This is a genomic window from Mycobacterium sp. (assembly GCF_965229265.1).
Classification (GTDB): Bacteria; Actinomycetota; Actinomycetes; order Mycobacteriales; family Mycobacteriaceae; genus Mycobacterium.
In genome coordinates, this window is record NZ_CBDDIY010000012.1 from 621096 (window position 1) to 677743 (window position 56648).

At 68.5% G+C, this 56648-nt stretch carries 57 protein-coding genes and 2 tRNA genes (2 of these 59 cut by a window edge); 27 read left to right on the forward strand and 32 right to left on the reverse strand.

The annotated features are described in order from the left end of the window. The 5 genes in view from ADBZ9K_RS20720 to ADBZ9K_RS20740 are tightly spaced (at most 25 nt apart) and all read left to right on the forward strand, a layout consistent with a single transcriptional unit that may run on beyond the window. Window positions 1-181, forward strand: the 3' end of a protein-coding gene (locus tag ADBZ9K_RS20720) for a Pls/PosA family non-ribosomal peptide synthetase (RefSeq protein ID WP_526623757.1). 3725 nt of this gene lie to the left of the window's left edge; only the last 181 of its 3906 coding nucleotides appear in the window; its start codon lies off the left edge, out of view; its stop codon occupies window positions 179-181. Then, a complete protein-coding gene (locus tag ADBZ9K_RS20725) occupies window positions 178-1515 on the forward strand; it encodes a M1 family metallopeptidase (RefSeq protein WP_526623759.1) in 1338 nt (445 codons plus the stop codon). Before ADBZ9K_RS20720 ends, ADBZ9K_RS20725 begins: the two co-directional genes overlap by 4 nt. Beyond that, the gene (locus ADBZ9K_RS20730) at window positions 1512-2798 is read left to right on the forward strand and encodes a polysaccharide biosynthesis protein (RefSeq protein WP_526623761.1); all 1287 of its coding nucleotides are present in this window, start codon (window positions 1512-1514) and stop codon (window positions 2796-2798) included. The genes ADBZ9K_RS20725 and ADBZ9K_RS20730 overlap by 4 nt, the downstream gene beginning before the upstream one ends. 25 nt (window positions 2799-2823) lie before the next feature. Next, complete coding sequence (gene ppgS, locus ADBZ9K_RS20735) at window positions 2824-3525, forward strand: polyprenyl-phospho-N-acetylgalactosaminyl synthase PpgS (RefSeq protein WP_526623763.1); 702 nt, start codon at window positions 2824-2826, stop codon at window positions 3523-3525. After that, window positions 3522-3860 carry a DUF2304 domain-containing protein gene (locus tag ADBZ9K_RS20740; RefSeq protein ID WP_526623765.1) on the forward strand — a complete coding sequence of 113 codons (339 nt, stop codon included), beginning with the start codon at window positions 3522-3524 and terminating at the stop codon, window positions 3858-3860. Before ppgS ends, ADBZ9K_RS20740 begins: the two co-directional genes overlap by 4 nt. 25 nt (window positions 3861-3885) lie before the next feature. On the opposite strand, the gene ADBZ9K_RS20745 is transcribed toward ADBZ9K_RS20740, so the two are convergent. Continuing rightward, window positions 3886-4551 (reverse strand): LpqN/LpqT family lipoprotein, encoded by a 666-nt coding sequence (locus tag ADBZ9K_RS20745; RefSeq protein ID WP_526623767.1) that lies wholly within the window; start codon window positions 4549-4551, stop codon window positions 3886-3888. A gap of 368 nt (window positions 4552-4919) precedes the next feature. On the opposite strand from ADBZ9K_RS20745, the gene ADBZ9K_RS20750 reads away from it, so the two are divergent. Further along, complete coding sequence (locus ADBZ9K_RS20750) at window positions 4920-6689, forward strand: hypothetical protein (RefSeq protein WP_526624274.1); 1770 nt, start codon at window positions 4920-4922, stop codon at window positions 6687-6689. Between the two features lie 68 nt (window positions 6690-6757). On the opposite strand, the gene ADBZ9K_RS20755 is transcribed toward ADBZ9K_RS20750, so the two are convergent. Beyond that, window positions 6758-6830 (reverse strand) — tRNA-Thr (locus ADBZ9K_RS20755). A gap of 56 nt (window positions 6831-6886) precedes the next feature. Next, entirely contained in the window at window positions 6887-8101 is a 1215-nt protein-coding gene (locus tag ADBZ9K_RS20760) for a DNA polymerase III subunit delta' (RefSeq protein ID WP_526623769.1), read from the reverse strand. Between the two features lie 90 nt (window positions 8102-8191). On the opposite strand from ADBZ9K_RS20760, the gene ADBZ9K_RS20765 reads away from it, so the two are divergent. Beyond that, window positions 8192-9796 (forward strand): adenylate/guanylate cyclase domain-containing protein, encoded by a 1605-nt coding sequence (locus tag ADBZ9K_RS20765; protein WP_526624276.1) that lies wholly within the window; start codon window positions 8192-8194, stop codon window positions 9794-9796. A 7-nt stretch (window positions 9797-9803) separates the two neighbouring features. On the opposite strand, the gene topA is transcribed toward ADBZ9K_RS20765, so the two are convergent. The 3 genes from topA to ADBZ9K_RS20780 all read right to left on the reverse strand — a co-directional run bounded on the left by topA (window position 9804) and on the right by ADBZ9K_RS20780 (window position 13663). Next, entirely contained in the window at window positions 9804-12608 is a 2805-nt protein-coding gene (gene topA, locus ADBZ9K_RS20770; protein ID WP_526623771.1) for a type I DNA topoisomerase, read from the reverse strand. A gap of 113 nt (window positions 12609-12721) precedes the next feature. Then, window positions 12722-13300 (reverse strand): hypothetical protein, encoded by a 579-nt coding sequence (locus ADBZ9K_RS20775; protein WP_526623773.1) that lies wholly within the window; start codon window positions 13298-13300, stop codon window positions 12722-12724. Between the two features lie 159 nt (window positions 13301-13459). After that, window positions 13460-13663: a cold-shock protein gene (locus ADBZ9K_RS20780; RefSeq protein ID WP_005138711.1), complete on the reverse strand. Its 204-nt coding sequence runs from the start codon at window positions 13661-13663 to the stop codon at window positions 13460-13462. Between the two features lie 301 nt (window positions 13664-13964). Between ADBZ9K_RS20780 and sftH the strand changes: the two genes are divergently transcribed. Next, window positions 13965-16310 carry a DNA 3'-5' helicase SftH gene (gene sftH / locus ADBZ9K_RS20785; RefSeq protein WP_526623775.1) on the forward strand — a complete coding sequence of 782 codons (2346 nt, stop codon included), beginning with the start codon at window positions 13965-13967 and terminating at the stop codon, window positions 16308-16310. 316 nt (window positions 16311-16626) lie between these two features. Beyond that, on the forward strand, window positions 16627-17652 hold the full coding sequence (locus ADBZ9K_RS20790) for a PAS domain-containing protein (protein ID WP_526623777.1): 1026 nt from the start codon (window positions 16627-16629) through the stop codon (window positions 17650-17652). Here ADBZ9K_RS20790 and ADBZ9K_RS20795 read toward each other — a convergent pair. From ADBZ9K_RS20795 to ssd, 7 genes are read right to left on the reverse strand one after another with little or no spacing between them, the layout of a single operon-like run. Next, on the reverse strand, window positions 17645-18028 hold the full coding sequence (locus tag ADBZ9K_RS20795; protein ID WP_526623779.1) for an Rv3654c family TadE-like protein: 384 nt from the start codon (window positions 18026-18028) through the stop codon (window positions 17645-17647). The genes ADBZ9K_RS20790 and ADBZ9K_RS20795 overlap by 8 nt on opposite strands. Beyond that, on the reverse strand, window positions 17982-18272 hold the full coding sequence (locus ADBZ9K_RS20800) for a TadE family type IV pilus minor pilin (protein ID WP_526623780.1): 291 nt from the start codon (window positions 18270-18272) through the stop codon (window positions 17982-17984). Before ADBZ9K_RS20800 ends, ADBZ9K_RS20795 begins: the two co-directional genes overlap by 47 nt. A 35-nt stretch (window positions 18273-18307) precedes the next feature. After that, on the reverse strand, window positions 18308-18472 hold the full coding sequence (locus tag ADBZ9K_RS20805) for a DUF4244 domain-containing protein (protein WP_526623782.1): 165 nt from the start codon (window positions 18470-18472) through the stop codon (window positions 18308-18310). Between the two features lie 54 nt (window positions 18473-18526). Further along, window positions 18527-19102 carry a type II secretion system F family protein gene (locus ADBZ9K_RS20810; RefSeq protein WP_526624278.1) on the reverse strand — a complete coding sequence of 192 codons (576 nt, stop codon included), beginning with the start codon at window positions 19100-19102 and terminating at the stop codon, window positions 18527-18529. Next, entirely contained in the window at window positions 19099-19875 is a 777-nt protein-coding gene (locus tag ADBZ9K_RS20815) for a type II secretion system F family protein (protein ID WP_526623784.1), read from the reverse strand. Before ADBZ9K_RS20815 ends, ADBZ9K_RS20810 begins: the two co-directional genes overlap by 4 nt. Next, a complete protein-coding gene (locus ADBZ9K_RS20820) occupies window positions 19872-21038 on the reverse strand; it encodes a TadA family conjugal transfer-associated ATPase (protein WP_526623786.1) in 1167 nt (388 codons plus the stop codon). The genes ADBZ9K_RS20815 and ADBZ9K_RS20820 overlap by 4 nt, the downstream gene beginning before the upstream one ends. After that, window positions 21035-22093, reverse strand: a complete 1059-nt coding sequence (ssd, locus tag ADBZ9K_RS20825; protein WP_526624280.1) for a septum site-determining protein Ssd — start codon at window positions 22091-22093, stop codon at window positions 21035-21037. Before ssd ends, ADBZ9K_RS20820 begins: the two co-directional genes overlap by 4 nt. Window positions 22094-22548: 455 nt before the next feature. Between ssd and ADBZ9K_RS20830 the strand changes: the two genes are divergently transcribed. Next, window positions 22549-23373 carry an HAD-IB family hydrolase gene (locus ADBZ9K_RS20830; protein ID WP_526624282.1) on the forward strand — a complete coding sequence of 275 codons (825 nt, stop codon included), beginning with the start codon at window positions 22549-22551 and terminating at the stop codon, window positions 23371-23373. 377 nt (window positions 23374-23750) lie between these two features. Here ADBZ9K_RS20830 and ADBZ9K_RS20835 read toward each other — a convergent pair whose 3' ends face one another. Continuing rightward, window positions 23751-24497, reverse strand: coding sequence for an oxidoreductase (locus ADBZ9K_RS20835; RefSeq protein ID WP_526623788.1), 747 nt, complete (start codon window positions 24495-24497; stop codon window positions 23751-23753). A gap of 162 nt (window positions 24498-24659) precedes the next feature. On the opposite strand from ADBZ9K_RS20835, the gene acs reads away from it, so the two are divergent. Then, entirely contained in the window at window positions 24660-26621 is a 1962-nt protein-coding gene (gene acs / locus ADBZ9K_RS20840; RefSeq protein WP_526623790.1) for an acetate--CoA ligase, read from the forward strand. 10 nt (window positions 26622-26631) lie between these two features. Here the strand turns inward: acs and ADBZ9K_RS20845 are convergent, their stop codons facing one another. Further along, window positions 26632-27351, reverse strand: a complete 720-nt coding sequence (locus ADBZ9K_RS20845; RefSeq protein WP_526623792.1) for a S1 family peptidase — start codon at window positions 27349-27351, stop codon at window positions 26632-26634. A 140-nt stretch (window positions 27352-27491) separates the two neighbouring features. Here ADBZ9K_RS20845 and ADBZ9K_RS20850 point away from each other — a divergent pair, with 140 nt between their 5' ends. Continuing rightward, window positions 27492-28001 (forward strand): phage holin family protein, encoded by a 510-nt coding sequence (locus tag ADBZ9K_RS20850; protein WP_526623794.1) that lies wholly within the window; start codon window positions 27492-27494, stop codon window positions 27999-28001. Beyond that, a complete protein-coding gene (locus ADBZ9K_RS20855; RefSeq protein ID WP_526623796.1) occupies window positions 28001-28969 on the forward strand; it encodes an alpha/beta fold hydrolase in 969 nt (322 codons plus the stop codon). Before ADBZ9K_RS20850 ends, ADBZ9K_RS20855 begins: the two co-directional genes overlap by 1 nt. Here ADBZ9K_RS20855 and marP read toward each other — a convergent pair. From marP to nth, 4 genes are read right to left on the reverse strand one after another with little or no spacing between them, the layout of a single operon-like run. After that, window positions 28962-30149 carry an acid resistance serine protease MarP gene (marP, locus tag ADBZ9K_RS20860; protein WP_526623798.1) on the reverse strand — a complete coding sequence of 396 codons (1188 nt, stop codon included), beginning with the start codon at window positions 30147-30149 and terminating at the stop codon, window positions 28962-28964. The genes ADBZ9K_RS20855 and marP overlap by 8 nt on opposite strands. Next, window positions 30146-30910, reverse strand: coding sequence for an NUDIX hydrolase (locus ADBZ9K_RS20865; protein WP_526623800.1), 765 nt, complete (start codon window positions 30908-30910; stop codon window positions 30146-30148). The genes marP and ADBZ9K_RS20865 overlap by 4 nt, the downstream gene beginning before the upstream one ends. A 23-nt stretch (window positions 30911-30933) precedes the next feature. After that, complete coding sequence (locus ADBZ9K_RS20870) at window positions 30934-31575, reverse strand: TlpA family protein disulfide reductase (RefSeq protein ID WP_526623802.1); 642 nt, start codon at window positions 31573-31575, stop codon at window positions 30934-30936. Between the two features lie 21 nt (window positions 31576-31596). Beyond that, window positions 31597-32277 (reverse strand): endonuclease III, encoded by a 681-nt coding sequence (nth, locus tag ADBZ9K_RS20875; protein ID WP_526624284.1) that lies wholly within the window; start codon window positions 32275-32277, stop codon window positions 31597-31599. A gap of 226 nt (window positions 32278-32503) precedes the next feature. On the opposite strand from nth, the gene ADBZ9K_RS20880 reads away from it, so the two are divergent. Next, a complete protein-coding gene (locus ADBZ9K_RS20880) occupies window positions 32504-32806 on the forward strand; it encodes a hypothetical protein (protein ID WP_526623804.1) in 303 nt (100 codons plus the stop codon). 102 nt (window positions 32807-32908) lie between these two features. Further along, on the forward strand, window positions 32909-33583 hold the full coding sequence (gene crp / locus ADBZ9K_RS20885; RefSeq protein WP_005138643.1) for a cAMP-activated global transcriptional regulator CRP: 675 nt from the start codon (window positions 32909-32911) through the stop codon (window positions 33581-33583). Between the two features lie 89 nt (window positions 33584-33672). Here crp and ADBZ9K_RS20890 read toward each other — a convergent pair whose 3' ends face one another. The 4 genes from ADBZ9K_RS20890 to sp36 all read right to left on the reverse strand — a co-directional run bounded on the left by ADBZ9K_RS20890 (window position 33673) and on the right by sp36 (window position 36362). After that, window positions 33673-34866 (reverse strand): IS481 family transposase, encoded by a 1194-nt coding sequence (locus ADBZ9K_RS20890; RefSeq protein ID WP_526623806.1) that lies wholly within the window; start codon window positions 34864-34866, stop codon window positions 33673-33675. Window positions 34867-34978: 112 nt separating this feature from the next. Next, the gene (locus ADBZ9K_RS20895) at window positions 34979-35752 is read right to left on the reverse strand and encodes an MBL fold metallo-hydrolase (RefSeq protein ID WP_526623808.1); all 774 of its coding nucleotides are present in this window, start codon (window positions 35750-35752) and stop codon (window positions 34979-34981) included. After that, a complete protein-coding gene (locus ADBZ9K_RS20900) occupies window positions 35749-36204 on the reverse strand; it encodes a RidA family protein (RefSeq protein ID WP_526623810.1) in 456 nt (151 codons plus the stop codon). Before ADBZ9K_RS20900 ends, ADBZ9K_RS20895 begins: the two co-directional genes overlap by 4 nt. Next, window positions 36201-36362: a Sp36 family protein gene (sp36, locus tag ADBZ9K_RS20905; RefSeq protein WP_005138621.1), complete on the reverse strand. Its 162-nt coding sequence runs from the start codon at window positions 36360-36362 to the stop codon at window positions 36201-36203. The genes ADBZ9K_RS20900 and sp36 overlap by 4 nt, the downstream gene beginning before the upstream one ends. Before the next feature lie 62 nt (window positions 36363-36424). On the opposite strand from sp36, the gene bagA reads away from it, so the two are divergent. Both bagA and bagB read left to right on the forward strand, forming a co-directional pair. Further along, on the forward strand, window positions 36425-37447 hold the full coding sequence (gene bagA, locus ADBZ9K_RS20910; RefSeq protein ID WP_526624286.1) for an ATPase BagA: 1023 nt from the start codon (window positions 36425-36427) through the stop codon (window positions 37445-37447). Then, complete coding sequence (bagB, locus tag ADBZ9K_RS20915; RefSeq protein WP_526623812.1) at window positions 37447-38583, forward strand: ATPase BagB; 1137 nt, start codon at window positions 37447-37449, stop codon at window positions 38581-38583. Before bagA ends, bagB begins: the two co-directional genes overlap by 1 nt. Window positions 38584-38620: 37 nt before the next feature. On the opposite strand, the gene ADBZ9K_RS20920 is transcribed toward bagB, so the two are convergent. Continuing rightward, window positions 38621-38974, reverse strand: coding sequence for a WhiB family transcriptional regulator (locus ADBZ9K_RS20920; RefSeq protein WP_526623814.1), 354 nt, complete (start codon window positions 38972-38974; stop codon window positions 38621-38623). Between the two features lie 290 nt (window positions 38975-39264). Between ADBZ9K_RS20920 and ponA2 the strand changes: the two genes are divergently transcribed. The 5 genes from ponA2 to ADBZ9K_RS20945 all read left to right on the forward strand — a co-directional run bounded on the left by ponA2 (window position 39265) and on the right by ADBZ9K_RS20945 (window position 45170). Beyond that, the gene (gene ponA2, locus ADBZ9K_RS20925) at window positions 39265-41697 is read left to right on the forward strand and encodes a transglycosylase/D,D-transpeptidase PonA2 (RefSeq protein ID WP_526623816.1); all 2433 of its coding nucleotides are present in this window, start codon (window positions 39265-39267) and stop codon (window positions 41695-41697) included. 75 nt (window positions 41698-41772) lie between these two features. Continuing rightward, window positions 41773-42729 (forward strand): metallophosphoesterase, encoded by a 957-nt coding sequence (locus ADBZ9K_RS20930; RefSeq protein ID WP_526623818.1) that lies wholly within the window; start codon window positions 41773-41775, stop codon window positions 42727-42729. 56 nt (window positions 42730-42785) lie between these two features. Continuing rightward, the gene (cds1, locus tag ADBZ9K_RS20935; protein ID WP_526624288.1) at window positions 42786-43817 is read left to right on the forward strand and encodes an L-cysteine desulfhydrase Cds1; all 1032 of its coding nucleotides are present in this window, start codon (window positions 42786-42788) and stop codon (window positions 43815-43817) included. A gap of 263 nt (window positions 43818-44080) precedes the next feature. Beyond that, window positions 44081-44154, forward strand: a tRNA-Pro gene (locus ADBZ9K_RS20940). Window positions 44155-44384: 230 nt separating this feature from the next. Beyond that, complete coding sequence (locus ADBZ9K_RS20945; protein ID WP_526623820.1) at window positions 44385-45170, forward strand: alpha/beta hydrolase; 786 nt, start codon at window positions 44385-44387, stop codon at window positions 45168-45170. A gap of 445 nt (window positions 45171-45615) precedes the next feature. On the opposite strand, the gene ADBZ9K_RS20950 is transcribed toward ADBZ9K_RS20945, so the two are convergent. The 3 genes from ADBZ9K_RS20950 to ADBZ9K_RS20960 form a co-directional block, all read right to left on the reverse strand. Beyond that, window positions 45616-46215, reverse strand: coding sequence for a hypothetical protein (locus ADBZ9K_RS20950; protein ID WP_526623822.1), 600 nt, complete (start codon window positions 46213-46215; stop codon window positions 45616-45618). A 63-nt stretch (window positions 46216-46278) separates the two neighbouring features. Continuing rightward, window positions 46279-47100 (reverse strand): TspO-related membrane protein, encoded by an 822-nt coding sequence (locus tag ADBZ9K_RS20955; RefSeq protein WP_526623824.1) that lies wholly within the window; start codon window positions 47098-47100, stop codon window positions 46279-46281. Further along, a complete protein-coding gene (locus tag ADBZ9K_RS20960) occupies window positions 47097-48767 on the reverse strand; it encodes an FAD-binding dehydrogenase (RefSeq protein WP_526623826.1) in 1671 nt (556 codons plus the stop codon). The genes ADBZ9K_RS20955 and ADBZ9K_RS20960 overlap by 4 nt, the downstream gene beginning before the upstream one ends. Window positions 48768-48903: 136 nt before the next feature. Between ADBZ9K_RS20960 and ADBZ9K_RS20965 the strand changes: the two genes are divergently transcribed. Further along, on the forward strand, window positions 48904-49923 hold the full coding sequence (locus ADBZ9K_RS20965) for an iron-containing redox enzyme family protein (RefSeq protein WP_526623828.1): 1020 nt from the start codon (window positions 48904-48906) through the stop codon (window positions 49921-49923). Here the strand turns inward: ADBZ9K_RS20965 and ADBZ9K_RS20970 are convergent. The 5 genes from ADBZ9K_RS20970 to ADBZ9K_RS20990 all read right to left on the reverse strand — a co-directional run bounded on the left by ADBZ9K_RS20970 (window position 49903) and on the right by ADBZ9K_RS20990 (window position 52712). Beyond that, window positions 49903-50124 (reverse strand): CDGSH iron-sulfur domain-containing protein, encoded by a 222-nt coding sequence (locus tag ADBZ9K_RS20970; protein ID WP_526623830.1) that lies wholly within the window; start codon window positions 50122-50124, stop codon window positions 49903-49905. The two genes, ADBZ9K_RS20965 and ADBZ9K_RS20970, sit on opposite strands and share 21 nt — an antisense overlap. Then, window positions 50121-50816, reverse strand: a complete 696-nt coding sequence (locus ADBZ9K_RS20975; protein ID WP_526624290.1) for a HemK2/MTQ2 family protein methyltransferase — start codon at window positions 50814-50816, stop codon at window positions 50121-50123. The genes ADBZ9K_RS20970 and ADBZ9K_RS20975 overlap by 4 nt, the downstream gene beginning before the upstream one ends. 136 nt (window positions 50817-50952) lie before the next feature. Next, on the reverse strand, window positions 50953-51117 hold the full coding sequence (locus ADBZ9K_RS20980; RefSeq protein WP_526623832.1) for a hypothetical protein: 165 nt from the start codon (window positions 51115-51117) through the stop codon (window positions 50953-50955). Between the two features lie 104 nt (window positions 51118-51221). Next, complete coding sequence (locus tag ADBZ9K_RS20985) at window positions 51222-52208, reverse strand: LLM class F420-dependent oxidoreductase (RefSeq protein WP_526623834.1); 987 nt, start codon at window positions 52206-52208, stop codon at window positions 51222-51224. Between the two features lie 39 nt (window positions 52209-52247). Then, window positions 52248-52712: a GatB/YqeY domain-containing protein gene (locus ADBZ9K_RS20990; protein ID WP_526623835.1), complete on the reverse strand. Its 465-nt coding sequence runs from the start codon at window positions 52710-52712 to the stop codon at window positions 52248-52250. A 99-nt stretch (window positions 52713-52811) separates the two neighbouring features. Here ADBZ9K_RS20990 and ADBZ9K_RS20995 point away from each other — a divergent pair, with 99 nt between their 5' ends. The 4 genes in view from ADBZ9K_RS20995 to ADBZ9K_RS21010 are tightly spaced (at most 12 nt apart) and all read left to right on the forward strand, a layout consistent with a single transcriptional unit that may run on beyond the window. Then, the gene (locus tag ADBZ9K_RS20995; RefSeq protein WP_526623837.1) at window positions 52812-54056 is read left to right on the forward strand and encodes a DUF7847 domain-containing protein; all 1245 of its coding nucleotides are present in this window, start codon (window positions 52812-52814) and stop codon (window positions 54054-54056) included. Window positions 54057-54068: 12 nt separating this feature from the next. After that, window positions 54069-54722, forward strand: coding sequence for a DUF4129 domain-containing protein (locus ADBZ9K_RS21000; protein WP_526623839.1), 654 nt, complete (start codon window positions 54069-54071; stop codon window positions 54720-54722). Next, a complete protein-coding gene (locus ADBZ9K_RS21005) occupies window positions 54719-55840 on the forward strand; it encodes a DUF4350 domain-containing protein (protein WP_526623841.1) in 1122 nt (373 codons plus the stop codon). Before ADBZ9K_RS21000 ends, ADBZ9K_RS21005 begins: the two co-directional genes overlap by 4 nt. Next, window positions 55837-56648 carry the 5' portion of an AAA family ATPase gene (locus tag ADBZ9K_RS21010; RefSeq protein WP_526623842.1) on the forward strand. It continues 172 nt past the right edge of the window, so only the first 812 of its 984 coding nucleotides appear in the window; its start codon is at window positions 55837-55839; its stop codon lies off the right edge, out of view. The genes ADBZ9K_RS21005 and ADBZ9K_RS21010 overlap by 4 nt, the downstream gene beginning before the upstream one ends.

The following is a 56648-nucleotide window of genomic DNA, read 5'->3' on the forward strand; positions in this document are numbered from 1 at the left end:
GCTGCCTGCCGCCAAGCTTGGTGCGGGCGCCACCGTCGGACCTGCGTCGCTGGTGATGCGCGGCGACGAGGTGCCGGCGTCCACCCGCTGGCAGGGCAATCCCATTGCGCCGTGGGTACTTTCCCGCAAGAAGACTCGTAACGACAGCCCCGGGCCCAAAACCGAGGGCAGCGCCGCGTGAAACGTCCCGCCAAGAAGGCCGCCAAGAAAGGCGCGCCGCCGGTCATCGATCCGTACCTGCCACGCAATGGCAACTTCGGCTACCGAGTGTCGCGCTACGAGCTCGACCTGGAATACAAGGTCGCGATCAACCGACTGGCCGGAACGGCCACCATCACCGCCGTGACGCTGGCGTCGTTGCAGACGTTCACCCTGGACCTGTCCGAGTCGCTCTCGGTGACCAAGGTCGCGGTCAACGGCCGCCGCCCGTCGCATTTCGGAAGCTCGGCGGGCAAGCTGCACATCACGCTGCCCGCGCCGCTGCCCGCCGGGGCGGCAATGTCGGTCACGGTGCGCTACGGCGGTTCCCCGCGGCCGATCCGAAGCCTTTGGGGCGAAGTGGGTTTCGAGGAGCTGTCCAACGGCGTGCTGGTCGCCGGGCAGCCCAACGGCGCGGCGTCGTGGTTTCCCTGCGATGACCACCCCAGCGCCAAGGCCAGCTATCGCATCCAAATCAGCACCGACAGCCCCTATCGTGCGCTGGCCAACGGCGAACTGGTCTCGCGGCGGGTCCGCGCCGCTCATACGGTGTGGACCTACGAGCAGCCCGAACCCACCTCGACCTACCTGATCACCCTGCAGATCGGCATGTACGGCACCACCAAGCTGCCCAAGGCTCCGGTGCCGATGCAGGCGGTGCTGCCGGATCGGTTACGCCGCGACTTCGACCACGACTTCGGCCGTCAGCCGCAGATGATGAAACTGTTCGTCAAACTGTTTGGGCCCTACCCGCTGTCCAACGGATACACCGTCGTCGTCACCGATGATGACCTCGAAATTCCGCTTGAGGCACAAGGAATTTCGATCTTTGGCGCCAACCACTGCGACGGTAAGCGCGGGTCCGAGCGGCTCATCGCCCACGAACTGGCGCACCAGTGGTTCGGCAACAGTGTCACCGCGCGACGTTGGCGCGACATCTGGCTGCACGAGGGATTCGCCTGCTACGCCGAGTGGCTGTGGTCGGAGCAGGCCGGCGAGCAGACCGCCGAACAGTGGGCGCGGCACTACCACGCCAAGCTGGTGAACTCGCCACAGAATCTGCTGCTGGCCGACCCCGGCCCGCGGGACATGTTCGACGACCGGGTCTACAAGCGCGGCGCGCTCACCCTGCACGCACTGCGGCACACCATTGGCGACGAGAAGTTCTTTGCGCTGCTGCGGGATTGGACGACCCGCTACCGGCACGGCACGGTGGTGACCGACGACTTCACCGGCCTTGCCGCCAATTACGCCGACGTGCCCCTGCGTCCGCTGTGGAACGCCTGGCTGTACTCGACCGAGGTGCCCAGGCTGTGACCGACGCCGGCGCCTCCTTCGACGCGCTGAGTGCCACCGGTACCCACCCGATCGCCGGGGCGGGGGCGATCAGCCGTGCCAGCGTGGCCCGGGTGGGCGCGGCGACGGCGGTCTCGGCCGTGTGCGGCTACGCCGTGCTCTACTTGGCGGCGCGCGCACTCGACCCGGCCGGCTTCTCGGTGTTCGGGGTGTTCTGGGGGGCGTTCGGATTGGTCGGCGGGGCTGCCTACGGGCTGCTGCAGGAGTCCACCCGGGAGGTGCGATCAGCCGCGGGCCACAGCGGTACCGCCGAGGGACCACGCACCCATCCGATGCGGGTCGCCACCGCCGTCGGTGTGGTGGCGGCGCTGGTCATGGCGGGCACCTCGCCGCTGTGGGCCCCGCACGTGTTCTCTGAGTCACGGACGTTGTCGGTGGTCCTGCTCAGCGTGGGTCTGGCCGGTTTCTGCATCCACGCGACATTGCTGGGCATGCTGGCCGGGACCGGGCGCTGGGGTCAGTACGGCGCACTGATGGTCACCGACGCCGTCATGCGCGTGATGGTGGCCGCGGCGGCATTCGCCGTGGGCTGGGGACTGACCGGCTTCCTGTGGGCCACGGTCGCCGGCGCGGTGGGCTTTCTGTTGGTGTTGGCCATGTCTCCGGGGGCGCGTTCGGCCGCGGCGCTGCGCACACCCGGCAGCGCCAGGGAGTTCCTGCGCGGGGCCGGGCACTCCATCGCCGCCGCCGGTGCCAGCGCGATCCTCGTCATGGGGTTCCCGGTGCTGCTGAAGGCGACGTCGGGTGAACTCGGCGCGGCCGGTGGCGTGGTGATCCTCGCGGTGACACTGACCAGGGCGCCGCTGCTGGTTCCGCTGACTGCCATGCAGGGCAACCTGATCGCCCACTTCGTCGACCACCGCGGGCACCGGCTCAGGGCACTCATCGCTCCGGCTGCGGTGGTCGTCACGCTCGGCGCGGTTGGCGTCCTGGTCGCCGGACTGGTCGGTCCGTGGCTGATCCGGGTGGCCTTCAGCGACGAGTACGCGCCCAGCGGCGCGCTGCTGGCCTGGCTGACCGCGGGCGCGGTGGCGATCGCCCTGCTGACGATCACCGGGGCCGCCACCGTGGCCGCCGCGCTGCACCGGGCCTACTCGATCGGCTGGGTGGGGGCCACCGTCGCCTCGGCCGCGCTGCTCACCCTGCCGATGGATCTGACCGACCGCACGGTGGTGGCGCTGCTGTGCGGACCGCTGGTCGGGATCGCCGTCCACCTGGTCGCATTGACCCGCGCCGCGCGCTGAACCGCCCCGGATCAGCGTGTACGTTGTGGGCATCGACACGCCCTACCCCGACGCCTGGATCATCGTGCCGGCGTACAACGAAGCGAAGGTCATCGGCGAGGTCATCGCCGACCTGCGCCAGACCTTCGACCACGTGGTGTGCGTCGACGACGGCAGCCGCGACGATACCTCCGACATCGCCCTGGCCGCGGGCGCACACGTGGTGCGCCATCCGGTGAATCTCGGTCAGGGAGCGGCCATCCAGACCGGTGTCGAGTACGCCCGCAGCCAGCCCAGCGCGGCGGTGTTCGTGACGTTCGACGCCGACGGCCAGCACCGAGTCAAAGACGTCCTCGCCATGATCGACCGGCTGTCCAAGGGCGACGTCGACATCGTGATCGGCACCCGATTCGCCGGCTCGACCGTCAGTCACACCCCGCCGCTCAAGCGGCTGATCCTGCGCACCGCTGCCGCGCTGAGCCCGAGCAGTCACCGGCTCGGGCTGACCGACGCCCACAACGGGCTACGGGTGTTCAACAAGACCGTGGCCGAGCACCTCAACCTCACGATGAATGGCATGAGCCACGCCAGCGAGTTCGTCAAGCTGATCGACGAGAACGGTTGGCGGGTGGTCGAAGAGCCCGTCGAGATCCTCTACACCGAATATTCGATGTCCAAGGGCCAGCCCCTGCTCAACGGGGTGAACATCGTCTTCGACGGATTCCTGCGAGGAAGGATGCGCCGGTGAACTGGATTCAGGTGCTGCTGATCGCGGCGGTGGTGGCGCTGCTGGTGTACCTGCTGCGGTCTCGCAGCAACGCCAAAGCCAAGGCCTGGGTCAAGGTCGGTTACGTGCTGTTCGTCATCGCCGCGATCTATGCGATCCTGCGACCGGACGACACCACCGTGCTGGCCAATTTGCTCGGTGTCCGCCGCGGCGCCGACCTGATCACCTACGCGCTGATCATCGCGTTCACCTTCACCACGATGAGCACCTACCTGCGATTCAAGGAACTTGAACTCAAGTACGCCCGGCTGGCGCGGGCGGTCGCCCTGGAGGGTGCGCGGGCTCCGGAGCGCTGAGCCGGGTGCGCTGCGGTCAGCTCCCCTAGGGCTTGGCGGGCGCGCCGAACTGGAAGCCATCCAGGATGGCCTGCTTGTCGTTGATGTAGGTGGTGTTGCTCGGATCGGCGGTCTGGACGCTCACGGTCGCGGCATAGATCTTGCCGCCCTGTTCGGAGGCGACGATCAGCGTGGTGACCGCGGTTGCCGGACCGGTTTCGGTGGCGGGCGAGTTGTAGGTGATGGTCAGGCTCGGATGCCCGCACAGGCTTCCCGTGGTCTGCGATGCACCTTCGGCAGCAATGCCGGCGCGCTCAGCGTCGATAGCCGCCTGCGGTGTGGCGACTTTCCCGGTGAGGTCCTCGAGGGTGACAACGGCGTTGGGCGCGAAGCCGTCGGCCACCAGGTCCGTGCTGCCGATCGCACCGCGGATGATATCTGAGTTCATCTCGGTGCTCGATTCCCAACCGGGCGGCTGCGGGATCGCCAGCGCCGGCTCTCCCGGTGAACGAGGTTCCAGATCCAGCAACGGATAGGCGCTTTTCGCACATGCCATGTCGGCGGCAGGGGCCGCCGATGTGGACGACGCGGCTGACGTCGCAGCTGAACTCGTCTCAGCGCTCTTCGTCGACGACGTGGAACACGCTGTCCCCAGTGCGATGACCGCGAGCGGCACCGCGAGTACCGCGATGGGTGAATAGTGTCCGGCCACGGGGACGCCTTCCTGTCTCGACGGGCAGAATCGCGCGGTGACTGGGCCTCAAGCCCGCAAAGCTGCCGGGACCGAGCCTGCGCCGCGTTCTACAGCAAGGTGGCCGAACATGCACCGGTGCGGCACCACATCGACCGCGATACGGGTAACAACACATTCCCGGACCTCGCTACCCAGGGAACAATGACACAGACCAATCGATTGTCCAGCGGGCACACAGGAGATTAGTAGGGTTTCAGCAAATTATCGAGCGTTGGACCAAACGGCGGAGGCCAATCACCGCGGACCCGACCCTCGCCGCGGGCGTCGCCCCGGCTAAGCCGGGCCGTACCATCGACGCGATGGCAGTTCCGACCCGAGTGGCGCACATGCCACCGGTGGCGGTGGCTGCCGCAGTCCTCATCGCGGTCCAGCTGGTGGTGCGCGCGGTGCTGGCCTTCGGCGGCTACTTCTATTGGGACGACCTGATCCTGGTGGGTCGCGCCGGCACGCAGGGGCTGCTGTCGCCGTCGTATCTGTTCGACGACCACGACGGGCATGTCATGCCCGGCGCCTTCCTGGTGGCCGGGGCGATCACCCGGCTGGCCCCGCTGGTGTGGACGTGGCCGGCGGTCAGCCTGGTGGTGCTGCAACTGCTGGTTTCGCTGTCGCTGCTGCGGGCCCTGTATGTGATCCTGGGTTGGCGGCCGGTGCTGCTGATCCCGCTGTGCTTTGCGCTGTTCACCCCGTTGGGCGTGCCCGGATTCGCCTGGTGGGCGGCGGCGCTGAACTCGCTGCCGATGCTGGCCGCGCTGGCGTGGGTGTGTGCCGACGCAATCCTGTTGGTGCGCACCGGAAATCATCGGTATGCGGTCACCGGTGTGTTGGCCTATCTCGCCGGTTTGGTCTTCTTCGAGAAGTCCGCGGTCATCCCGTTCGTCGCGTTCGCGGTGGCCGCGCTGCTGTGGCATGTGCGCGGTGGCACCGCGGCGCTGCGCTCGGTGTGGCTGGCCGGGGTGCGGCTGTGGGCACCGGCGATCGCAGTTACGGCGGCGTGGATCGGCGTGTACCTCGTCGTCGTCGACCAGCAGCGGTGGAGCTCGGATCTTGCGATGACGTGGGATCTGCTGCGCCGTTCGGTCACTCATGGCATCGTGCCCGGCCTGGCCGGCGGCCCATGGCAATGGCAGCGCTGGGCGCCGGCCTCACCGTGGGCGGTTCCCCCGCTGTCGGTGATGATCCTGGGCTGGGCGGTGCTGGCGGCCGTTGTCGCGGTGTCGGTGCTTCGCAAGTACCGCATCGGGCTGGTGTGGCTGGTCGCGGTGGGCTATGCGGTGGCCTGCCAGATCCCCATCTATCTGATGAGATCGTCGAAGTTCACCGCCCTGGAACTGGCGCAGACGCTGCGGTACTTCCCCGATCTGGTGATCGTGCTGGCATTGCTGGCGGCGGTGGGGTTCTGCGCGCCCAACCGCGCCGGTACACACTGGCTGGACGCATCGCGCGCCCGCGCTGTGGCGGTGACCGGCCTGGCGGTGGCGTTCACCGCCAGCAGCCTGTATTCGACCACCACATTCCTGACCAGCTGGAAGGACAACCCGGCGCAGCCCTATCTGCAGAACGCGATCCGCGGGCTGGCGCAGGCGCGGGCGTCCTCAGCTGCCCCGCTGCTGGATCAGGAGGTCGACCCGCTGGTGTTGCAGCGGGTCGCCTACCCAGAGAACCTGGCCAGCCACCTGTTCGCGCTGATCCGCGATCGTCCCGAATTCGATAAGTACACAACACAATTGAGGATGCTCGATACCAGTGGACGGCTGGTCGACGCCAACGTCACGTGGGTCCGCACCGTCGTGGTGGGCCCGGTGGGCAATTGCGGCTACTTTGTGCAACCCGACGCCGATGTACGGATGCCGCTGGACGGGCCGCTGCTGCCTGCGGAGTGGACCGCCGAAATCAACTACCTGGCCAACAGCGACGGCTCGATGCTGATGTCGCTGAACGAGGGGCCCGACACCAAGGTGGCGGTACACCCCGGGCTGAACCGGGTCTATGTGCGGCTGTCCGGGGCCGGCGACGCGATCACGGTGCGGGCCACGACCGCCGCGCTGTCCTTGTGTCTGGCCTCAGGGCCGGTGGGGTATCTGGCGCCGCGACGGTAACGCCATGGCGGCTATGGGCGGGATTTTCCGCCGTGGCGTTACGCCCGCGACCCGGGGTGAACAAACGGAGCCGCCTGGGGGAATCGAACCCCCGACCTATTCATTACGAGTGAATCGCTCTACCGACTGAGCTAAGGCGGCGTGGCCGACGATGGGCGCTTGCGCGAAGTGCCATCCCGCCGGACCGAGCAGTGAGTCTACAGGTCCGAACGCAGTGCCTGACCCACGGTGGCCACCATGGCATCGACGGCGAACTTGGGCTTGACGTTCATCGCGAGCGCCTCGCGGCACTCCAGCACCGCCTCGATGCAGCGCAACAGCCGTTCGGCGGAGGCGTGCGCGGCCAGCGCCGCGACCTTGTCGGCCATGTCGGGGTGGTTCGGGACCACCGTGCCCGCGCCGGAGGCGACCAGCAGCGCATCCCGGAAATAGGTCGCCAGATCGATCAGCGCACGGTCCAGGGCATCGCGCGACGCTCGGGTCTGCCGGGACTTCTGCCGCCGCTCGAGGTCCTTGATCGCCCCGGTTGCACCGCGCAGCGTGCCCGCGGTGCCCCTGCCGGTGCCGCCGGCGCCCAGCGCGGTCCGCAATTCCTCGGTCTCGGCCTCGTCCCGGCCGACGTTGAGCGCCTTCGCCTCGGACTCGGCCGTGGCCACCAGCTCCTCGGCCGCGGCGTACGCCCGCGTCGGGGTGGCCGCGTCACGGGCCAGGCCCAGTGCCCGCGCCCGACGCGCCCTGGCGTCGGGATCGGTGGCCAACCGCCGCGCCCGGCCGACGTGGCCCCCGCTGACCGAGGCCGCCCATTGCGCCTCCTCGACGCTGAGCCCGTCATTGTCGACCAGCACCTGGGCGATCGCCGCCGTCGGCGGGGTCACCAGGGCCACATGCCGGCACCGCGACCGCAGGGTGATCGCGATGTCCTCGGGGTCCACCGAGGGGGCGCACAGCAGGAACACCGTCGACGGGGGTGGCTCCTCCACGACCTTGAGCAGCGCGTTCGCCGCACCCTCGGTGAGGCGGTCGGCGTCCTCGATCACGACGATCTGCCAACGACCGGTGCTGGGCCGCCGTGAGGCGATCTGCACGATCGCGCGCATCTCGTCGACGCCGATCGACAGCCCCTCCGGGATGATCCGGCGGACGTCGCCGTGGGTGCCGGCCATCGTGGTCGTGCAGGCCCGGCATTCGCCGCATCCCGGAGTGCCGTCGGCGGTGCACTGCAGGGCAGCCGCGAAGCACAACGCGGCCACCGAACGGCCCGATCCGGGCGGCCCGGTGATCAGCCACGCATGTGTCATGGTGCCGGTCGCGGCCACATCGTGAGCGGAATCACCCCGGGCGGCGCGAGCAGCGCCGACCAACTCCGCTTCCACAACGCTTTGGCCGACCAGCCGCGTGAACACTCCGGACATCACCGTAAACACTAGTGCTCAGCAACGACACAACCGTTCCGCGGTGGGTTCCGAAGGTGCAGATCCGTCGCTGCGGCCCGATACGGTGGGCTGGTGACCACCGCGCGCTTCGACCCGGGACGAATCAGTGCATTCGTCCGCTGGGTCGCGCGCACACCATGGCCGGTGTTTTCCCTGGGCATGCTGCAGGCCGACATCATCGGCGCACTGCTGGTGCTGGGTTTTCTGCGGTTCGGCCTGCCCCCGTCCGACCGCATCATGCTGCAGGATCTGCCCCGGCTCAACCTGGTGATCTTCCTGAGTTACCTGTTCATCTCGTTCGCCGCGGGCGCGTTCGTCAGCCTCAAGTTGTTGGTGCCGGTGTTCCGGTGGCAACGCCGCGACGCGCTGCTGGCCGAGGACGACCCGGCCGCGACGGAGCAGGCGCGGTTACGGGCCCTGCGGATGCCCGTTTACCGGTCGCTGATCAGCATGTCCAACTGGGTGCTGGGAGCGGTGGTATTCATCGCGGCCAGCTGGCCGGTGGCCAGCCACGCTGCTCCGGTGCTGGCGGTGGCCACCCTGCTCGGCGCCACCGCCACGTCGATCATCGGCTACCTGCAGTCCGAGCGCGTGCTGCGCCCGGTGGCCGTCGCCGCCCTGCGCGGTGGGGTGCCGGAGAAATTTCACCGGCCCGGTGTCATCCAGCGGCTCGTGCTGACCTGGCTGTTGTCCACCGGCGTGCCGCTGCTGGCCATCGTCCTGTCCATCGTGGCCAGCAAGTTCTCCCTGCTGCAGGCCTCTGCCGACGCCCTGTTCACCCCGATCCTGCTGATGGCCGTCGCCGCGCTGGTGATCGGCCTGGCGGGCAACATCCTGGCGTCGATGTCGATCGCCGACCCGCTGCGTCAGCTCCGCTGGGCGCTCGGGGAGGTCCAGCGCGGCAACTACAACGCCCACATGCAGATCTACGACGCCAGCGAGCTGGGGCTGCTGCAGGCCGGCTTCAACGACATGGTCCGCGACCTGAGCGAACGGCAGCGGTTGCGCGACCTGTTCGGCCGCTATGTCGGCGAGGACGTCGCCCGCCGCGCCCTGGAGCGCGGCACCGAGCTCGGCGGCCAGGAACGCGACGTCGCGGTGCTGTTCGTCGACCTGGTCGGCTCGACCCAGCTGGCCGCCACCCGGCCGCCCAGTGAGGTCGTCAGCATGCTCAACGAGTTCTTCCGCGTGGTGGTCGACACCGTCAAGAAGCACGGCGGGTTCGTCAACAAGTTCCAGGGCGACGCGGCGCTGTGCATCTTCGGGGCCCCGATCGAGCATCCCGATGCCTCCGGCGCGGCGCTGGCCGCCTCCCGGGAGCTACACGACGAACTGGTCGAGGTCCTCGGCCAGACCGACTTCGGCATCGGGGTGTCGGCCGGGCGGGCGATCGCCGGGCACATCGGTGCGCAGGCCCGGTTCGAGTACACCGTCATCGGCGACCCGGTCAACGAGGCCGCCCGGCTCACCGAACTGGCCAAGCTGGAAGGCGGGCACGTGCTGGCCTCGGCGATCGCGGTCAGCGGCGCCCTGGACGCCGAAGCGCTGTGCTGGAACGTCGGCGAGATCGTCGAACTGCGGGGCCGGCGGGCCCCGACGCAGCTGGCCCGCCCGACCAACCTGGCTGCCGCGCCCGCCAACCGGGGGCAGGTCAGCAGCGAGGCCGCCCGCTAAAGGCCAGTCAGCTGCCCTTGACGGCCTTCTTGGCTGGTGCCTTCTTGGCTGCCGCCTTCTTGACCGGTGCCTTCTTCGCCGGGCGCTTGACCGGGCCCCGGGCGCGCCGGTCGGCCAGCAGTTCCGAAGCCCGGGCGTCGGTGATGGTCAGCACGTCGTCGCCCTTACGCAGGCTGGCATTCGTCTCGCCGTCGGTGACGTAGGGACCAAACCGCCCGTCCTTGATGACCATGGGCTGGCCCGACGCCGCATCGACCCCCAGCTCGCGCAGTGGAGGGGTCGAAGCACCTTGCCTGCCACGGCGTTTGGGCTCGGCATAGATCTTCAACGCCTCGTCGAGGGTGATGTCGAAGATCTGGGCTTCGGTGGCCAGTGAACGAGAATCGGTGCCGCGCTTGAGATATGGGCCGTAGCGGCCGTTCTGCGCGGTGATCTCCTCACCGTTGGCCGGATCCACCCCGACCACGCGTGGCAGCGACAGCAGTTTGAGCGCGTCCTCGAGTGTCACCGTCTGCAGGTCCATCGACCGGAACAGTGAGCCGGTGCGCGGCTTCGGGCCGGTCGGCTTCTTGCCCTTCTTGGCGGTCACCCCGCCTTCCTCGTCCGGCGGCGGGGGCAGCACCTCGGTGACATACGGGCCGTACCGACCGTCCCTGGCCACGATTTCGTGGCCGGTTCCGGGATCGACACCCAGCACCCGCCCCTCCTGCGGTGTCGCAAAAAGGGTTTCGGCAAGCTCGAGGGTCAACTCGTCCGGGGTGATCTCGTCGCTCAGGTTGGCCCGTTGCGGGGTGGGCTCGCCGTCCTCGCCGGTGATCATCCGCTCCAGATACGGGCCGTTCTTACCGACCCGCACCACGATCGGGCGGCCCTGCTCATCGTCAAAAAGCTTGATGGAGTTCACTTCTCGGGCGTCGATGCCCTCGAGGTTGACACCGACCAGCTTCTTGAGGCCACCGGCGCGGGCGATCGAGTCGGCCACCCCGTGCTCGCCACCGAAGTAGAAGTTGGACAGCCAGTTGGTACGACGCTCCTGGCCTGAGGCGATCTCGTCGAGCTCGTCTTCCATGGCGGCGGTGAAGTCGTAGTCCACCAGCCGGCCGAAATGCTGTTCGAGCAGGCCGGTCACCGCGAAAGCCACCCAGGACGGCACCAGGGCGCTGCCCTTCTTGTGTACGTAACCGCGGTCCTGGATCGTCTTGATGATCGAGGAATAGGTTGAGGGACGGCCGATTCCGAGATCCTCGAGCGCCTTGATCAAGGACGCCTCGGTGTAGCGAGCCGGCGGATTCGTGGTGTGCCCGTCGGCGTTGAGCCGGGTCGCGTCCACCCGCTGGCCCTGGCGCAGCTGCGGCAGCCGGCTCTCGGCGTCGTCGGCCTCACCACCGGCCTGCTCGTCGACGGTCTCGACGTAGGCCTTGAGGAAGCCGGGGAAGGTGATGGTGCGGCCGCTGGCGGCGAAGGTGACCGCGCGGCCGTCGGCGGAGGTGCCGTTGATCCGCAGGCTCAGCGTGGTTCCGCGAGCGTCGGCCATCTGGGAGGCCACGGTGCGCTGCCAGATCAGCTCGTAGAGCCGGAACTCGTCGGTGTCGAGCTCGCGGTGCAGCGCGCCCGGCGTGGCGAAGACGTCGCCGGCGGGGCGGATGGCCTCGTGTGCCTCCTGGGCGTTCTTGACCTTGCGGGTGTACTGCCGCGGCGAGGGGTGGACGTACTCGTCGCCATAGAGCTGGCGGGCCTGATTGCGGGCCGCGTTGATCGCCGACTCCGACAGCGTCGTGGAGTCGGTACGCATGTAGGTGATATAGCCGTTCTCGTACAGCCGCTGCGCGATGCTCATCGTGCGTTCAGCGGAGAACCGCAGCTTGCGGCCGGCCTCCTGCTGCAACGTGGAGGTCATGAACGGCGGATACGGCCGTCGGGTGTAGGGCTTCTCCTCCACCGACGCCACGGCGAGGCTGGAGGCCTGCAAACCGGTGGCCAGCGAGCTCGCCGCAGCCTCGTCGAGCACCACGACCTCGTCGGGCTTGCGCACGACGCCCAGGGAGTCGAAGTCACGGCCGGTGGCCACCCGCTTGTTGTCGACGTTGACCAGCCGGGCCGTGAACCGGGGCGGGCTGGCGTTGGGGTCCGAGACACTCGCGTCGAGCTCGGCAATGATGTCCCAGTACGAGGCGCTGCGGAACGCCATTCGGTCGCGTTCGCGCTGCACGATGATCCGGGTCGCCACCGACTGCACCCGGCCGGCCGACAGCTTTGGGGCGACTTTCTTCCACAAGACCGGGCTGACTTCGTAGCCGTAGAGCCGGTCGAGGATGCGGCGCGTCTCCTGTGCGTCGACCAGGTCGTTGTCCAGGTCGCGGGGGTGTTCGGCGGCGGCGCGGATGGCCGGCTCGGTGATCTCGTGGAAGACCATCCGCTTGACCGGGATGCGGGGCTTCAGCGTCTCCAGCAGGTGCCAGGCGATGGCCTCGCCCTCGCGGTCACCGTCGGTGGCCAGGTAGAGCTCGTCGACATCCTTCAGCAGGCCCTTGAGCTCGGCGACCGTACTCTTCTTCTCCGGGCTGATGATGTAGAGCGGCTCGAAATTGTGCTCGACGTTGACCCCGAGCCGGGCCCATGGCTCGGCTTTGTACTTGGCCGGCACGTCGGCGGCGTTGCGCGGCAGGTCACGGATGTGACCACGAGACGATTCGACGATGTAGTTGGAGCCCAGGTAGCCGGCGATCTTGCGCGCTTTAGTGGGCGACTCCACAATCACGAGCCGCCGGATGCTGCCGTTTCGGTTACCGCTACCTCGGTCGTCGTCAGCCAACTGCGCTTACGCTCCACTTCTGTCTTGCCTACAGGTACCCCCTGACCCGCGGGCAACTGACAATTTCGCACCCCGGGGGTGTCAACGCAAACTGACCCCCCACACGGAATCTCTCAGATCCGGGGCCACGCTGACAACGCCTCGACGTCATCGGGTGGTTCCCCCACGTTCTCTACCAGGCGTGATAGCCGCCGGCGGCCGCTGATTCGCAGGGCCGGTCGGGAGCCTCGCGTGCCGATCAAGGTCGGTGCGATTCCCACCCGCATCAGCGCCGACGCCAGCGGCGAGTGCGTGTCGGGCGCGTGGGGATCCAGGCCCAGCAGATAGCGGTCAGCCTCCGGCACGCCCGCGGCCAGCGTCCACGCCCGCAACTCCCGCGGTCCCGGCAGCCACTGCGACGGCACTGTCTTGACCGCCCCGCGGGTCCACTCCGCGGCCATGCCTACCAGGCGCACATCGACAGCCGTCCGCACCAGCGGGGTGTCCTCATCGGTGCGGGTGATCTCGGCCTCCAGCCCCGCCGCGGTGATCATCGCCGCCAGTGCCCGCGCCCGCCACTGGTCATCAACGACCACCGACAGCCGGGCACCACCACCGACCATCACCACTTGTCCGGCCGACGCGAGAATCCCGGTCAGGTCGGCGACCGCGGGGGGCACCGACTCGGCCGAGAAGAACGACAGCTGGCTCACCATTCGACAGTAAGGCAGTCGGCGACGAGCGCGGCGCCGCCGAGCCGTACTCCGGGTGCACGAGCGTGGCGAGGGACCCCGAAAGGCCAAAAAACGAAAGCACCCCCGACGGTACCCGTCACCGGGACGCTCGGGGGTGATTCCTGTTGTGGTTGTAGATCAGACGGCGCGCACGCCTGTGGCCTGCGGACCCTTGGGGCTCTGACCGACCTCGAACTCGACCCTCTGGTTCTCCTCAAGGGTGCGGAAGCCCGACCCCTGAATTTCCGTGTAGTGGACAAACACATCGGCAGAGCCGTCCTCGGGTGCGATGAACCCGAAACCCTTCTCCGCGTTGAACCACTTCACAGTTCCCTGTGGCATCTTTCGTACTTTCCTTCTCTTCCTACCGGGAGCGGCCGACCGAGTTTTCGGCAGACCGGGCCCGTTCCGACCGCCATCCTTCGTGGAGTCGTCGGAACTCACCCGACCTACAGACCCTCGCAGGAACCGCGATCGCAACGTCGATCCTGCGGGTGTTTGAACACGAACACAGAAGCTGCGACCGCCCTCATCCAATCACGTTCACGCCGCTCGCGACAGTCTCGGTGCTACCAATGGGTGAACAATTCGATACGGGCCTGTGCATATGCGCCGCGAGCTATTCGGAAAGGGACGATTTCAAATGGTGAGTTTCGGCCGCGAGCTGCTCACGGCAGCCATCGAGGGCGCCGAATCCTCCCCCCACGCACTGCGCCACGTCGCCGAATTGCCGGCCCGCGCGGCCCAGAGCGCGGACTGGCCCGGCTGGGTGCACCCAGATGTGCTCCGCGCGTTCCATGGTCACGGAATCACCCGCCCGTGGTCGCACCAGCGGCGGGCCGCCGACCTTGCCCACGACGGGCAGCACGTGGTGATTAGCACGGGCACCGCGTCGGGCAAGTCGCTGGCATTCCAATTGCCGATCATGGATGCGCTGGCCCGAGATCCGCGCGCCAGGGCCCTTTATCTGTCACCGACGAAAGCGCTCGGCCACGATCAATTGCGCGCCGCTCATTCCTTGACCACTGCGGTGCCCATCCTGACCGACGTCGCGCCGACGTCCTATGACGGCGACACGCAGACCGAGGTACGCAGATTCGCCCGGGAGCGGTCTCGCTGGTTGTTCTCCAACCCCGACATGATCCATCTGTCGTTGCTGCGCAACCACGCCAGGTGGGCAGTGTTCCTGCGCGGTCTGCGCTACATCGTCGTCGACGAATGTCACTACTACCGTGGAATTTTCGGCTCCAACGTGGCCATGGTGTTACGCCGGCTGCTGCGGCTGTGCGAGCGCTACGCCCCTGTATCGGGGCGGGCAGGAGCGGAGCCCACCGGCCCGACGGTGATCTTCGCCAGCGCCACCACCGCCGCGCCCGGCGCAACCGCGGCCGAACTGATCGGCCAGACGGTCAGCGCCGTCACCGAGGACGGCTCACCGCACGGAGCGCGGACCGTGGCGCTGTGGGAGCCGGAGCTGCGCACCGATCTGCTTGGCGAGAACGGTGCACCGATCCGGCGTTCCGCCGGCGCCGAGGCGGCCAGAATGATGGCCGATCTGGTCGCCGAGGGGGCGCGAACACTGACGTTCGTGCGGTCGCGGCGCGGTGCGGAGTTGACCGCGATGGGCGCGCGGGACCGCCTCGATGACATCGCCCCGCAGCTGCGCGACACGGTGGCGTCCTACCGGGCGGGCTACCTTGCCGAAGACCGTCGCGCGCTGGAGCGCGCGCTCACCGACGGTGAGCTGCGCGGGCTGGCAACGACCAACGCCCTCGAGCTCGGCATCGACATCGCCGGACTGGACGCGGTACTGCTGGCCGGATTCCCGGGAACGGTCGCCTCGTTCTGGCAGCAGGCCGGCCGCTCCGGACGCCGGGGCCAGGGTGCGCTGGTCGTTCTCATCGCCCGCGACGACCCGCTGGACACCTACCTGGTGCATCACCCCGAAGCGCTGCTGGACAAACCGGTGGAACGGGTCGTCATCGATCCGGCCAACCCCTATGTGCTGGGCCCGCAACTGCTTTGCGCCGCAACGGAAATGCCGTTGGAGGAGGCCGAGGTGCGCCGCTGGGAGGCCGAGCCGGTGGCCGCCGAACTCGTCGACGACGGATTGCTGCGCCGGCGCGGCGGCAAGTACTTCCCCGCCGCCGGGCTCGATCCGCACCCCGCCGTCGACATCCGCGGTTCGGCCGGCGGGCAGGTCGCGATTGTCGAGGAGGGCACCGGGCGGATGCTCGGCAGCGCCGGCGCGGGCCAGGCACCGGCGACCGTGCACCCGGGCGCCGTCTATCTGCACCAAGGGGACAGCTACGTCGTCGACTCGCTGAGCCTCGAGGACGGGGTGGCCTTCGTGCACGCCGAGGACCCCGGGTATGCGACCTTCGCCCGCGAGATCACCGACATCGCGGTCACCGGGACCGGCGAACGCATCCACTACGACGCGGTCACCCTGGGCCTGGTTCCGGTGACCGTGACGCACCGGGTGATCGGCTACCTGCGGCGCAGGTTGTCCGGCGAGGTAATCGATTTCGTCGAATTGGACATGCCCGAACATTGCCTGACCACCACCGCGGCGATGTACACGATCACCCCGGAAGCCCTGTCGGACAGCGGAATCGACCTCCGCCGGATCCCGGGCTCGCTGCATGCGGCCGAACACGCGGCGATCGGCCTGCTGCCGCTGGTGGCCAGCTGTGACCGCGGTGACATCGGCGGCCTGTCCACCGCCGTCGGCGAGGACGGGCTGCCCACGGTGTTCGTCTACGACGGGCATCCGGGCGGTGCGGGCTTCGCTGAGCGCGGGTTCCGGCTGGCGGCCACCTGGTTGGGTGCCACCGCCGCGGCGATCCAGGCGTGTGAATGCCCGCAGGGCTGCCCGTCGTGCGTGCAGTCCCCGAAGTGCGGCAACGGAAACGACCCGCTGGACAAGTCCGGCGCGGTTCGGGTTCTGGAACTCGTTCTCGCCGCGTTGTCGGGCAGGCGCACCTGATCGACGGCCGACCGCCCCCTCAAACGGTCGGCACCCACGATGTGAAGCACGCCAGCCGACAAGCTGGCAGGGCCCCGCGCTGCTGGAGGCGTGGTGACAGCCCGACTTGGCTGCCTGCGACGAACGGCCGGACGACTCGGTCCGTTCTCAATCCCGACGGGTCGGGCGTAGGCGAAAAATACTAAACACCCACGGTGGGCGCAAGGAAATCGACATCGCGGTGGTCGGGGCGCCCCAGTTGCGCACTCTCACCTGGGGATTCCCCGCCGGAAGTCATCAGGTGGACCGAAGGTGGCGCCGTTTAAACTCATGACCCATGACCCACGACTGGCTCCTGGTGGAGACACTGGGCACCGAGCCGGTGGTGGTCGCGCAGGGACGACAGATGAAGCATCTGGTGCCGCTGGCGATTTTTCTGCGTCGCAACCCGCATCTGGCCGCGATCCGTACCGCCATCGCCGAGACCGTGGCGACCGGCAACAGCCTGGCCAGCATCACTCCGAAGAGCGATCGGGTGATCCGGACCGAGCCGGTCCAGATGTCCGACGGTCGGATGCACGGTGTCCACGTGTGGATCGGACCCGCCGACGCGCAGCCGCCGGAACGGCCGACCCCCGGTCCGCTGAAGTGGGACATGACCCTCGGTGTGGCGACCGATACCGTCGAGTCGCTGGTCAATGCCGGGCTTGACCCCACACTGGAGCCGACCCACGACAGGGCCTTTGCCGAGGACCTGCCGTCCCGCAGCTTCAACCGCGACGAGGCCAAGGTGCTGGCCTTGATGATCGAAGCGGCACCTGGCCGAACATATTGCACCACTTGGAGTTTCACCGACAGTGAGGGAAACCCGATTCGCGCCGGATTCGTCGCCCGCACCGCCACCGAGGTCGTCGAGGACGGCACCGAGCATTTGATCGCCCGCGCGATGAACCTGCGATGCGACCTCGACGACGATGCGTTGCCGCCCGACCATCTGGCTCAACGCATCCTCGACGGGCTGTCGCAGCCGGGGGTGCACCGGGCGTTGGTCGACCTCGGGACGTGGAAGCTGCTCAAGTGGCTCGATGAGCCCTGCCCGCATTACGACTGGCGCCAAAGCGTGCGGTTCCACCCCGACGATCACCATGAACTGATCCCGATGACCGCGGAGTTCCAGACCGGCAGCACCAGCCGGGTGCTGCGACTGCCCGGCACTGACGGCGGCTGGGTGCCGATGCACGTCACCGTCAACCGCATCGAGGTCGACAACGGGGTCTTCGCCGGGCTGGTCACGCTGCGCTTGCCGACCGCGGCAGAACTCAGCGGCGCGAAGCGGCCCAAGTCCGCCGACCCGGCTACCTAGCATCGACGGGTCCGGCCCGCGCCGTGGCCCGGGCCGGCCCGCCGAGGAGGCGCCCGGTCGCGACGTCGACCGTGACGACGACGTCCAGCTCCTCGACCGCACACCCCGTCGCGACCGCGCTCATGGCGCTGCTGACACCGGCGGCCTGGCGGCAGGCCACCTCCACGCCGCGCGGCAGCCAGACCGCCGCGGCCAGTGCGGCGAGGTCGGCAGCGGCCTGGGCGCGGTGCCGCGCCACCACCGCGCTGCCGAGCTGGACGCCGAGCAGGGCCAGCGCCACCAACGCGGCGATGAGCACCGCAGCCAGGACGGTGGCGGCGCCGGTGTCATCACCCGCTGGGTTCGGTGGCCGCGACGGCGCCGGCGCTGATGACAACTCCCGGCAGCAGGCGAGACCGGCCCCGCACCGTCGCGACCACGAAGTCGCCGTCGGGACGCAGCTCAAGGGTCGCTCCGGCCGGGCCGACGACGCGTGCCGCGGTAACCGCGGCGGCCTGGTCGCCCCGCGCAGCCAGCCGGGCCGCCTCACGGGCGGCGTCGATGCAGCGCACCTGCATGGCCATCGCCGTGAGCCCGGCGCCGCACGATACGAGGACGACGACCAGGGCGGCGATCGCCAACGCCGCCTCGACCGTGGCGAAGCCGGCATCGCCGGCTACACGTTCGTGTTCAGTGCGCGGTTGATGATGTTGGTCAGCGCGCCGACGATCGAATCGCCGGTGACCACGCTGTAGAGGATGGCACCGAAGGCGGCTGCCGCGATCGTGCCGATGGCATATTCGACCGTCGACATTCCCGCCTCGTCGGCCGCCACCAGCATCAGCCTCAGCTTTATCTGTCGAAAAATGTTGGTGCTCAATATCTTTCCTCTCTTTCACAGTATTCCTGAGCTGAACACATCGCCGGTAAGCCCGGCGACGACGGGCACGATGCCCAAACAGATGAACGCGGGCAGGAAGCACAGGCCCAGCGGCCCGGCGATCAGCACCGAGGCTCGCTCGGCCGCGGCGGCCGCGGCGTGGGCGGCGTCCCGACGTGACTGTTCGGCGAGTTCGGCGACGCCGTGGGCCAGGGCGCTGCCCGAGGCCGCCGACCGGCGGGCCAGCCGGGTCAGCGCATCGCCGCCGCCCTCGGCCCCGCCGGGCGGCGGCGACCACGCAGTGTCCGGGTCGGCCCCCAATGCCAGCAGGTCGGCCGCCCGCCGCAGCACCGTTGCTAGCTCAGCCGGTGCCGACGGTGCTGTCGCACCCGCCGCGCCCGACACCGACATCCCGGCCGATAGGCACACCGCGAACACGTCGAGGGCGGAGGCGATCGCCAGTGGGTCGGGACGGCCGGCGGTGCGCCGCCGCGGCCGCCGCGCCGACGCGGCACCGGCCAGGCGGCGGGCAGCGACCGGACCCGGCGCCGCCAGCACCGCGACGGCCAACAACAGTGCGGCGGCGATCACCGCACCAGCCGATCCGTGATGCGGTCGGCCCACAGCAGCCCACCGCAGACCAGGAGCAGCCCCGCGCTGAGTAGCCAGCCACCGGCCCCGCCGCCGAACAGAAACCCGATCGGATGCGCCCCGATCGCCTGCCCGAGCAGCACACCGAGCAACGGCAGACCCGCCAAGATTGCCGCGGTGGCCCGCGCTCCGGCGAGTCCGGCCTCGACTCCGGCGGTGAACCGGTGCCGTTCGACGATGTCGCGCTGTGCTGCCTTCATTAATGCCGCCATCGCCAGGCCGTGATCGGCGGCCAGCTGCCAGCACACCGCGAGCCGTTCCCACTGCGCGGGCGCCGACGAGGTTGCGGCCACGGCACGCAAGCCGCCCGGGACGTCGGCGCCCAACCGCGCGCGCGCCGCGACCGCGCGCAATGCGGCGCCGGTCGCGCCGGCGGATTCCGCGGCCGCGATACCGAAGGCGTGCACCGGGTGCGCACCGACCCGCAGCTCGCCGACCAGAGTCTCCAGCGCGGCCGCCAGGTTCTGACCGTCATGGGTGCGCAGCCGGTCGCGGTCACGACGGCGACGGCGCGCGACCAGCGTGAGGCCCAGCGCCGTCAGGCCCACCACGGCCGCGGGCGGCAGCAGCACCGCGGCGAGGGCGGCGACGACGAGTGCGACCGGCACCCGCACCGCGGTCCGCGCCGCTGCGGGCAGCAGCCGACGCGGGGGTGGTGGCGCGGCCAGTACGGCCAGCGCCAGGAGCAGCCCCGCCACCGGTATGCCGCTCATCGCCGCCGCCGTTGCCCGATCAATGCCTGCAGCTGCTGATGGCCGCTGCCCCAACCTCGTTCGACATGCCAGGCCGTCACCGCCTGCACCTGGCCGGAGTCGGCCCGGCACAGCACGGCGATCTCGGTCAACCGGCGCATTCCGTCGCGACCGCGGCCGACGTGGACGACGACGTGGACCGCAGCCGCGAGCTGACTGTGCAATGCGGCACGGTCGAGCCCGCCGAGCGCGGCCAGTGCCTCCAGTCGCGCGGGCACCTCGGCGGGGCTGTTGGCGTGCACTGTCCCGGCACCGCCGTCGTGCCCGGTGTTCAGCGCGGTCAGCAGGTCGACGACCTCGGCGCCGCGCACCTCGCCGACGACGATCCGGTCGGGGCGCATCCGCAGGGCCTGGCGGACCAGCTGACGCACCGTGACCTCGCCCACACCCTCCACGTTGGCGCCGCGCGCCACCAGCCGGACCAGATGCGGGTGCCGCGGCGAGAGCTCGGCGGCGTCTTCGACGCACACGATCCGCTCGGTGTCGCCAACGGCGCCAAGGACCGCAGCCAGCAGGGTGGTCTTCCCCGCCCCCGTCCCACCCGAGATCAGGAAGGCCAGCCGGGCGTCGACGATGTCGGTGAGCAACCGGCGGGCCTCGTCGGCGATCGCTCCGGACGCGATCAGCGACTCGAGGTCCTGGGTGGCCGGCCGCAGCACCCGCAACGACAGACACGTGCCGGCGAGGGCGACCGGGGGCAGCACCGCGTGCAGCCGAACGGCGAACGCCTCGCCGCCCGTTCCGCTCAGCTGTCCGTCGACCCACGGCTGGGCGTCGTCCAGGCGCCGCCCGGCGGCGACCGCGAGCCGTTGCGCCAGCCGGCGGACCGCGGCTTCGTCGGCGAATCGCACTGCGGTGAGCCGCAAACCGTTTCCGTCGTCCACCCAGACCGCGTCCGGGGCGGTGACCAGCACGTCGGTGGTACCTGGTGCGCGCAAGAGCGGTTCCAGCAGCCCGGCGCCGACCAGCTCGGTGTGCAGGACCCGCAGGTTCGTCAGCACCTCGGTGTCCCCCAGCACCCCGCCTGACTCGGCCCGGATCGCCGCGGCGACCGCGGCCGGCCGCAGCGAGGAGGACTCGGCGGCCAGCCGCTCGCGGACCCGGTCGATCAACGAGGCCGTCATGCCGCGCGAACCTGGGCGTTGGCCCGCAGCATGCCGAGTACCTGACGGGCCGCCGCGCCGAGCGGGGAACGCCGTCGCAGCCGTAGACCGCCGCGTTCGAGTCGTTGGGCAAGCATGGGCTCGGGCCGCATCGCGGCCAGCAGCGGCAGGGTCGTGAGTTCGGCAACCTCGTCGGCCCGCAGTCCGCCCGGGGCGGGGCCGCGCACCACCAGCCCGACGTTCGGGTTGACCTCGCGCAGCAGTGGCGCGCGGGCCGCCGTCGCAGCGATACCGCGGACGTCGCAGCTGGTGATCACCACAACCAGATCGGCGCAATCGAGCGCACAGCCAACCGCCGATGTCATTCGCCGGGGCAGGTCGCAGATCACCAGCGTTCCACCGCGCCGCCCCGCGTCGAGCACCGCTTCGACGGGTCCGGCGGCCACCTCGTGACAGTGCCGCACACCCGACAACACACTGACGCCCTGATGACTGGGGAGCGCCTCGCGCACGGCGGACCAGGACAGCCGGCCGCCCTGCACACTCAGGTCGGGCCAGCGCAAACCCGGTACGGCCTCGCTGCCCAGCAGGAGATCGATGCCGCCGCCGCACGGGTCGAGGTCGACAAGCAGTGATCCGGGCGCGGTTTGGGCCAGTGCAGCCGCGAACGTCGAGGCGCCGGCACCGCCACGGCCTCCCGTGACGGCGATCACCCACCCCGACCGTGGACCGTCGCGCGCTGTTTCCGCGGCATCGGACAGGTTGCGCACCAACTCGCTGTCCTGTGCCGGCAGCACGCAAACATGCTGTGCGCCAACACTCATCGCGGCGGCCCAGGTCGCGGGCCGCGGCTCGGTGGCGCTGATCACGATCACCCCGTCACGCCGGGGCAGCCCGTCGCGGTGGCAGCGGCGGGCCGCGTCCTCGTCGAGCAACACCGCCGCCGCGGCCAGCCAGGTCTTACGGGTCAACGACGCCGGTGCGGGCACCGGTCGCACCCCGACCGCCGCGGCGACCCGCTCGGCCTGGTCGCGCAATTCGGCGTCGGCGATGAGGGTCAGAACGACGTTCGGCAGGCTGCTCACAGGCTCCACCATCAGGTGGCCGAGCGCGCCACGCCAGCCAGCAAGGGCCGGGTTGTGGACCAACGCCGGTCTGGGGATGGATCATCCTGCCCGAACCGCCGCACAGGCATCCTGGCAACATTTTTCGAATTTGCCAGGAACGGAGGAAAATTGGTCCGGATATGGGACGACCCCCGCCAGGGGGGGAGGAGGCGAGGGTCGTCGTGTATCAGCCCCGGGGGGTCGGGCTGATGCACACTCAGCATAAGCCGAGTAATGCTTACTATACACACGAGAATCCGCGGTAGCGCAAGTATTGCTGCCACTTAGAAACCATGTATTCGCTGTGAAAATGCAGGGCGAGACACCTGGCGCGCCCTGCCACTTTATGGCCATCCCCAGTCGGGCGACGAGGCGGTCCTATCCTGGTTGGCGTGATCGTTTCCGGTCCGGCCGCCAGCCAGCTAATCGATCCAGCGTCGCAGCCCGCGCCGGGCACCCCGTCGCGAACGGCAGCGTTCTTCGACCTCGACAAGACCGTCATTGCCAAGTCCAGCACGCTTGCTTTTAGCAAACCCTTCTTCAATCAGGGCCTGCTGAACCGCCGGGCCGTCCTCAAATCCAGCTACGCCCAATTCCTGTTCCTGATGTCGGGTGCCGATCACGACCAGATGGACCGGATGCGCTCCTACGTCACCGCGATGTGCGCCGGCTGGGATGTCGAGCAGGTCAAGTCGATCGTCAACGAGACGCTGCACGACATCGTCGATCCGCTGGTTTTCGCCGAAGCGGCGGAGTTGATCGCCGATCACCGGCTGTGCGGGCGCGATGTGGTGATCGTGTCCGCCTCCGGCGAAGAGATCGTCGCCCCGATCGCCCGTGCGCTGGGCGCCACCCATGCCATGGGCAGCCGGATGCTCGTCGAGGACGGCAAGTACACCGGCGAGGTCGCCTTCTACTGCTACGGCGAAGGTAAGGCTGCGGCCATCCGTGAACTGGCCACTCTTGAGGGCTACGCCCTCGAGCACTGCTACGCCTACTCCGATTCGGTCACTGACCTGCCGATGCTGCGAGCCGTCGGCCACCCGAGCGTGGTGAACCCCGACCGGGCGCTGCGCAAAGAAGCGGCGGCACAAGGCTGGCCGGTGCTGACGTTCTCCCGGCCAGTGCCATTGCGGGATCGGATCTCCACGCCGTCGAGTGCGGCGGTGGCCACGACGGCGGCACTGGGGCTCAGCGCCCTGGCCGCCGGAGCCCTGACGTATTCATTGTTACGACGGTTATCCGTCTAGCGTCCAATCCGTTGCCATCTAGACCCTTGCTGTGACGGTGGTCACGTAGTACAAAGGAATCACGGACGCCTGGCAAGGCCAAGATAGCGCCGGAAGAGAAGGCACTACCTCCCGACCCAAGCGACCCAGCACGGTTCCCGGCACCCACGCGGAGCACGCCGCATAGGGCAGAAGTGTTGCGGGCCTGCGTAATTGCGACAAGCGAACGACGTCTACGATCCCTTGGGTGGGATTTCAGTCGAAGCGCAGCGCGAGACCGCCGAGGCCAACCCACGCAACCCACGTTGCACGCCTGGTAACCGAGCAACCGTGCTAGCGGGCGGCGAGCCGAGTCATTCGGATCGTCGCCCGCTTCGGTGTGCGGGCCGCCCGGCCGCCTATTTGGTAGCGGCCTCAGCAATCGACAGGGCTTCGCGCGCACCGTCTTCCAAAGCCTGACAACACATCCGCAGCCAGGCGCCCAGTGCCTCGGGTTCGCCCGTCGCGAAGGCCCGCGCGCCGGCGTGGTACTCCTCGCCGCGACGCATCCAGAACACCTCCGGCACGCCCAGACCGTGCGGGTCCAGACCGGTGGCCATCGTCACGAGGCGTGATACCGCCCGGGCCACCACCCCGTCGGCGGAGCCGAACGGGGCCAGGGTCAACAGTTCGCCGTGAGCGACGGCGGCCAGCACGGGCGCCGGCGCGGCGCTGCCCCCGGTCACCAGTCGGGTCACCAGATCAAGCCGGGCGGCCACCTCCGGAGCCTGACGCGGCCGGCCCAGGTCTGCTTCGTCAACCAGGTCGGCGGCCGCCAGTGCGTGTAGCCGGGCCAGTGCCTGCAAAGGCGCCCGCTGCCACACCCCGACCAGGGTGGTGGTACCGCCCTCCATCGCCTGGCCGACGCGCAGGGCGCCCGCCAGGATTGGGTCGTTGGGCTCGGCCCCGGAGGCGTCAAGCTGCACCGCGCCACCGTCGAGCGCCGACGAGGACCGTGCCCCGCGGACCGCCGATTCGGCGGAGGTCACCGGCCAGTTCCGCAGGTTCGTCCGGTGTCGATGCGCTTTGGCTAGGGCGTCGCGGGCCGCCTCGGCGCCGTCAGCCACCCCGGGCAGTTGCAGCAGCGGGGCCAGCAGGTCAGTCACGTTCGGTCACGCTATCGGCGGAAGGCCCGGTTGGGCCAGCCGGAGTCCTCAGACGACCGTTGTCCCGGCGTTCATCCGCCGTTCGGCGCGCGGCAGGAACCGTCCGCCGACGAATGTGAGCTGCCAACGCCGATGCAACGTTGGGTGACTACGCTCACAGACATGACTGAGGCGCACACCGAGATTCCGTCATGCTATCCACCGTCGGCGGATTTCGCCGCCAACGCCAACGCCACCGCCGAGCTGTACCAGGAGGCCGAGGCCGACCGGCTGGCGTTCTGGGCCAAGCAGGCCAACCGGCTGGCCTGGGACACCCCGTTCACCGAGGTGCTCGACTGGTCCGACGCGCCGTTCGCGAAGTGGTTCGTCGGCGGCAAGCTCAACGTCGCCTACAACTGCGTCGACCGGCACGTCGAGGCGGGCAACGGTGACCGGGTCGCCATCCACTGGGAAGGTGAGCCGGTCGGCGATTCCCGGGTGATCACCTACGCCCAGCTCAAGGACGAGGTGTGCAAGGCGGCCAACGCGTTGACCGACCTGGGGCTGGTCGCCGGTGACCGGGTGGCCATCTACATGCCGATGGTTCCCGAGGCGATCGTGGCGATGCTGGCCTGTGCGCGACTTGGTGTGATGCACAGCGTGGTCTTCGCTGGATTCTCCGCGTCGGCGTTGCGGGCCCGCATCGAGGATGCTGAGGCCAAGATGGTGATCACCACGGACGGCCAGTACCGGCGGGGAAATGCGGTGTCGCTCAAGGCCGCTGTCGACGAGGCCGTCGAGGACCAGGATTGCGTGCAGCACGTCCTGGTGGTGCGCCGCACCGGGATCGACGTGAACTGGACCGACGGACGCGACCTGTGGTGGGACGAGGCGGTCGCGTCGGCGTCGACGGAGCACACCGCAGAGGCATTCGACTCCGAGCACCCGCTGTTCCTGCTCTACACCTCCGGCACCACGGGTAAGCCCAAGGGCATCATGCACACCTCCGGTGGCTACCTGACCCAGGCGTCCTACACCCATCACAATGTCTTCGACATCAAGCCGGACAGTGATGTGTATTGGTGCACAGCCGATATCGGCTGGGTCACCGGCCACACCTACATCGTCTACGGGCCGCTGTCCAACGGCGCGACCCAGGTGGTCTACGAGGGTACCCCGGCCTCCCCCGACGAACACCGTCACTTCCAGGTTATCGAAAAGTACGGTGTGACAATCTATTACACCGCACCCACGCTGATCCGCACCTTCATGAAGTGGGGCCGCGAGATCGCGTTCGCCCACGACCTGTCCAGCCTGCGGCTGCTCGGGTCGGTCGGTGAGCCGATCAACCCGGAGGCCTGGCGTTGGTACCGGCTGGTGTTCGGCGGCGGCGCCACGCCGATCGTGGACACCTGGTGGCAGACCGAGACCGGCGCGGCGATGATCTCGCCGCTGCCCGGTGTGACGGACTGCAAGCCCGGCTCGGCGATGCGCGCGTTGCCGGGCATCTCGGCCAAGATCGTCGACGACGACGGAAATGAGTTGCAGCCCAGCCCCGATCACGGTGAGCACGTCACCGGTTATCTCGTGCTCGACAAGCCGTGGCCATCGATGCTGCGCGGTATCTGGGGCGATCCGGAGCGGTTCAAGGAAACCTATTGGTCGCGGTTCGCCGAGCAGGGCTGGTACTTCGCCGGTGACGGCGCGCGCTACGGCAGCGACGGCGAGGTGTGGGTGCTGGGCCGCATCGACGATGTGATGAACGTGTCGGGACACCGTATTTCGACCGCCGAGGTGGAGTCCGCGCTCGTGGGCCACTCCGGGGTGGCCGAGGCTGCCGTCGTCGGTGCCACCGACGACACCACCGGTCAGGCGATCTGCGCCTTCGTCATCCTCAAGGCCCACCATGCCGACACCCCGACCGAGCAGATGGTCGACGAGCTGCGCGCCGAGGTGGCCAAGGAGATCTCCCCGATCGCCAAGCCGCGGGAAATCCACGTCGTGCCCGAGTTGCCCAAGACCCGCAGCGGCAAGATCATGCGCCGGTTGTTGCGCGACGTCGCCGAGGGACGCGATCTCGGCGACACCTCGACGCTGGTGGATCCGACGGTGTTCGAGGCGATCCGGGCCAGCAAGGCCAACTGAGGGCGGCCGGTCAGGCCGGGCCGACGACGTCCGGTGTCGGGACGAACCCGGTGCCGGGCCGGTTCTTGGCGGCGATGTCGCCCAGGATCGAGTTGATCGACATCGTGACCGCCGGCGTGTGCAACGGAATGAACTTCACGACGCACGTCGGCAGGTCCTCGCTGAAGGCGCCGTGGATCATGCCGACCAGCTTGTTGTCGACGGTCACCGGGGCGCCGGAATCACCGGGCTGGCCGCACACTTGGTTGACGATGGTGCCCGGATCCTGCCCGGGGCCCCAGGTGACGCCGCACGAGTAGCCGGTCGTCCGGCCCAGCTTGCAGGCAACCTGGCCGAACACCGGGTCGGGCCCGATGCCGTCGATCACGAAGCCCTTGTAGTTGGAGATCGGCGCAACCTTGGCGGGGTCGAAGCGGATCACGGCGTAGTCCAGGTTGTCGTTGCCGGCGACCATGGTGCCGATGACCCCGTCGTCGGGGCGCTCCTCGGATCCGACCTGGGCGCCCGGGCCGCCGCAGTGTGCGGAGGTGAAGCCGATCAGTGCGCCGGTGTTATCGGTGCCGATAGCGGTCAAGGTGCAGTAGGTGTCGCCGTTGACGACGATGCCGGCCCCGCCGCCCAGCGGCACCTTGCCGTCGGCGGCGGCGGGCGACGCCGGGCTGGGCAACAGCGCGCCGAGGGCCAGGACAACAGCCCCCGCCGTCAGCCGCACACGATGCGCGGTCGTCACTGGCAACCTCCATCAACAGTCCACCCTGACAAGGGAGTCTAGCTTGATCACACCCGTAACTTGCGTAACAGCACTGGGTATCCGGCGGCGAGCCCGACATGGCAACATGAACCGCGACGACAGAAAGTTGGAGGACAGCCGTGAGCAATGGCGATCGCAAGACCGGGGTGCCCACCACCGTCACCTCGATCCCCCTGGTGGACCCGAACGCGATGCCGGCCAACCCCTCCATCGGCGACCTGGTCAAGGACGCGACCACGCAGGTGTCCACGCTGGTCCGCGCCGAGGTGGAGCTGGCCAAGGCGGAAATCACCCGCGACGTGAAGAAGGGCCTGACCGGCAGCGTCTTCTTCATCCTCGCGCTGGTGGTGCTCTTCTACTCCACCTTCTTCCTGTTCTTCTTCCTCGCCGAGCTGCTCGACACCTGGCTGTGGCGGTGGGTGGCCTTCCTGATCGTCTTCGCCCTGATGGTGGTCACCACCGCGGTGTTCGCCCTGCTGGGGTATCTGAAGGTGCGCCGCATCCGCGGGCCTCAGCAGACCATCGAATCGGTCAGGGAGACCCGAGACGCGCTGACGCCCGGGCACGACAAGGCACCCGGCAAGGCGGTCGCCGCACCCACGCCGCCCACTGACCCCTCCGGCTGGTGATGAGCCAGCCGGATCCGTCAGTCACCCGCATCGCGGGGCCGTGGCGTCATCTCGACGTCCACGCCAACGGCATCCGGTTCCACTGCGTCGAAGCGAACAACGGCGCCAACCCGCACGACGACTCCGCGACACCGGGCTCGCGCCCGTTGGTCATGCTGTTGCACGGCTTCGGGTCGTTCTGGTGGTCGTGGCGCCACCAGCTGCGCGGCCTGTCCGGGGCCCGGGTGGTCGCAGTCGACCTGCGCGGCTACGGCGGCAGCGATAAGCCACCCCGCGGCTACGACGGCTGGACGCTGGCCGGTGACACCGCGGGGTTGGTGCGGGCCCTCGGCCACAGTTCGGCAACCCTGGTCGGTCACGCCGACGGCGGGCTGGTCTGCTGGGCGACGTCGGTGCTGCACGCCCGGACGGTGCGGGCGATCGCCCTGGTCAGCTCGCCACACCCGGCCGCGCTGCGGGCCTCGGTCCTGGCGCGCCGCGACCAGGGCCGGGCACTGCTGCCGGCCTTGCTGCGCTATCAGCTGCCGATCTGGCCCGAGCATGCGCTCACCCGGCACAACGCCGAGCTGCTCGAACGCCTCGTTCGTAGCCGGGCGTCAGGAAAATGGCTTGCCTCTGAGGACTTCTCGGAGACGATCGCGCACATGCGCCGGGCCATCCAGATCCCCTCGGCGGCACATTCGGCGCTGGAGTACCAGCGTTGGGCGGTGCGCAGCCAGCTGCGCAGCGAGGGTTGGCGATTCATGAAATCGATGAACCGCCAACTCGACGTCCCGCTGCTGCATCTGCGCGGCGATGCCGACCCCTACGTGCTCGCCGATCCGGTGGCCCGCACCCAGCATTACGCGCCGCGCGGGCGGTTCGTGTCGGTCGCCGACGTCGGGCACTTCGCCCACGAAGAGGCCCCCGAGGAAGTCAACGAGCACCTGCGTCGATTCCTCGACCAGGTCTACGGCCCGCTCAGGTGACACAGACGCCGGTGGGCACCTTCTCGGTGTTGCCGATCTTGGCCAGCTGACGGGACACCTCGTTAGCAGTCAGCACGAATCCGGTGTCGTTGTCATCGACGGCCGCACCGAACACCACGCCGAGCACCTGGCCGGACCGGTTGATCATTGGTCCGCCTGAATTGCCCTGGCGCACAGTCCCTCTGATCGTGTAGACCTCGCGGTTGACCGTCGTCGTGCGGTAGATGTCGGGCCCGTTGAGCTCGATGGTCTCCCGCACGCGAGCCGGGGTGGCCGCGAACTCGCCGCCACCGGGGTAACCGAGCACCACCGCGTCGGTGCCGGACTTGGCCGGCTGCTCGGCGAAGACCAGCGGACGCTGTGGCAGATTCGGCACGTCCAGGATCGAGATGTCGGCGTTGGGGTCGTAGGAGACGACGGTCGCATCGTAGGTCTGCCCCTCGGCTTCGACGGTGACGCTGTCGGAGCCGGCCACCACGTGGGCATTGGACATCACCCGGTTGGGAGCGATCACGAAACCGGTGCCCTCCAACACCTTCTGGCATCCTGGCGCCACGCCGCGAATCTTCACCACGCTGGGCCGGGCGTTGGCGACGGCGAGGCTGTCGGCAAGCGACGCGTCGGGGGCGTCGACCGCCTGGATCGGGGTGCGCCCGAAGGGCTGCAGAACGTCGGGCAGCCCTGAGGTGCGCAGCAGTGCCGACATCCGCTTGGGCACGGCCTTGAGCCACTCCGGCGCGTACTTGTCCACCTCGGCAAGCACTTTCGATCCGCGCGTGGCCGCGGCCAGGTTGGGTTGGTCCGAGGAGGTCAGCGGGCTGGCCAGCAGCCACGCGGCGACCATCACCACGACCAGTTGCAACGCCACACCGATAATCGAATCCGCAGTGCGCACACCGCGATTGCGAATCGCGCCGCGTACCGCACGGCCGAGCACCACACCCGCAACCTCGCCGACCACCACCAGCGCGAGGATCAAGAACAGCGCGGCGAACAGCTTGGTCCGCGGTGAGCTGATGTGGCTGACGATGTGCGGCGCCAGCATCACCCCGGCGATGGCGCCGAGAACGACGCCGACGAAGGACATCAGCGAGCCCAGCGCACCGGACCGCCATCCGGAGATGGCCGCGACGAACGCCACGGCCAGCACGGCGATGTCCAGCCATTGCGAACTCGTCACAGCGGCTCCTCACTGCTTCTGACGAGCGCCATGGCCTCGTCCAACTCCCGGACGTCTTCGGTGTTCCACGGCTGCGACCAGCCGGCCACGTCAAGCATCGCCGACACTACGTGACCGGTGAATCCCCACACCAGCATCTGATTGAGCAGAAAGGCCGGCCCGGCGTAGCGGTGACCCGCACCGGTGCGGTACACCATCAGGCGGTTCTCGGGATTGACGAAGGCGCGTACTGGCACCCGAGCCACGATCGCGGTCTCGGCCTGGTCGACCACGGTCACCGGCCCCGGATCCGGCGAGTATGCCAGTACCGGTACGACGTGAAAACCGGAGGGCGGGATGAACATTCGCTCCAACGTTGCCAGCGGGTGCAGGCGGCCAGGGTCAATTCCGGTCTCCTCCTGAGCTTCTCGCAACGCCGTGGCGACCGGACCGGCATCCTCGGGATCGGCGGCACCGCCGGGGAAGGCGGCCTGGCCGGCGTGGTGGCGCAGGGTGCCGGCACGCACGGTCAGCAACAGGTCGGCGTCGTCGGGCAACCGCGATGTATCGGAGTGCGGTCCAGAGAACAGGACCAAGACGGCGGCGTCCCGCCCGGCGCGCGGGGCGGCGCCGGTGACCGCGGTCAGCAGCTCCGGAGGCACCCGGCGGCGATAGGCGTGCGGCACCTGGTCGACGTTGTCCACCAGCGGCGCCAGCCAGGGCGGCCGGTACTGCGGGTCAAGCGCAACCGGGCCCCGCGAGCGGGAGGTACCCTGCGTCACCGGCGCGTCTCTCTCATTCGTCGTCACTGCAGTGCATTCTTCACCGCGGCGGCAATCTCGTCGGCACTGGTGAACGCCTGCGGCAGGATCTTGGCCACGCTACCGTCTGCGCGCAGCACCACGGTTGCGGGCATCACATTGGGGACGCCCAGCGCCGCGGCGATCTTGCGCTGACCATCCTGCAGGGTGGGCAGCCGCACCCCCAACTCGGCCAGCCGCAGCAAGGCGGCCGCCTCGTTCTCGTCCTGATGTACCGTCACCACCGACGTCGCGGCCCCGGTCCGGCGCTGGTATTCGGCCATCGCGGGCAACTCCTCGGCACACGGCCCGCACCAGTAGGCCCACAGGTTGAGCACCACCGGGCGCCCGGCCAGGGCACGCGCCACATCCACCTGTGCGCCGTCGGCGGCGCATTCGACGACGATCCCTCGCAGCTCCTTCGGCCCGGGGTTGTCGGCGGCGGCCGGGCAGGGCGGCAGGTCGGCCCGCTGTCGCGGCCCGGCCAGCGCCTCGGGCGTGTCGGCGTCGCGATGGGTGCGGGCCGCCTGGGTGGCCGGGCCGGCGGCGGGACCCGAGGCGGTGTCGTCGAGTTCGACGAACAGTGCGACCACCAGGGTCGCCACCACTGCGAGCACCAGCAGGGTCCAGCGGGTCGAAGTCGTCATCGATGAATCGGCGGCCGGACCTCAGAGCCCGGCCAGGGCCAGCAGGTGCTCGGTTTCGGGTCCCTTGACCAGCGGGGCGGCGACGAGCGGGTCGGTGGGGCCCAGCCCGAATGACGGGCAGTCCTTGGCCAGGACGCACACCCCGCACGCCGGCTTGCGGGCATGACAGACGCGCCGGCCATGAAAAATGACGCGATGACTCAATAACGTCCACTCGCTGCGCTCGATCAACTCACCGATGGCGTGCTCGACCTTGACCGGATCTTCTTCGGCGGTCCAGCGCCAGCGGCGCACCAGCCGGCCGAAATGGGTGTCGACGGTGATGCCCGGGATGTCGAAGGCATTGCCGAGGATGACGTTGGCGGTCTTGCGGCCCACGCCCGGCAGGGTGACGAGTTCGGCCATCGTGCGCGGCACCTCGGCGTCGAACCGCTCGACGAGTTCCTGACCGAGCCGGATCAGCGAGTTGGCCTTGTTGCGGTAGAACCCGGTGGGCCTGATCAGTTCCTCGAGCTCGACGCGGTCGGCCTGGGCGTAGTCCTGGGCGGTGCGGTACTTGGCGAACAGCGCCGGGGTGGTCAGGTTGACCCGCTTGTCGGTGGACTGCGCCGACAGGATGGTGGCGACGGTCAGCTCGAGCGGGTTGGTGAAGTCAAGCTCGCAATAGACGTGCGGGAAGGCCACGGCCAGGGTGCGGTTCATCCGCCGGGCACGGCGCACCAGACCCAGGTGGGTCTCGCCGTCCCATTTCTTGGCGGCCGCAACGGTCGGACCGGGCTTCTTGGCAGCGCCGCCGGTGGCCTTGCGCCTCGTCGACGGGCTGTCGGTGGTCACGATGCAAGGGTACTGACTCCGGGCTGTCAAGACGCGGACGGACCGGTGACAATTCGTGATCCCGCTGAGACATTGCCCGTGTTTACTTTCCCCCGTGACCTGGTTGCTCGCGGTGTGTGTCCCCGGGCTGTTGATGCTGTCGACGTTCGGGTTACAGCGTCTCGAAGACGCCCTGCAGACCGAGCGCACCGCCGCCGACAACGTCACCGAGTATCTGGAGCGGGCCGCCAAGGCTGCCGGTCAAAAGGCGCCGCCGCGGCCACGCCAAACCGAGCATCGACGGGTCGACACGCAGTTCCGTCTCGGCGATGACGAACCCGGTTTGCCGACACGGTCTTACGCCCACGCGACGCCTAATCCGCAGTTTCACCGGACTCAGTACGCGAATCGTGTGTAGCGTTGGCTCGTTGTCAGACGGCCTGCCTCTAGACTGAACTCGTCGAACAAATAGAGTTGGCCTGCGCATTTCACATCATCGAAGAGCTTAAAGAGGGGCGACGTGGACGAGATCCTGGCGAGGGCCGGAATCTTCCAAGGGGTTGAACCCAGCGCTGTTTCCGCGCTGACGAAGCAGCTGCAGCCGGTTGATTTCCCGCGAGGACATACGGTATTCGCCGAAGGCGAGCCCGGTGATCGGCTGTACATCATCATCTCGGGCAAGGTGAAGATCGGCCGCCGTTCCCCGGATGGACGGGAAAACCTGCTGACCATCATGGGTCCGTCCGACATGTTCGGTGAGCTGTCGATCTTCGATCCCGGCCCCCGGACCTCCAGCGCCACCACCATCACCGAGGTGCGTGCGGTGTCGATGGACCGCGACGCGCTGCGCGCGTGGATCGCCGACCGCCCCGAGATCGCCGAGCAGCTGCTGCGGGTGCTGGCTCGCCGGCTGCGGCGCACCAACAACAACCTCGCCGACCTCATCTTCACCGACGTCCCGGGTCGCGTGGCCAAGCAGCTGTTGCAGCTGGCGCAGCGGTTCGGCACCCAGGAGGGCGGCGCCCTGCGCGTCACCCACGACCTGACGCAGGAAGAGATCGCCCAGCTGGTGGGCGCTTCCCGCGAGACGGTGAACAAGGCGCTGGCCGACTTCGCCCATCGCGGGTGGATCCGCCTCGAAGGCAAGAGCGTGCTGATCAGCGACTCCGAGCGGCTGGCTCGTCGCGCCCGCTAACTGGCGATTTCGGCGCGTTTACCGTCGCTGAGCGACGTGTGGTGTCTCGGGACATCGCTGACACTTGTGTCTCGGGACATCGCTGACACTCATGGTGCCGGTTTGGGTTCGCGGGTGCGATAGGTCCGGGTGGTTTTGTCGCCGGGTTGGTAGCTGCGGGTGGGGTCGGCGGTGAAGGACCGGACCAGGGTGGTGCCGCTGAGGATGGTGATGTGCTCACCGTCGCGGATGACGTCGCAGTCGTGGCCGGCCCACCGCAGGCCTACGTTGACTTTGTAGGGTGCGACGAAGATGTATCCCGAGGTTTCGCCAACGCTGTGATGGCTGATCACGATTGGTGCGGGCACGGGACGGTCAGCGGGCCGGGCTTTGGCGGTGGCGTCAAACACCTCGGCGGGGGTGGCCCCTCGGTGAGCGCGATGCGGCCGTTGATGGTTGTAGAAGGTGCGGAATTGCTCGAGGTGAGCGTTGAGCTCGTCGATAGTGGCGGCGGGTTCGTGGGCGGTGAGCCACTTTTTCAACGTCTGCCACAACCGCTCGATCTTGCCGCAGGTCTGGGGGTGAAACGGCGCCGAATTGATGGTCCGCACGCCCAGGGCCCACAGGTTGGTCTCGAACGCCGATTCATACGCGTGGAACCGTCCGGTATAGACCAGTCCGTTGTCCGACAACGACATCGACGGAATCCCGCATTCGTCGATACCCGCCAGCATCACCTCCCAGACGAGCGCGGCGTCGGCGTCACCGGTACAGGCACGCAACCCCACCAGGTAGCGGGAGTGGTCATCGAGGCTGCCCGCGATACCCACCGGGGTGCCGTCGGCCAGCGCCCATCCGGTCCAATCGGACTGCCAGCACTCGTTGGGCCGATCAAAGCAGAACCGTTTCGTCGCTGACTTCGGCCGCTTCTGCGGCTGCGGGGTGATCGCCCCGCGCCGGGTCAGGATGTGCCACACCGTCGATACCGAGGGCACCGCGATACCCTCGCGCTGCAACGCCCACACGATCGACTGGGCTCCGTGATCACGTCCCTGCTCGATCAACTGCTTGCGCCGCAACACGATCAGATCCTCGATCTCGACCGGGGTCTGCCTCGGCGAGGTCCGCGGGCGCCGCGAGAGCTCCTGCAGCCCCTCGATGCCGTCCTGACCGAATCGTCGGCGGTACTTGTAGAACGTCTCCCTACTGATACCGCTGTCGCGGCAAAACTGTGCCACGTTCTCGATCTGCCCGGCCAATGCTGCAGCCATGCGAATATCCATCGCTGTCACCTTCTGGGCCATGAACCATGCTGGTCCCAGCCCTACTCAGGTGTCAGCAATGTCCCGAGACATCCAACTGTCAGCGATGTCCCCGAACAGAACACGTCGCTGAGCGACGGTAAACGCGCCGAAATCACGTTCGCAGGTAGTCCAGCTGGGCGCGCACGGACTTCTCCGCCGCGTCCCACAGCTTTTCATCGACGTCGGTGTAGACATGCTCGACGACCTGGCGGGCCGTCGCGTCTTCGCCGAGTGCCCGCAGGGCCTGCCGAACCTGCTCGAGCCTTTGCTCCCGGTGCGCCAGGTACATCTCACTGACGGCCTCCAGGTCGGCGAGCTCAGGGCCGTGGCCTGGCAGCACCCGGCGCCGGCCCAGTCCGCGCAGTCGCCGAAGGGATTCGAGGTAGTCGGTCAGGCTGCCGTCCTCGTCGTCGATGACGGTGGTGCCGCGGCCCAGCACCGTGTCGGCAGTCAGCACGGCATCGTCGACCAGGAACGACAGCGAGTCGGCGGTGTGCCCGGGGGTGGCCATCACCGTGATGCGCAGCCCCGCGGCGTCGATCACCTCACCGTCGGTCAACGGGCCGCCCAGCCCGCGCAGGAAACCGCTGCCCACCGACCGCACGACCGCCCCGGACGCGTCGACGATCTTGTCGATGCCGTCGGTGTGGTCGCCGTGCTTGTGGCTGATCAGGATCAGCGCGATGGTGCCCAGTTCGGCCAGCCGGCCGATGTGCTCGTCATCGTCGGGCCCGGGGTCGACGATGACTACCTCGTCGCTGCCCGGCCCGCGCAGTACCCAGGTGTTGGTGCCGTCCAGCGTCATGACGCCGGGGTTGTTGCACAACAGCACCGAGGCCGTCTCGGTGACGGGCCGCAGTACGCCGTAGGCCGGGTGTTCGGTCACTTCACTTCGACGATGAGTTCAACCTCGACGGGAGCGTCGAGCGGCAGCTCCGAGACGCCGACGGCTGAGCGGGCGTGGGCACCGGCCTCGCCGAACACCTCGCCGAGGAACTCCGAAGCTCCGTTGATGACACCGGGCTGGCCGGTGAATCCCGGCGCTGAGGCCACGAAGCCAACCACCTTGACCACCCGGGTCACGTTGTCGATGCCGACCAGGGCGTCGATCGCGGCCAGCGCGTTGAGCGCGCACAACTCGGCGGCGGCCTTCGCCTCTTCTGCGCTCACCGCTGCCCCGACCTTGCCGGTGTGAATCAGGCTGCCGTCCCGCAACGGCAGCTGGCCGGCGGTGTAGACGAGGTCGCCGGTGCGCACCGCGGGTACATAGGCCGCCAGCGGCTTGACGACCGTCGGAAGGGTGACGCCCAGCTCGGCCAAACGCGCTGAAGTGCTCACTTCGGTCGCTTCAGATAGGCGACGTGTTGCTCACCGGTCGGACCGGGAAGCACCGCGACCAGCTCCCAGCCGTCGGCACCCCACTGGTCGAGGATTTGCTTGGTGGCATGGGTCAGCAATGGCACGGTGGCGTATTCCCACGTCGTCGGTTGGCTCATGGCCGAAGCTTAACGCTGACCACCAATCGGCTGGGAGCCCGCGGGCGCTTGGCTAGCATGCACTGATGGCGTCCACACCGAGCGACGGTAGCCCCGTCGGCTGGCCCTCCCGCCTCACGAAGGCCCGGCTGCATTTCGTGACCGGCAAGGGGGGCACCGGCAAGACCACCGTTGCTGCCGCGCTCGCGCTGACCCTGGCGGCCGGGGGGCGCAAGGTACTGCTCGTGGAAGTCGAAGGGCGCCAAGGAATTGCGCAGCTATTCGACGTCCCACCGCTGCCCTACGAGGAATCGAAGATCGCGACCGCCGACGGCGGCGGGCACGTCAACGCGCTGGCCATTGACATCGAGGCGGCGTTCCTGGAATACCTGGACATGTTCTACAACCTCGGCCTGGCCGGCCGCGCGATGCGCCGGATCGGCGCCATCGAGTTCGCTACGACGATCGCACCGGGCCTGCGCGACGTGCTGCTCACCGGCAAGATCAAGGAGTCAGTGGTGCGGTTGGACCGCAACAAGCGGCCGGCCTACGACGCGATCGTCGTCGACTCTCCCCCTACCGGGCGGATCGCGCGGTTCCTCGACGTCACCAAGGCGGTGTCCGACCTGGCCAAGGGCGGCCCGGTGCACTCGCAGGCCGACGGGGTGGTCAAGCTGCTGCATTCCGAGCAGACCGCGATCCACCTGGTCACCCTGTTGGAGGCGCTGCCGATCCAAGAGACCATCGAGGCCATCGAGGAGCTGGAAGAACTTGGCCTCCCCATCGGCAGTGTGATCGTCAACCGCAACATCCCGCCGTTCCTGCCCGCCGCCGACCTGGCCAAGGCCGCCGAGGGCGACATCGACGCCGACGCCGTACGCGCCGGCCTCGACCGGGTGGGTATCAGCCTGGAGGATCACGAATTCGCCGGGCTGCTCACCGAAACCATCGAGCACGCCAGCCGGATCAAGGCGCGCGCCGAGAGCGCCGAACAGCTCGACGATCTGCACGTGCCGCGGTTGGAGCTGCCCACGATCGCCGACGGGGTAGACCTGGGGAGCTTGTACGAACTAGCGGAAGCACTTGCACAGCAAGGGGTTAGATAATGAGCGCCGCACCTCCCATGCTCGACATGAAGTCGATCCTGGCCGATAAGTCCAACCGGGTCGTGGTGTGCTGTGGCGCCGGTGGCGTCGGCAAGACCACGACTGCGGCCGCAATGGCGCTGCGGGCGGCCGAGTACGGCCGCAGCGTGGTGGTGCTGACCATCGACCCCGCCAAACGACTGGCACAGGCGTTGGGCATCAAGGAACTTGGCAACTCGCCCCAGCGCGTGCAGCTGGCCCCTGAAGTCTCCGGCGAGCTGCACGCGATGATGCTGGACATGCGCCGCACGTTCGATGAGATGGTCATCGAGTACTCGGGAACCGAACGCGCCCAAGCGATTCTGGACAACCAGTTCTACCAAACGGTCGCCACGTCGCTGGCCGGCACGCAGGAATACATGGCCATGGAGAAACTCGGCCAACTGCTCGGTGAGGACCGCTGGGATCTGGTGGTGGTGGACACCCCGCCCTCGCGCAACGCGCTGGACTTCCTGGATGCCCCCCAACGGCTGGGCAGTTTCATGGACGGCCGGCTGTGGCGTCTGCTGCTGGCGCCCAGCCGGGGAATCGGGCGGCTGGTGACCGGTGTCGTTGGCTTGGCGATGAAGGCCATGTCGACGATCCTGGGTTCGCAGATGCTGTCCGACGCCTCGGCCTTCGTGCAGTCACTGGACTCTACGTTCGGCGGCTTCCGGGAGAAGGCCGACCGCACCTACGAACTTCTCAAGCGACGCGGCACCCAATTCGTGGTGGTCTCGGCCGCCGAACCCGATGCGCTGCGGGAGGCGTCGTTCTTTGTCGACCGACTCTCCGAGGAGGGCATGCCGCTGGCGGGCCTGATCCTCAACCGCACCCATCCCACGTTGTGCTCGCTGAGCGTCGAACGCGCCGTGGACGGTGCCGAGGAGTTGGCAGCGGGAAATCCGGACAACAACGGCGATCAGTTGGCGGCAGCGGTGCTGCGGATCCACGCCGATCGGGCCCAGACCGCAAAGCGCGAAATACGGCTGCTGTCGCGGTTCACCGGTGCCAACCCACACGTGGCGGTGGTGGGCGTTCCCTCGCTGCCGTTCGACGTGTCCGACCTCGACGCGCTGCAGGCGATCGCTGATCAGATCACCGGCGAGACGGCGTAACCGCGCCTATTAGGTGCGCGGCGGGCCGGCTCGAAAGTTAGCTAACGATGCGGTGCTTGCGCTGCGCGGCGAAGAATTCGGCCCACGACACCACCTCGGGGTGCTGCTTGAGCAATGCGCGGCGCTGACGCTCGGTCATACCACCCCACACTCCGAATTCGACCCGGTTGTCCAGCGCATCGGCTCCACACTCGGCCATGACCGGGCAGTGCCGACAGATGACAGCTGCCTTGCGCTGCGCCGCGCCCCGGACGAACAACTCGTCAGGGTCGGTTGACCGGCACAGAGCCTTCGATACCCACGCGATCCGGGCCTCCCCGTCGGCGTTTTGGCACAAACCGTGCAGAGGCGCTGCGCTTGTCTTGCGGGCAGCGGGCCGAATACCTGACACCGGCGATCCCCTTCGTCCGGCCGCAACCGCGGCTGCACACTGTTCCGGCGTAGTTCCCGTCTGCGATCTACGCCACATTGCGAGTTTCAGTGTTACCTGAATCGCACTGTCTGTTTAAGTTAGGTGGTCAGGTATCGTTTGCGCAACAGTTAGATCTCAGGTTTTTTGGGACGATCGTCCAGACCGATCATGAACTGGCATTTCTGACTCCCCCGTAAATTGCCATCGCCATCTTCGCCCGCTCCGGGACGCTCCGCAAGACCCCAGGACCCCTCGTTACTCTGTTACCCATGTCGGAACGCCCGCCGGCCGGCGCCACGATCATCAAGCTGGCCTGGTGCTGCCTATTGGCCAGTGTCTTGCTGGCGGCACTGTTGTTTCCGGTGGTCGGCGGCATCGGCCTGATTTCCAACCGCGCATCCGATGTGGTGGCCAACGGCTCGGCACAACTGGTCGAGGGCGAAGTGCCCGCCGTGACCACGATGGTCGACGCCAAGGGCAACACCATCGCGTGGCTGTATTCGCAGCGCCGCTTCGAGGTTCCGAGCGACAAGATCGCCGACACGATGAAACTGGCAATCGTTTCGATCGAGGACAAGCGGTTTGCCGAACACAACGGCGTCGACTGGAAGGGCACGCTGACCGGCCTGGCCGGCTACGCCTCCGGGGACCTGGACACCCGCGGCGGGTCCACCATCGAGCAGCAGTACGTCAAGAACTATCAGCTGTTGGTGATCGCCCAGACCGATGCCGAGAAGCGCGCCGCGATCGAGACCACCCCGGCCCGCAAGCTGCGGGAGATCCGCATGGCGCTGACCCTGGACAAGACGTTCACCAAGCCAGAGATCCTGACGCGCTACCTCAACCTGGTCAGCTTCGGCAACGGCGCCTTCGGTATCCAGGACGCCGCACAGACTTATTTCGGGGTCGACGCCACCGATCTGAACTGGCAGCAGGCCGCGCTGCTGGCCGGGCTGGTGCAGTCGACCAGCGCACTGAACCCCTACACCAACCCCGACGGCGCCCTGGCCCGGCGCAACCTGGTGCTCGACACCATGATCGACAATCTGCCCGGCAAGGCCGACGAACTGCGCGCGGCCAAGGAGCAGCCGTTGGGCATTCTGCCGCAGCCCAACGAGCTGCCACGGGGCTGCATCGCCGCGGGGGACCGGGCCTTCTTCTGCGATTACGTGCAGGAGTACCTGGCCCGTGCCGGCATCAGCAAGGAGCAGCTGTCCAAGGGCGGCTACCTGATCAAGACCACGCTGGATCCCGACGTGCAGAACTCCGTCAAGCAGGCCGTCGACTCCATCGCCGCACCCGACATCCAGGGCATCGCCAGTGTGATGAGCGTGGTGCTGCCCGGCAAGACCGCGCACCCGGTGGTGTCGATGGTGAGCAACCGCACCTACGGCCTCGACTCCGCGCTCGGCGAAACCATGCAGCCGCAACCGTTTTCGCTTGTGGGTGACGGCGCGGGGTCGATCTTCAAGATCTTCACCACGGCCGCCGCCCTGGACATGGGCATGGGCATCAGCGCCAATCTGGATGCCCCGGTGCGATTCGAGGCCAAGGGCCTGGGCAGCGGCGGGGCCAAGGGCTGCCCGAAAGAGACCTGGTGCGTGCAGAACGCCGGTAACTACCGCGGCTCGATGAGTGTGACCGACGCGCTGGCCACCTCGCCCAACACCGCCTTCGCCAAGCTGATCTCTCAGGTCGGTGTGCAGCGGACCGTCGACATGGCAGTCAAGCTGGGACTGCGCTCCTACGCCGAGCCCGGCACCGCCCGCCCGTACGACCCGGGCACCAACGAGAGCCTGGCCGACTTCATCAAGCGCCAGAACCTGGGGTCCTTCACCCTGGGCCCGATCGAGGTCAATGCCCTCGAACTCTCCAACGTCGCGGCGACGCTGGCCTCCGGCGGCGTGTGGTGCCCGCCCAACCCAATCGACAAGCTCTACGACCGCAATGGCAACGAGGTGTCGGTCACCACCGAAACCTGTGACCAGGTGGTGCCCGAGGGGCTGGCCAACACGCTGTCCAACGCTTTGAGTAAGGACGACACCAACGGCACCGCGGCCGGCTCGGCCGGCTCGGTGGGCTGGAGCCTGCCGATGTCGGGCAAGACCGGCACCACCGAGGCCCACCGGTCCTCCGGCTTCCTCGGCTACACCAACCGCTATGCGGCAGCCGCCTACATCTACGACGATTCGCCCACCCCGTCGGACCTGTGCTCCTGGCCGCTGCGGCAGTGCGGCGACGGTAACCTCTACGGTGGCAACGAACCAGCCAAGACCTGGTTCACCGCGATGAAGCCGCTGGCCGAGAGCTTCGGCGACGTCGCCCTTCCGCCGACCGATCCGCGCTACGTCGACGGCGGCCCGGGGTCGCGAGTGCCCAGCGTCGCGGGACTGACTCAGGACACCGCGCGCGACCGGCTCAAAGACGCCGGCTTCCAGGTCGCCGACCAGGCCACTCCGATCAACAGCGCGTCGCCGTACGGCACCGTGGTGGGCACCTCGCCCAGCGGGCAGACCATCCCCGGCTCGATCGTCACGATCCAGATCAGCAACGGCATTCCGCCACCACCGCCGCCACCGCCGGCTGGTCTTCCGCCGCCGATCCCGGGAGTCGACGGCGCCCCGCCGTTCGGCCAGACCGTCGTCGAGATCCCCGGGTTGCCGCCCATCACCGTCCCGCTGCTGGCCCCGCCGCCGCCGTGACGCCCAAGTAACGTCGTCACATTCACAGCCGTCTCGGCGGGCTATCCGCCACGACGTGGCAGTACTCTTTCCGGTATGGCTGTGCAGTCCGCAGTGAAGTCCTCGGCGCTCGTGGCAGCGGGTTCGGCCGCGCTCGCCGTCGGCTACGCCACCTTGATCGAGCGCAACGCCTTCGTGGTGCGCGAAGTGACAATGCCCGTATTGTCGCCGGGCTCCACTCCGCTGCGGGTGCTGCACCTCAGTGACATCCACATGCGCCCGGCGCAGCGCCACAAGCAGGCCTGGCTGCGTGAGCTCGCGCGCTGGGAACCCGATCTGGTGGTCAACACCGGCGACAACCTGTCGCACCCCAAAGCGGTGCCCGCGGTGGTCCAGGCGGTCGGTGATCTGCTGTCGGTACCCGGCGTCTTCGTCTTCGGCAGCAACGACTACTTCGCCCCGAGGATGAAGAACCCGGCCAAGTACCTGACCGACCGCGACCATCGCCTCCATGGCAGCCCGCTGCCCTGGCAGGACCTGCGAGCGGCGTTCACCGAGCGCGGCTGGCTGGACTTGACCCACACCAAGCGCGACTTCGAGGTCGCCGGGCTGACGATCGCTGCCGCCGGCGTCGACGACGCCCATCTGGGCCGCGACCGCTACGACACCATCGCCGGGCCGGCCAATCCGACGGCCAACCTCACCCTGGGCGTCACTCACGCCCCCTACACCCGGGTGCTGGACCGCTTCGCCGCCGACGGCTACCAGCTGGTGATGGCCGGCCATACTCACGGCGGGCAGCTGTGCCTGCCGTTCTACGGCGCCATCGTCACCAACTGCGACCTGGACCGCTCGCGGGCCAAGGGCGCCTCAAGCTGGGGCTCCGAGACGGCGCTGCACGTGTCGGCCGGCATCGGTACCTCGCCGTTCTCCCCGTTCCGGTTCTGCTGCCGCCCCGAGGCCACCCTTCTGACCCTGGTGGCCGCACCGACAGGCGGCCATGACCAGACGCGCGGTGTGGTCCGGTCCTCCCCGACCGCGTCGGTGCGGTGACCGTCGCCGTTCACAGCCAATCCCGGGATTGGGTGGACGGTGCGCTCGGTCTGATCATGGCCGATGCGCGCCGCAGCGCCGACACCCATCTGTTGCGTTACCCGCTGCCGTCGTCGTGGTCGGAGAACGTGGACGTAGCGCTGTACCTCAAAGACGAATCGACGCACATCACCGGCAGCCTCAAGCACCGGCTGGCCCGCTCGCTGTTCCTCTACGGGCTGTGCAACGGCTGGATCGGTGAACACACCACCGTCGTCGAGGCTTCCTCCGGGTCGACGGCGGTGTCAGAGGCGTACTTCGCGGCACTGCTTGGCCTGCCGTTCGTTGCCGTGATCCCCGCCTCGACCAGCGTCAGCAAGATCCGCCTGATCGAGGCCCAGGGCGGTCGCTGCCACCTCGTGGACCGGCCCGGCGAGGTCTACGCCGAGGCGCAGCGCATTGCCGACGAGACCGGCGGACACTACCTGGACCAGTTCACCAATGCCGAGCGGGCCACCGACTGGCGCGGCAACAACAACATCGCCGAGTCGATCTTCGAGCAGCTGAGCGACGAGACCCACCCGATCCCGGCGTGGATCGTGGTGGGGGCCGGCACCGGGGGCACCAGCGCCACCATCGGGCGCTTCATCCGCTATCGGCGCCACCAGACCAAGCTGTGCGTGGTCGATCCGGAGAACTCGGCGTTCTTCCGCTGCTACGCCGACGGCCGGCGCGATGTCACCGGGCTGCCGTCGCGCATCGAGGGGATCGGCCGCCCGCGGGTGGAGCCGTCGTTCCTGCCCGAGCTCGTCGACCGGATGGAGTGTGTGCCCGACAGCGCCTCGGTCGCGGCGGCCCACCACGTGTCGCGGGTGCTGGGACGCCGGGTCGGGCCGTCTACGGGTACCAACGTCTGGGGCGCGTTCAGTCTGCTCGCCGAAATGGTTTCTACCGGTGTCGGCGGATCGGTGGTCACCCTGATCGCCGATAGCGGGGACCGCTACACCGACACCTACTTCAACGCCGAGTGGTTATCGGCTCACAACCTCGACCCGAGCGAGTATGTCGGCGCGCTGGCCGGGTTCGAGCGTTCCGGCGCCTGGGTCTGATCGGGCTCGTCGAGCGCGTCGTAGTCCCCCGTCACCACCAGCCACAGCGCCGCAAGCAGGAAGAATCCCCCGTACACCACGGCCCCCAAAGCGGTCATCATCCGCCCCACCTTTCCCAACCCGGCTTGTCTGTCTCGCCGCTAGCTTGCATAACGTCACCGACAAGGCGGATCCATCCCCGGCCACTGCGCGACTTCGGCACCCCGCTGACAATCCGTTTGGCTTCGCGAGGGTCACGTGCGATACGCTGTCGTGGCTTCACGCGGGGTGTGGCGCAGCTTGGTAGCGCGCTTCGTTCGGGACGAAGAGGTCGTGGGTTCGAATCCCGCCACCCCGACTCGTGGAATTGCAGGCAGCGGCTCTGATCCGGTTCAACCGGTCAGGGCCGCTCGCGTATCCGGCAGCTTCCCGGGCCGATCCGCTGACAGTGACAGTGATTCTCAGCGGCGTCACGAAAGATGGTCTTTAGCGTCCGAATCTCGGCAGGCAAGGTTGGTGACGCACGTCACTTCGCGTGATGTAGCGGATTATGCTTACCTCGACTGCGGGCGATGGGTGGGGCGGCCGATGTTGGAAGCCATTCACAAGGGGCGCAGCACGGATGCCCACCGGGTCCCCGTGCTTTTTGTTCACGGTGGCTTGCATGCTGCTTGGTGCTGGGACGCCCATTTCCTGGACTACTTCGCGGAGAACGGATTTCGGGCGATCGCCCCGAGCTGGCGAGGGCACGGGACAAGCGGCTCCCCGAAGCCTCTGGCCAAGTGTTCGATAGCCGACTACGTCGACGATGTGCATAGCGTGGCCGATGGCCTCGATCGGGCACCCATACTGATCGGGCACTCCGTAGGCGGCTTCGTGGTGCAGAAGTACTTGGAGTGCCACGATGCCCCCGCCGCGGTGTTGATGGCGTCGACACCGCCGTCGGGCATTCTTCGGTCATCGATGCGAGTCTGGCGACGACATCCCTGGATGGCCATGCGCGCCAACATGGTTGGCCGATCTCATGAAATATTCAAGACGCCGCAAGGGTGCCGCGAGTTCTTCTACAGCCCGTACACACCGGATGACATCGTGCGGATTGGTGCCGAGCGAATCGAACCGGAGAGCATGCGCGCGGTGTTCATCGATCAGGTGTTCAGACTGCCAAGGGTGGACCGCATCACGACACCCCTGTTGGTCCTGGGAGGGGACGAGGACGGCATGATCTCAACCGACGAAGTGAGGTCGACCGCCCGAGCGTATGGCACCGAGGCAGTGCTGTTTCCCAAGATGGGCCACAACATGATGGTCGAATCAGACTGGCGCAGTGTCGCTGACCGCATCATCGGATGGCTTGCTCACCACAACCTCTAACTCCTCAACGAGGTCTTCGCACCCCAGCTGATCCGCCGTGAACCCATGCCATGTTCATCGATTCTCGAAGCACCGCAGAAGCTCACGCCTACGCCAACCGCTACGCGTCGGAGCCTTCCTCTGGCGAGTGCGAATCGCCGGACCTCAAAGCCATTGTCGGCCAAGAGCATCGGACCCACAATTGAGGAAGGGTTCGACTTGACCGACTCGGCTCCTCGCGGAAGCTCGACCGTAGGACCGTTCGACCGAATGCGCGCTCCCTACAAGCCTGCACCGTCGTGCTGTTGACCATCGGCCACATAGTCAGCCGTGGCCTGGCCAAGTCCGGTAGCCGCCACCGAGGCCCACTAAGTCTCTTAACAGCGAGCTGCCCCCGCCATTGCATGCGCAGCGGCGGGGGCAGTCGTGTGTCCGGATCGTTGAGCCGGTCACCAACCGGGGCTGATCAGAACAGCGACGGTGGTGGCGGCAGCGCCGGTGGTGGCGGTAGCGGCGGTGGCGGTGGCAGCGGCGGCGAACCCGGCAGGAACGGCACCGGGGGTGGCGGCGGCAACGCGGGTGGCGGCGGCAACGCGGGTGGCGGCGGCAACGAGGGTGGGCCGATAGCGGGCGGGGGCGGCAACGCCGGCAACCCGGCCGGTGCGGCGAAGGCGGGCAGCCCGGCCGCTGCCGGAGCGGCGGCCGACACGCCCCCGAACGGATTGAAACCGTTCTGGAACGCCGAGAAGACCAGAGCCGAGGCCGCACTGCCGGCCACGGCGGTCGCGCCGCCGATCGCACCGTTGGCGACCGGTACCGCGACCGCGGTCGCGATATTGGCCTGCGCCTGCTGGGTGACCGTGTCACGGGTCTCGTCCACCGAACGGCCGATGGTGTCGTTATAGCTGCGGGTCAAGCTGTCGAGGAACGTCTGCAGTTCCGTACCCGACGCGGAATCGGCAGTGTTGTCGGGCGCGGCTAGTGCCGTGCCTCCTGTGGCAAACAGCGCCCCGAGGCACAGCGACGTTGACGCCAGCGCACGGACCGTAGTATTCCGAAGGCTCATCCAGCCCCCTTCCTGATTCGGCCATACTATCTGTTCAGGCCACAGAGCGGCAGATACCGTTATCTACGCTAACGGAGCCGCCTTCTTCAACCGCCGCATGACGAGCAATTCGGCGGCCAGGAAAATCACCAGCGAACCGATCACCGCCACCATGACTCCGGGATAGCGCCCGGCCAGGCCCGCGCCGGAGGTCTGCCGGACGAGGATGGCGATATAGGCCCACAGCAGAACCAGGCCGTAGGCGACGTCGCGATTGCGCATCATCGTGGCGGCCCCGAGGACCGCAGCGCCGACGATGACGCCCGCCGCCCACACCGGGGCGGCCCCACCGAAGCCGTCCCACCCCAGGCTGACCAGTAGCACGGTGATGTTGGCGACCGTGGCCACCGTCGTCCAGCCGAAGTAGACGCTGAAGGGTAAGGCGATCAACCACTTTCCGCGGACGGACAGCGGTCGGCCGCGCAGCGTGCCGGCGATCAGGATCAGGCAGACCAGAATCACCACGATCAGCACCGCCGACAGCGCGATGGCGTCGTAGTGCCAGGCGAACACCCATGCGGTGTTGGCCAGCGAGGAGATCGAGAACAGCAGCCCAACCCGGTTCAGCAGTGCACTGTCGTGGTCGCCGACCTGCCGGTCGCGGATCCACCCCAGCTGGTAGACCACGTGCAGGCCGAGGAGCAGGTAGATCACCAGCCAGATGGAGAAGGCGTATCCGGCGGGGGTGAACAGGCTCGGGTAGGCGTCCGAGACGTCCCCGGTCCGTCTGCCGTTGAGCGGGAGAGCGTTGGCGAGGTAGTTCGTCGCGACCATGGCCAGGTAGGTCACCACCACCAGCCCGCGGACCGGGCCGCGCCCGACGTCGCGACGCCCGGTCGTCGTCACAATGCCGCGGCCGCGGCTCGGCCAGCCGCGCGCCCGGAGAACAGGCAGCCGCCCAGGAAGGTCCCCTCCAGCGCGTTGTAGCCGTGCACGCCTCCCCCACCGAAGCCGGCAACCTCGCCGGCGGCGTAGAGGCCGTCGACGGGCGTGCCGTCCTGGCCCAGCGCCCGCGAGAAGAGGTCGGTCTGGATGCCGCCCAGCGTCTTGCGGGTCAGGATGTGCAGCTTCACCCCGATCAGCGGGCCGGCGGCGGGGTCGAGGATCCGGTGCGGTGCGGCGGTGCGGCCGATCCGATCTCCGATATAGCGACGGGAGTTACGGATCCCTTGCACCTGAGCGTCTTTGGCGTACGGGTTGGCCATCTGCAGATCGCGGGCCTCGATCTGGGCCCTGATGTGTTCGACGTCTAGCAGGGGTTCATCGGTCAGGGCGTTCATCTTCGCCACCAGTTCGTCGAGGCCGTCGGCGACCACGAAGTCGGCGCCGTGCCGCTTGAACGCCTCCACCGGCGCCGGGGCCCCCTTGCTCAGCAGCCGCTCCTTGAGGAACGAAGCCCGGTCCTTGCCGGTGATGTCGGGGTTCTGCTCCGAGCCCGACAGCGCGAACTCCCGCTCGATGATCTTCTGGGTGAGGATGAACCAGCTGTGGTCATAGCCGGCGATCTCCGGAGTGGTCCGCAGGTATCGCAGCGTCCCCAACGTGTCGTAGCCGGGCAGGTAGGGCTGCGGTAGCCGCCGGCCCAGGGCGTCGAACCACATCGACGACGGCCCCGGCAGGATGCGGATGGCGTGCTCGGGCCAGATCGGATCCCAGTTCTGCACCCCCTCGGTGTAATGCCACATGCGGTCCCGGTTGACCAGCCGCACCCCGGAATCCGCGGCGATATCGAGCATCCGGCCGTCGACGTAGGCGGGCACGCCGGTGATCATGGACGTCGGGGCGCTGCCCATCCGGGGCGGCCAGTACCGCCGGACGATGTCGTGATTGCCGCCAATCCCTCCGGTGGTGAGGACGACGGCCTGGGCGTGGAATTCGAACTCCCCCACCGCATGCCGGTTCGACGGCATACCGCGCAACGCGTCGTCGGGGGCCAGCACGGTACCGCGCACCCCGGTCGCCGCCCCGTCGGCGATGACCAGTTCGTCGACCCGGTGCCGGTGCAGGAAGGTCAGCAGCCCGCGGTCGGCGGCGGCCAGCGCCGAGTTCACGAACGGCTCCACCACCCCGGTGCCGGTGCCCCAGGCGACGTGGAAGCGCGGCACCGAGTTGCCGTGCCCGTCGGCGCGCAGGTCGCCGCGCTCGGCCCAGCCGACCGTCGGCAGGAACGTGATGCCGTGACCGAGCAGCCAGGAGCGTTTCTCCCCCGCGGCGAACTCAACGTAGGCGCGGGCCCATTTGACCGCCCAGGAGTCCTCGTCGTCGAGCCGGTCGAACTGGGCGCTGCCGCGCCAGTCGCTCCAGGCCAGTTCGAAGGAGTCCTTGACGCCGAGGCGACGCTGTTCGGGGCTGTCGACGACGAAAAGCCCGCCGAACGACCAGAAGGCCTGCCCGCCGAGGTTGGCGGCATTCTCCTGGTCGAGTAGCGCGACCTTCTTACCGCGACTGGTCAGCTCGTGAGCGGCGACGAGACCGGCCAGGCCGGCCCCCACGACGATGACGTCTGCATCCATTGGTCAGCCCTTCGTGTCGGGACAGGCTCACGGTACAACTCGGGCGACTCAGCCGGACGGGTCAGGCCGAACGCGCGCGTGAGTCTGATGTGACACAAGGGGTTTAGCTGGTCACCGGTGCGGGAAGAGACCATAGGTGACGCTTGCCCCCATCGTCCTCGAACCCCGCCTGCCCCAGGCGCGGGGTCCGCTGTCCCTCGCGGTCCTGTCGCTGCTGACCGAGCGCGCGCCGCGGAACTACCTGCACCGGGTCGAGGCGTCGGTGCGTGATTCCGACCCGTACGGCATCGACGTCCAGCTTGCGCTCTACGTCTGCTACGAACTGCACTACCGCGGGTTCGCCGGGGTGGACCCCGGCTGGGAGTGGAATCCGGGCCTGCTGCATCTTCGCGCCCAGCTCGAGGAGTCGTTCCTGGACGCCGTGCACCGCGACGTCGGTGACGTCAGCGCCGAGGACACCGCCGCTGTCGAGATGGAGCGGTTGTCGGTCGAGCCCGTCGACGGCACCGGCCCGTCCTACTACCTGCGCAGCAAGGGCACCTGGGAGCAGATGCAGGAGTATTTCGTCCACCGCTCGCTCTACCACCTCAAAGAGGGCGATCCGCACGCCTGGGCCATCCCCCGACTGACCGGTCAGGCCAAGGCCGCCTTCGTCGCGGTCGAGTTCGACGAGTTCGGCGGTGGACGCGGCGATCGGGTGCACCAGCAGTTGTTCGCCGACCTCATGGTCGCGGCCGGCCTCGACGCGACCTACCTGGGCTACATCGACGCCGTGCCCGCCGAATCGCTGGCGGTGGTGAACCTGATGTCGTTCTTCGGTCTGCACCGGGAGTACCGCGGCGCGGCGATCGGCCACTTCGCCTCCACCGAGATCACCTCCTCGCCCGGGTCGCGCCGGCTGGTGGACGCGTTGGAGCGCCTGGGTGCCCCGGAGGCGTGCACGCAGTTCTACCGCGAACACGTCGAGGCCGACGCCGTCCACGAACAGGTGGTGCGCACCGACGTGGTTGGCGACCTGGTCAACCGGGAGCCGGCCCTTGACCCCGACGTGGTCTTCGGGATCCGGGCGCATGCCCTGGTCGAGGACCGGCTGGCCGATCGCCTCATGGAGTGCTGGCTAAGCGGGCAGAGTTCGCTACGACGGCCGTTGAGCTGACGGCTCGTCGTCGCGTCGGCGGCGCCGGTGACTGGTGTCGCACAGCGGATAGGTCTTGCTGCGCCGGCACATGCAGATGGCGACCATGAACCGGTCGGATTCGACGACGGCTCCATCGGATAGTTCGATGCGGACCGGGCCCTCGATCATCACCGGCCCGCCGGGCACGATCCGGACCAGCCGAGCCGCCTCGTCGCTCACCGCTTTTCCGCGCGGATGACGACAAGTTCCTCTTGCCGGCGGCCGACGGGCAGCATGCCGATGCTCTCCATCCACCTGGCGCGGGCGGTGAGCACGGGCCCGAAGGGAATGAGCTGTCGCAGAACAACTTCAGCACGCAGACCACCGCTGCGGAGCCGGCGCAGCGACTGATCGGTTCCGGAGAACTCCGATTGCACGATCAGCAGCGAGCCGCCCACGACGAGCAGCCCGGGTGCCGAGTCGCACAGCGGGTCGAGGATCAGTCGTCCGTCGACACCGGCGTTCCAGGCCGACGCCGGCCCCACATGGGCTGGAATGTCCTCCAGATGAGCGTCCGGCGGTGTCGGTACATAGGGCGGATTCGACACCACCACGTCGTAGGGCCCGGACGCCAGGGCCGCCGTCCAGCTCCCCACCCGGGCGTCGACGCGAACGTCGGCCTGCGCGGCGTTGCCCCTGGTGCAGCGGATGGCATGGGGCGAGATATCGAAGGCAGTGACATCACGGGCACCGAGCTGGGCCGCGGTGATTGCCAACACACCGCTTCCGGTGCACAGATCCAGCACCCGCCGCCCGTTCACAGTTGCGGTGAACCGCAGCGCCTCGATCAGCAGCTGCGAATCATGTTGCGGTGCATACACGCTTGCCGCCGGTCCGACCGAGTCGCGCAGGTCGGGATAAAGGATGGTCAACATTGCCCTTTCGACAACTAGCCATGCCGTGGAGGTACGGCATGGCCAAATACATGCCCGATTACGGTGTCGCTAAAACCCGCTGAAGGGGTTGCCCGGGTCACCGACCGCGAAGGGCGGCGATGCTGAGTAGCCCTCAGTCCGGTGGCTCGAGGTCCGGGACGTCGGCCACATCCGGTGCAATATCGCGGATCTCGTCGCTGCCCTCGGCGGCGGACCGATGGCGATCCACCCGCCGCTCCTCCTGGTGGTCATCGGTGTAGTCGGCGTGGTCTTCCTCGTCTGAGGTCGGCTCGGTCATATGCGACGGGATTGCCCGTCCACCTCCGTTTCAACCCGGACGTGCCGGGTATCACCGCGGGACGACCATGGCAGGAATGCCGGCGGATGCCCCGCCTTGTCGGGTCAGCCGGCCGCGTCACGCAGCTTGGCCAACAGCGGCTCGGCCGCTTTCGCCAAGAACTCGTCCTGTCCTTCGTCACCGATTTGGACCAGGGCGATGTCGGTGAATCCCGCCTTCCAGTAGGCGCTCACCGCTTCGACGATCGCGTCCAGATCGGGGCCGCACGGAATGCTCTGTGCGACATCGTCGGGCCTGACGAACTGGGTGGCGCCGGCGAAACCTGCCGGCGTGGGTAGGTCGGCGTTGACGTCCCAGCCGCCGCCGAACCAGCGGAACTGGTCGTGGGCGCGTTCGATCGCGGCGTCCCTGTCCGGGTCCCAGCACACCGGGATCTGCCCGATCACCCGTCCGCCGCCGGGCAGGCCGGTGGCTTGGCGAGCGGAGCGCCAACCGTCGACCAGCGCGCCGTCGGGTTCGACCGCGATGAGGTGGTCGGCTGTGGTGGCGAAGGCGTCCAGGGAGCGTCCGCCGGACATGGCCACGCCGATGGTCACCGGCTCGTCGGGAACGTCCCAGATCCGCGCGGAGTCGACTTCGAAATATTCGCCCCGGTGGTCGAGGAGGTCGCCGCTGAGCAGTCGGCGGATGATGACGATCGCCTCGTGGAGCATGTCCTGGCGGCGCTGGACGGTGGGCCAGCCGCGGCCGACGACATGCTCGTTGAGGTTCTCGCCGCTGCCCAAGCCGAGGGTGAAGCGCCCGTCGGCCAGGACCTGCAACGTCGCGGCCTGCTGGGCGACGACGGCGGGGTGATAGCGCATCGTCGGGCAGGTGACATAGGTGTAGAGGCCCACCCGCTCGGTGGCATGCGCCACCGCGCCCAGCAGAGTCCACGCGTTGGGTGCGTGGCCCTGCGACGTCAGCCAGGGCGAGAAGTGGTCGCTGGACACCTCGAAGTCGAAGCCGGCATGCTCAGCCGAAACAGCGTAGCGCACAAGGTCTTTGGGCCCACTCTGCTCGGTCATCAGGGTGTATCCGAAGCGCGTCATGCCGCACGGGTACCCGCGCCTCGGTGAGCCAAACGGCGGCTAGAGCCGGGCTTTGACCGCCGCCGACAGTCGCGCCCCGTCGGCCTTGCCCGCCGCGATCGCATTGGCGGCTTTCATGACCAAACCCATCTGCTTGGCCGACGGCCGCTCCCCGATCTCCTCGGCCACCTGGGCGATCGCGGTGTCGGCCACGTCGGCCACCTCCGCGTCGGTCAGCGGGGTGGGCAGGTACTCGTCGATGATCCGCGCTTCGGCGTGTTCCTCGGCGGCCAGTTCACCGCGCCCGTTCTGGGTGTAGATCTCGGCGGACTCGCTGCGTTTCTTGGCTTCCCTGGCCAGCACCTTGAGCACGTCCTCGTCGGAGAGATCCCGGGCCTGCTTGCCCGACACCTCCTCGGTCTGGATCGCCGCGAGCAGCAGGCGCAACGTCGCCGTACGCAGTTTGTCCTGGGTCTTCATCGCTTCGGTGAGGTCCGATCTCAACCGGTCCTTGAGCTCCGCCATGGGGCAAACGCTACGCGCCCGAGATCGCGGGGACGTTGAGAAATACCCGGCCGCTCGACAGGATGGGCTCATGAGCAACGACGTCGGGGGCGTTGTCCGGTGAGCGCACCTCCCGCCGGACCACCGGGACCGCCGCCAGGATGGCCTGGTCAACCGCCCTACCCACCGGCCCCGTACCCGCCTTCCGGGCCACCGCCGGGCTATCCGCCGGCCGGGTATCCCCCGCCGGGGTACGGCCCACCCGGCTATCCGCCGCCGGGCTATCCGCCGCCGGGGTACGGCCCGCCGGGGTACGGCCCACCCGGCTATCCGCCACCGGGCTACGGGCCGCCGGGCTACCCGCCGCCGGGGTACGGCGTGCCGATGCCTCTGGCGGCCAAACCAGGGGTCATCCCGCTGCGGCCGCTCTCGCTCAGCGACATTTTCAATGGCGCGGTCGGCTATATCCGGGCCAACCCGAAGGCGACGCTGGGGCTGACCACGGTCGTCGTCGTGATCACCCAGGTGCTGGCCCTCATCCTGCAGGTGGGCCCGCTGGCGGCCACCGGCAAGCTCGGGGTGCTGCGCGGGTCCGAGGATTACTCGACCGCGGCGCTGCTCGGTTCGTCGCTGTCCAGCCTGGCCGGCTCGGTGGCCACCGCGCTGGCCGGGATCCTGCTGTCGGGCATGCTGACCGTGGTGGTCGGCCGGGCGGTGTTCGGCAGCACCATCACCATCGGCGAAGCCTGGCAGCGGGTTCGCGGCCGGCTGTTGGCCCTGATCGGGTTCAGCGCCCTGGAGGTCCTGGCGGTGCTGCTGCTCATCGGCGTGGTCGTGGGAATCATCGTCGGTGTCGCGGCGGGCGCCAACGGCACCGCCGCCGTGATCGTCGGCATTCCGCTGGTGCTCGCGCTGATCGCAGCGCTGGCGTATCTGTTCACCGCCTTGATGTTCGCCCCGGTGGCCATCGTCCTGGAACGCAAGCCACTCACGGAATCGATCAGGCGTTCATTCGCCTTGGTACGCAACCACTTCTGGCGGGTGCTGGGCATCCGGTTGCTTGCGTCGTTGGTAGCCGGGGTGGTGGCCGGAGCGGTCGCCGTACCGTTCGGCATCGCGGCCCAGGTCCTGCTGATGGACTCCCCGTCCTCCGGTCCGATCATCCTCGGGACCGCGTTGGCGGCGGTCGGCGGCGCGATCGGACAGATCGTCACCGCGCCGTTCACCGCTGGTGTGGTCGTGCTGCTCTACACCGATATCCGGATGCGTGCCGAGGCCTTCGACCTGGTGTTGCAGACCGGTGCCGCCGGCGGTCCGGCCGCCACGGTGGCTGCCGACAGTCTGTGGCTCACCGCGCCGCGGTGACGCCGGATCAGCATGCCCACCATCGACATCGACCGTGAGGCCGCCCACGAGGCTGCCCAGCGCGAGCTGGCCAAGCCGATCTATCCCAAAGAGTCGCTGACAGAACGACTCAGCGAGTGGCTCGATGAGCTGCTCTACCGCGTGATGCTGAAGGGATCGTCGATCCCCGGCGGCTGGCTCACCATCGCCGTGCTGGCCATCCTGGTGCTGGTGGCCTTCGTCGTGGCGGTACGGATCGCCAGACGCACGATGCGGACCAACCGCGGCGGCGGGGCCGGGCTGTTCGGTACCCATGAGCTCAGCGCCGCGGAGCATCGCGCCACCGCGGAAAGCTATGCCGCTGCCGCCAACTGGGCCGCGGCGATCCGGCACCGCCTTCGGGCGCTGGCCCGCCACCTGGAGGAGACCGGGTCACTCAACCCGGTCCCCGGCCGCACCGCCGGTGAACTGGCGCGCGACGCCGGCGAGCTGTTCCCGGGACTGGATGCACCGTTGCGGCGGGCCGCGGCGGTGTTCAACGACGTCACCTATGGGGAGCAGCCCGGCACCGAGCCGAACTACCGCATGGTCGCCGACCTCGACGACGCCCTGCGCCGCCATACCGCACCGACCGCCGGCGAGGACGCCGCTGCCGCCGTCCCCGACACCTGGGTCCCGTTGCGGTGAGCGCCACCATCGCGGGGCGCTGGCGCACCGGACGCTGGATTGCCCTGGGCCTGATCGTGATCTCGGTGCTGGCGGCCGTGAGCGCCGTCCTGACCGCCCCGCGTCCGGGCGGACGGATGGATCCGAACTCCACCGGATCCGACGGTGCCCACGCCCTCGTCGCGGTGCTGCGGGACCGGGGGGTGGACGTCGTCATTGCAGACAACGTCGCCGACGTGGAGCGCGCCGCCCGACCGGACAGCCTGTTGTTGGCGGCCGAGACCTACCGGACCCGCGGCGAGGACCTGCTCAGCCGCCTGGAGCGCGTGCCAGGCGACCGCCTTCTGCTCGAGCCAACGGCCCGGGTGCGCGAGGCGCTTGCCCCCGGTATCCGCGTCGAGGGCGCCGGCCTGCTGGCCGCAGACCCCGAATGCGATCTGCGCGAGGCTGATCGCGCCGGCACCGTGCAGCTGGGCCCGAGCGACACCTACCAGAAGGTGGGCGACGTCGCGCTGACCCGGTGTTACGGCGGTTCGCTGGTGCGTTATTCGGCAGCCGGCCGCACCGTGACCGTGGTCGGCAGCTCCGACTTCATGACCAATGGCGGCCTGCTCAAACAGGGCAACGCCGCGCTGGCGATGAATCTGGCCGGCGACCGGCCCCGCCTGGTCTGGTATGCGCCGCAGCAAGCCGAAGGAGACGGATCGGCCGGCGCGACGATCACCGACCTGATCCCCGACGCGGTCAGCTGGATCGTCCTGCAGCTGTTCCTGGTAGTCGTTCTGCTGGCGGTGTGGCGGGGCCGCCGGCTGGGTCCGCTGGTGGCCGAGAGGCTGCCCGTGGTGGTGCGGGCCTCCGAGACCGTCGAGGGTCGGGCCCGGCTCTACCGGTCCCGCCGGGCCCGGGGTCAAGCCGCCGGGGCGCTGCGCACCGCCGCCCTGCACCGCCTGGCGCCACGGCTCGGCTTGGGCGCCAACGCTTCCCCCGAAGCGGTGGTGTCGGCCGTCGCCCAGCGTTATTCCGGCGACCACTACACGGTGCACCACGCGCTGTTCGGCCCGCCGCCGTCCACTGATTCCGATCTGCTCCACCTGGCCAACGCACTCGACGACATCGAAAGGCAGGTCACGAAGTCGTGACACATTTTGCCCCACCACCGGCCGCCGCCGCTGAACACGACCAGGCCCGCAGCGCACTGCTGGCGGTGCGCAGCGAGATCGCCAAGGCCGTCGTCGGTCAGGACGCGGTGGTCAGTGGACTGGTCATCGCACTACTGTGCCGCGGACACGTGCTGCTGGAAGGTGTTCCTGGCGTCGCCAAGACGTTGCTGGTCCGGGCGATGGCCGCCGCGCTGTCGCTGGACTTCAAGCGGGTGCAGTTCACCCCGGACCTGATGCCGGGCGACGTCACCGGATCGCTGGTCTACGACGCGCGCACCGCGGCCTTCGTGTTCCGGGAAGGTCCGGTGTTCACCAACCTGATGCTGGCCGACGAAATCAACCGCACCCCACCGAAGACGCAGGCCGCGCTGCTAGAGGCCATGGAGGAGCGCCAGGTCAGCGTCGACGGCGAACCGCGGCCGCTGCCCGACCCGTTCATCGTCGCGGCCACCCAGAACCCGATCGAGTACGAGGGCACCTACCAGCTACCCGAGGCACAACTGGACCGGTTCCTGTTGAAACTGAACGTGCCGCTGCCGCCGCGGGATCAGGAGATTGCGATCCTGACCCGGCACGCCCAGGGTTTCGACCCGCGCGATCTGAGTTCGATCCGCCCGGTGGCCGGTGCGGCCGAACTCGCCGCGGGCCGCCGCGCCGTCAAGCAGGTGCTGATCGCCGACGAGGTGCTCGGCTACATCGTCGACATCGCCGGTGCGACAAGGAATTCCCCGTCGCTTCAGCTCGGGGTCTCGCCGCGCGGCGCCACCGCGCTGCTCGGCACGGCACG

Bases quoted from the DNA above. Each gene is read 5' to 3' on its own strand.
- ADBZ9K_RS20750 (WP_526624274.1), top strand. From the start codon at position 4,920: ATGCCACCGGTGGCGGTGGCTGCCGCAGTCCTCATCGCGGTCCAGCTG.
- ADBZ9K_RS20760 (WP_526623769.1), bottom strand. From the start codon at position 8,101: ATGTCCGGAGTGTTCACGCGGCTGGTCGGCCAAAGCGTTGTGGAAGCG.
- ADBZ9K_RS20780 (WP_005138711.1), bottom strand. From the start codon at position 13,663: ATGCCACAGGGAACTGTGAAGTGGTTCAACGCGGAGAAGGGTTTCGGG.
- sftH (WP_526623775.1), top strand. From the start codon at position 13,965: ATGGTGAGTTTCGGCCGCGAGCTGCTCACGGCAGCCATCGAGGGCGCC.
- ADBZ9K_RS20790 (WP_526623777.1), top strand. From the start codon at position 16,627: ATGACCCACGACTGGCTCCTGGTGGAGACACTGGGCACCGAGCCGGTG.
- ADBZ9K_RS20805 (WP_526623782.1), bottom strand. From the start codon at position 18,472: ATGCTGGTGGCGGCCGACGAGGCGGGAATGTCGACGGTCGAATATGCC.
- ADBZ9K_RS20815 (WP_526623784.1), bottom strand. From the start codon at position 19,875: ATGAGCGGCATACCGGTGGCGGGGCTGCTCCTGGCGCTGGCCGTACTG.
- ADBZ9K_RS20820 (WP_526623786.1), bottom strand. From the start codon at position 21,038: ATGACGGCCTCGTTGATCGACCGGGTCCGCGAGCGGCTGGCCGCCGAG.
- acs (WP_526623790.1), top strand. From the start codon at position 24,660: ATGACTGAGGCGCACACCGAGATTCCGTCATGCTATCCACCGTCGGCG.
- ADBZ9K_RS20855 (WP_526623796.1), top strand. From the start codon at position 28,001: ATGAGCCAGCCGGATCCGTCAGTCACCCGCATCGCGGGGCCGTGGCGT.
- ADBZ9K_RS20870 (WP_526623802.1), bottom strand. From the start codon at position 31,575: ATGACGACTTCGACCCGCTGGACCCTGCTGGTGCTCGCAGTGGTGGCG.
- nth (WP_526624284.1), bottom strand. From the start codon at position 32,277: ATGAACCGCACCCTGGCCGTGGCCTTCCCGCACGTCTATTGCGAGCTT.
- ADBZ9K_RS20890 (WP_526623806.1), bottom strand. From the start codon at position 34,866: ATGGCCCAGAAGGTGACAGCGATGGATATTCGCATGGCTGCAGCATTG.
- sp36 (WP_005138621.1), bottom strand. From the start codon at position 36,362: ATGAGCCAACCGACGACGTGGGAATACGCCACCGTGCCATTGCTGACC.
- bagB (WP_526623812.1), top strand. From the start codon at position 37,447: ATGAGCGCCGCACCTCCCATGCTCGACATGAAGTCGATCCTGGCCGAT.
- ponA2 (WP_526623816.1), top strand. From the start codon at position 39,265: ATGTCGGAACGCCCGCCGGCCGGCGCCACGATCATCAAGCTGGCCTGG.
- ADBZ9K_RS20930 (WP_526623818.1), top strand. From the start codon at position 41,773: ATGGCTGTGCAGTCCGCAGTGAAGTCCTCGGCGCTCGTGGCAGCGGGT.
- cds1 (WP_526624288.1), top strand. From the start codon at position 42,786: ATGGCCGATGCGCGCCGCAGCGCCGACACCCATCTGTTGCGTTACCCG.
- ADBZ9K_RS20945 (WP_526623820.1), top strand. From the start codon at position 44,385: ATGTTGGAAGCCATTCACAAGGGGCGCAGCACGGATGCCCACCGGGTC.
- ADBZ9K_RS20950 (WP_526623822.1), bottom strand. From the start codon at position 46,215: ATGAGCCTTCGGAATACTACGGTCCGTGCGCTGGCGTCAACGTCGCTG.
- ADBZ9K_RS20960 (WP_526623826.1), bottom strand. From the start codon at position 48,767: ATGGATGCAGACGTCATCGTCGTGGGGGCCGGCCTGGCCGGTCTCGTC.
- ADBZ9K_RS20980 (WP_526623832.1), bottom strand. From the start codon at position 51,117: ATGACCGAGCCGACCTCAGACGAGGAAGACCACGCCGACTACACCGAT.
- ADBZ9K_RS20985 (WP_526623834.1), bottom strand. From the start codon at position 52,208: ATGACGCGCTTCGGATACACCCTGATGACCGAGCAGAGTGGGCCCAAA.
- ADBZ9K_RS20990 (WP_526623835.1), bottom strand. From the start codon at position 52,712: ATGGCGGAGCTCAAGGACCGGTTGAGATCGGACCTCACCGAAGCGATG.
- ADBZ9K_RS21000 (WP_526623839.1), top strand. From the start codon at position 54,069: ATGCCCACCATCGACATCGACCGTGAGGCCGCCCACGAGGCTGCCCAG.